The organism is Kitasatospora sp. NPDC018619 (assembly GCF_044391605.1).
Lineage (GTDB): Bacteria > Actinomycetota > Actinomycetes > Streptomycetales > Streptomycetaceae > Kitasatospora.
This window is the reverse complement of record NZ_JBISAI010000008.1, coordinates 1-57522: the sequence shown is the minus strand read 5'-3', so window position 1 is coordinate 57522 and position 57522 is coordinate 1. Positions and strand designations below refer to the sequence as shown.

42 protein-coding genes and 2 pseudogenes (1 of these 44 only partly in view) are annotated in these 57522 nt (G+C 74.0%); 14 read left to right on the top strand and 30 right to left on the bottom strand.

What is annotated here, in order from left to right:
* The 4 genes and pseudogenes from ACH5AR_RS14475 to ACH5AR_RS14460 all read right to left on the bottom strand — a co-directional run.
* Positions 1-287, bottom strand: the 5' portion of a protein-coding gene (locus ACH5AR_RS14475; protein ID WP_396301718.1) for a hypothetical protein. Its footprint begins 61 nt before the window's first position; the window shows 287 of its 348 coding nt (coding positions 1-287); the start codon lies at positions 285-287; the stop codon falls past the left edge of the window.
* A 768-nt stretch (positions 288-1055) separates the two neighbouring features.
* Entirely contained in the window at positions 1056-1283 is a 228-nt protein-coding gene (locus ACH5AR_RS14470) for a hypothetical protein (RefSeq protein ID WP_396301717.1), read from the bottom strand.
* 314 nt (positions 1284-1597) lie between these two features.
* Entirely contained in the window at positions 1598-2485 is an 888-nt protein-coding gene (locus ACH5AR_RS14465) for a transcriptional regulator (RefSeq protein WP_396301716.1), read from the bottom strand.
* A gap of 239 nt (positions 2486-2724) precedes the next feature.
* Positions 2725-2793, bottom strand: a pseudogene (locus ACH5AR_RS14460) (hypothetical protein); the annotation flags it as partial.
* Between the two features lie 854 nt (positions 2794-3647).
* Here ACH5AR_RS14460 and ACH5AR_RS14455 point away from each other — a divergent pair.
* The 3 genes and pseudogenes from ACH5AR_RS14455 to ACH5AR_RS14445 all read left to right on the top strand — a co-directional run bounded on the left by ACH5AR_RS14455 (position 3648) and on the right by ACH5AR_RS14445 (position 6595).
* Entirely contained in the window at positions 3648-5096 is a 1449-nt protein-coding gene (locus ACH5AR_RS14455; protein ID WP_396301715.1) for a replication initiator, read from the top strand.
* Positions 5093-5302, top strand: a complete 210-nt coding sequence (locus ACH5AR_RS14450) for a helix-turn-helix domain-containing protein (RefSeq protein ID WP_396301714.1) — start codon at positions 5093-5095, stop codon at positions 5300-5302. Before ACH5AR_RS14455 ends, ACH5AR_RS14450 begins: the two co-directional genes overlap by 4 nt.
* A pseudogene (locus ACH5AR_RS14445) lies at positions 5302-6595 on the top strand (tyrosine-type recombinase/integrase). The gene ACH5AR_RS14450 and the pseudogene ACH5AR_RS14445 overlap by 1 nt, the downstream one beginning before the upstream one ends.
* Before the next feature lie 66 nt (positions 6596-6661).
* On the opposite strand, the gene ACH5AR_RS14440 reads toward ACH5AR_RS14445, so the two are convergent.
* On the bottom strand, positions 6662-7006 hold the full coding sequence (locus tag ACH5AR_RS14440; RefSeq protein ID WP_396301713.1) for a hypothetical protein: 345 nt from the start codon (positions 7004-7006) through the stop codon (positions 6662-6664).
* Positions 7007-7197: 191 nt separating this feature from the next.
* Positions 7198-14967 (bottom strand): polymorphic toxin-type HINT domain-containing protein, encoded by a 7770-nt coding sequence (locus ACH5AR_RS14435; RefSeq protein ID WP_396301712.1) that lies wholly within the window; start codon positions 14965-14967, stop codon positions 7198-7200.
* A gap of 615 nt (positions 14968-15582) precedes the next feature.
* On the opposite strand from ACH5AR_RS14435, the gene ACH5AR_RS14430 reads away from it, so the two are divergent.
* Positions 15583-19710: a hypothetical protein gene (locus ACH5AR_RS14430; RefSeq protein ID WP_396301711.1), complete on the top strand. Its 4128-nt coding sequence runs from the start codon at positions 15583-15585 to the stop codon at positions 19708-19710.
* A gap of 159 nt (positions 19711-19869) precedes the next feature.
* On the opposite strand, the gene ACH5AR_RS14425 is transcribed toward ACH5AR_RS14430, so the two are convergent.
* The gene (locus ACH5AR_RS14425; protein ID WP_396301710.1) at positions 19870-21048 is read right to left on the bottom strand and encodes an acyltransferase family protein; all 1179 of its coding nucleotides are present in this window, start codon (positions 21046-21048) and stop codon (positions 19870-19872) included.
* An 82-nt stretch (positions 21049-21130) separates the two neighbouring features.
* On the opposite strand from ACH5AR_RS14425, the gene ACH5AR_RS14420 reads away from it, so the two are divergent.
* Both ACH5AR_RS14420 and ACH5AR_RS14415 read left to right on the top strand, forming a co-directional pair.
* Positions 21131-21364 (top strand): hypothetical protein, encoded by a 234-nt coding sequence (locus tag ACH5AR_RS14420; RefSeq protein WP_396301709.1) that lies wholly within the window; start codon positions 21131-21133, stop codon positions 21362-21364.
* A 482-nt stretch (positions 21365-21846) separates the two neighbouring features.
* Positions 21847-23274 carry an MFS transporter gene (locus tag ACH5AR_RS14415; protein ID WP_396301708.1) on the top strand — a complete coding sequence of 476 codons (1428 nt, stop codon included), beginning with the start codon at positions 21847-21849 and terminating at the stop codon, positions 23272-23274.
* Here ACH5AR_RS14415 and ACH5AR_RS14410 read toward each other — a convergent pair.
* The 13 genes from ACH5AR_RS14410 to ACH5AR_RS14350 all read right to left on the bottom strand — a co-directional run bounded on the left by ACH5AR_RS14410 (position 23262) and on the right by ACH5AR_RS14350 (position 36823).
* Complete coding sequence (locus ACH5AR_RS14410) at positions 23262-24182, bottom strand: glycosyltransferase family 2 protein (RefSeq protein ID WP_396301707.1); 921 nt, start codon at positions 24180-24182, stop codon at positions 23262-23264. The two genes, ACH5AR_RS14415 and ACH5AR_RS14410, sit on opposite strands and share 13 nt — an antisense overlap.
* Positions 24179-25063 (bottom strand): glycosyltransferase family 2 protein, encoded by an 885-nt coding sequence (locus ACH5AR_RS14405; RefSeq protein ID WP_396301706.1) that lies wholly within the window; start codon positions 25061-25063, stop codon positions 24179-24181. The genes ACH5AR_RS14410 and ACH5AR_RS14405 overlap by 4 nt, the downstream gene beginning before the upstream one ends.
* A complete protein-coding gene (locus ACH5AR_RS14400; RefSeq protein WP_396301705.1) occupies positions 25054-26070 on the bottom strand; it encodes a glycosyltransferase family 9 protein in 1017 nt (338 codons plus the stop codon). Before ACH5AR_RS14400 ends, ACH5AR_RS14405 begins: the two co-directional genes overlap by 10 nt.
* Entirely contained in the window at positions 26067-27461 is a 1395-nt protein-coding gene (rfaE2, locus tag ACH5AR_RS14395; RefSeq protein ID WP_396301704.1) for a D-glycero-beta-D-manno-heptose 1-phosphate adenylyltransferase, read from the bottom strand. The genes ACH5AR_RS14400 and rfaE2 overlap by 4 nt, the downstream gene beginning before the upstream one ends.
* The gene (locus tag ACH5AR_RS14390) at positions 27458-28126 is read right to left on the bottom strand and encodes an SIS domain-containing protein (RefSeq protein WP_396301703.1); all 669 of its coding nucleotides are present in this window, start codon (positions 28124-28126) and stop codon (positions 27458-27460) included. Before ACH5AR_RS14390 ends, rfaE2 begins: the two co-directional genes overlap by 4 nt.
* On the bottom strand, positions 28126-29394 hold the full coding sequence (locus tag ACH5AR_RS14385; RefSeq protein WP_396301702.1) for a glycosyltransferase: 1269 nt from the start codon (positions 29392-29394) through the stop codon (positions 28126-28128). The genes ACH5AR_RS14390 and ACH5AR_RS14385 overlap by 1 nt, the downstream gene beginning before the upstream one ends.
* On the bottom strand, positions 29394-30356 hold the full coding sequence (locus tag ACH5AR_RS14380; RefSeq protein ID WP_396301701.1) for a glycosyltransferase: 963 nt from the start codon (positions 30354-30356) through the stop codon (positions 29394-29396). Before ACH5AR_RS14380 ends, ACH5AR_RS14385 begins: the two co-directional genes overlap by 1 nt.
* A complete protein-coding gene (locus ACH5AR_RS14375) occupies positions 30353-31429 on the bottom strand; it encodes a glycosyltransferase family 9 protein (protein WP_396301700.1) in 1077 nt (358 codons plus the stop codon). Before ACH5AR_RS14375 ends, ACH5AR_RS14380 begins: the two co-directional genes overlap by 4 nt.
* Positions 31426-32073 carry a D-glycero-alpha-D-manno-heptose-1,7-bisphosphate 7-phosphatase gene (locus ACH5AR_RS14370; RefSeq protein ID WP_396301699.1) on the bottom strand — a complete coding sequence of 216 codons (648 nt, stop codon included), beginning with the start codon at positions 32071-32073 and terminating at the stop codon, positions 31426-31428. The genes ACH5AR_RS14375 and ACH5AR_RS14370 overlap by 4 nt, the downstream gene beginning before the upstream one ends.
* A complete protein-coding gene (locus ACH5AR_RS14365; RefSeq protein ID WP_396301698.1) occupies positions 32070-33128 on the bottom strand; it encodes a glycosyltransferase family 2 protein in 1059 nt (352 codons plus the stop codon). Before ACH5AR_RS14365 ends, ACH5AR_RS14370 begins: the two co-directional genes overlap by 4 nt.
* Positions 33125-34798 carry a carbamoyltransferase gene (locus tag ACH5AR_RS14360; protein ID WP_396301697.1) on the bottom strand — a complete coding sequence of 558 codons (1674 nt, stop codon included), beginning with the start codon at positions 34796-34798 and terminating at the stop codon, positions 33125-33127. Before ACH5AR_RS14360 ends, ACH5AR_RS14365 begins: the two co-directional genes overlap by 4 nt.
* Positions 34799-34867: 69 nt before the next feature.
* Entirely contained in the window at positions 34868-35827 is a 960-nt protein-coding gene (locus ACH5AR_RS14355) for a UDP-glucuronic acid decarboxylase family protein (protein ID WP_396301696.1), read from the bottom strand.
* 588 nt (positions 35828-36415) lie between these two features.
* Positions 36416-36823 (bottom strand): hypothetical protein, encoded by a 408-nt coding sequence (locus tag ACH5AR_RS14350; protein WP_396301695.1) that lies wholly within the window; start codon positions 36821-36823, stop codon positions 36416-36418.
* Here ACH5AR_RS14350 and ACH5AR_RS14345 point away from each other — a divergent pair.
* Complete coding sequence (locus tag ACH5AR_RS14345) at positions 36802-41406, top strand: HAD-IC family P-type ATPase (protein WP_396301694.1); 4605 nt, start codon at positions 36802-36804, stop codon at positions 41404-41406. The genes ACH5AR_RS14350 and ACH5AR_RS14345 overlap by 22 nt on opposite strands.
* Before the next feature lie 280 nt (positions 41407-41686).
* Here ACH5AR_RS14345 and ACH5AR_RS14340 read toward each other — a convergent pair whose 3' ends face one another.
* From ACH5AR_RS14340 to ACH5AR_RS14330, 3 genes are read right to left on the bottom strand one after another with little or no spacing between them, the layout of a single operon-like run.
* Entirely contained in the window at positions 41687-42376 is a 690-nt protein-coding gene (locus ACH5AR_RS14340; RefSeq protein WP_396301693.1) for a DUF1345 domain-containing protein, read from the bottom strand.
* Entirely contained in the window at positions 42373-42975 is a 603-nt protein-coding gene (locus ACH5AR_RS14335) for a phosphatase PAP2 family protein (protein ID WP_396301692.1), read from the bottom strand. Before ACH5AR_RS14335 ends, ACH5AR_RS14340 begins: the two co-directional genes overlap by 4 nt.
* Entirely contained in the window at positions 42968-44317 is a 1350-nt protein-coding gene (locus ACH5AR_RS14330) for a diacylglycerol/lipid kinase family protein (protein ID WP_396301956.1), read from the bottom strand. The genes ACH5AR_RS14335 and ACH5AR_RS14330 overlap by 8 nt, the downstream gene beginning before the upstream one ends.
* Before the next feature lie 676 nt (positions 44318-44993).
* Here ACH5AR_RS14330 and ACH5AR_RS14325 point away from each other — a divergent pair.
* The gene (locus tag ACH5AR_RS14325) at positions 44994-45275 is read left to right on the top strand and encodes a hypothetical protein (protein ID WP_396301691.1); all 282 of its coding nucleotides are present in this window, start codon (positions 44994-44996) and stop codon (positions 45273-45275) included.
* Here ACH5AR_RS14325 and ACH5AR_RS14320 read toward each other — a convergent pair.
* Both ACH5AR_RS14320 and ACH5AR_RS14315 read right to left on the bottom strand, forming a co-directional pair.
* A complete protein-coding gene (locus tag ACH5AR_RS14320; RefSeq protein WP_396301690.1) occupies positions 45256-46353 on the bottom strand; it encodes a PP2C family protein-serine/threonine phosphatase in 1098 nt (365 codons plus the stop codon). The two genes, ACH5AR_RS14325 and ACH5AR_RS14320, sit on opposite strands and share 20 nt — an antisense overlap.
* Positions 46354-46510: 157 nt before the next feature.
* Complete coding sequence (locus tag ACH5AR_RS14315; protein ID WP_396301689.1) at positions 46511-47728, bottom strand: cytochrome P450; 1218 nt, start codon at positions 47726-47728, stop codon at positions 46511-46513.
* A 163-nt stretch (positions 47729-47891) separates the two neighbouring features.
* Here ACH5AR_RS14315 and ACH5AR_RS14310 point away from each other — a divergent pair, with 163 nt between their 5' ends.
* Entirely contained in the window at positions 47892-48248 is a 357-nt protein-coding gene (locus ACH5AR_RS14310; RefSeq protein ID WP_396301688.1) for an arsenate reductase family protein, read from the top strand.
* 61 nt (positions 48249-48309) lie between these two features.
* Here the strand turns inward: ACH5AR_RS14310 and ACH5AR_RS14305 are convergent, their stop codons facing one another.
* Entirely contained in the window at positions 48310-48780 is a 471-nt protein-coding gene (locus ACH5AR_RS14305) for a pyridoxamine 5'-phosphate oxidase family protein (RefSeq protein WP_396301687.1), read from the bottom strand.
* A 110-nt stretch (positions 48781-48890) separates the two neighbouring features.
* On the opposite strand from ACH5AR_RS14305, the gene ACH5AR_RS14300 reads away from it, so the two are divergent.
* The 4 genes from ACH5AR_RS14300 to ACH5AR_RS14285 all read left to right on the top strand — a co-directional run bounded on the left by ACH5AR_RS14300 (position 48891) and on the right by ACH5AR_RS14285 (position 51310).
* Positions 48891-49439: a DUF1697 domain-containing protein gene (locus tag ACH5AR_RS14300; protein WP_396301686.1), complete on the top strand. Its 549-nt coding sequence runs from the start codon at positions 48891-48893 to the stop codon at positions 49437-49439.
* A 135-nt stretch (positions 49440-49574) separates the two neighbouring features.
* On the top strand, positions 49575-50138 hold the full coding sequence (locus tag ACH5AR_RS14295; protein WP_396301685.1) for an FHA domain-containing protein: 564 nt from the start codon (positions 49575-49577) through the stop codon (positions 50136-50138).
* 117 nt (positions 50139-50255) lie between these two features.
* Positions 50256-50633: a nuclear transport factor 2 family protein gene (locus ACH5AR_RS14290; protein ID WP_396301684.1), complete on the top strand. Its 378-nt coding sequence runs from the start codon at positions 50256-50258 to the stop codon at positions 50631-50633.
* An 89-nt stretch (positions 50634-50722) separates the two neighbouring features.
* A complete protein-coding gene (locus ACH5AR_RS14285) occupies positions 50723-51310 on the top strand; it encodes a DUF6891 domain-containing protein (protein ID WP_396301683.1) in 588 nt (195 codons plus the stop codon).
* Here the strand turns inward: ACH5AR_RS14285 and ACH5AR_RS14280 are convergent.
* The 3 genes from ACH5AR_RS14280 to ACH5AR_RS14270 form a co-directional block, all read right to left on the bottom strand.
* A complete protein-coding gene (locus ACH5AR_RS14280) occupies positions 51291-51731 on the bottom strand; it encodes a hypothetical protein (RefSeq protein WP_396301682.1) in 441 nt (146 codons plus the stop codon). The two genes, ACH5AR_RS14285 and ACH5AR_RS14280, sit on opposite strands and share 20 nt — an antisense overlap.
* A 237-nt stretch (positions 51732-51968) precedes the next feature.
* Positions 51969-52829: a hemerythrin domain-containing protein gene (locus tag ACH5AR_RS14275; RefSeq protein ID WP_396301681.1), complete on the bottom strand. Its 861-nt coding sequence runs from the start codon at positions 52827-52829 to the stop codon at positions 51969-51971.
* Positions 52830-53106: 277 nt separating this feature from the next.
* A complete protein-coding gene (locus ACH5AR_RS14270; RefSeq protein WP_396301680.1) occupies positions 53107-54159 on the bottom strand; it encodes an alpha/beta hydrolase in 1053 nt (350 codons plus the stop codon).
* 386 nt (positions 54160-54545) lie between these two features.
* Between ACH5AR_RS14270 and ACH5AR_RS14265 the strand changes: the two genes are divergently transcribed.
* Positions 54546-55364, top strand: coding sequence for an SDR family oxidoreductase (locus ACH5AR_RS14265; RefSeq protein ID WP_396301679.1), 819 nt, complete (start codon positions 54546-54548; stop codon positions 55362-55364).
* A 96-nt stretch (positions 55365-55460) separates the two neighbouring features.
* Here ACH5AR_RS14265 and ACH5AR_RS14260 read toward each other — a convergent pair whose 3' ends face one another.
* A complete protein-coding gene (locus ACH5AR_RS14260; protein ID WP_396301955.1) occupies positions 55461-57215 on the bottom strand; it encodes a carbohydrate-binding module family 20 domain-containing protein in 1755 nt (584 codons plus the stop codon).
* Positions 57216-57522: the final 307 nt, after the last annotated feature.

The window sequence follows — 57522 nt, the reverse complement described above, 5'->3', positions numbered from 1 at the left end:
CAGGCGCGACTGCCCAGCTCGGGCTCCCAAGAAAGCCGGTCAAGCTCGTCGAGAACCAGCTGGACAACTTCGCCAGCCTCCCCTTCCCACGGCAAGAATCCCTCTGCGGCAAGTTCGCCAATCGCGATCAAGTCATTTTCAAACAAAAAGTGAAGAAGATCGGCGAAGAACTCCTTCAACGGAGCCCCCTTTGCCCCTTCCCGTGCGGCCCAGATGAGCTGATCGATGGGGACCCAGTCGTCCATCCCTTCGATCAGTACGTCGGCGAATACGCGACTGTCAATCATGGCAAGTGAACCTTCATTGGCTTTCCGCCGCTACCAGGCTGGATGTCTATTGTAGCTCCACCAGACGCAGAGGCCGTTCTCCACTGGATCACGCTGCCATCTGGCAATCGATACACCTCGGGGGATCTTTGGGCCTCGCGCTGGAAGTTGCTCAGCGCCAGCAGTCCAGCGCTCGAAAGCATCGCGCATGGTCTGCTCATCAGGGATCTCCCGAACGTGCCCCTGCCTTCCGGCGGGAAGGTTATCGAAATCAGACCTCCTAAGAGGATTCTGCAGGTCCTCGATGGTGCCATTCGAGGAAACCACAAATCTCGGGCACGAAGAGTTGTGGACGAGGACCGGAGTGGCGCCTGCGAGCACATAGGACGTGTGCTACGCGACCCTTCTCTACCTGCTTTTTCGCAGGTTGACGGTACGTCGGTGTCCGTGGATGTGCGCTGAAGTCCGTGGTTGTTGCCGTCGCCGCTGCCGTCAGATGTGTAGACCAATCGCCCTTGCCGACGGCTGCGCGCGTGATCCTACTGCCAAGCTCCGGGCTCGGCGCGGAGGACGGTACGGGTGGTTTGCTCGCACGACTGGTGGCCGGTCTGCGCGCAGTGGCCGGCGATCCAGCGCATCAGCTCCTCGGGGTGTGCATCTCACCGGACGCGGCGGCGCAGTTCCGTTCTTCGCCGGTGACGCAGCCCGCCTCGAAGGTTGGCAGCGCCATGGGGTCGGTCACGGTGGTCACGTGGTACTCGCGGAACCGGTAGCGGGTGGCCTTGCCCGTCAGCCATCCCCGTTCCCGTCAAGGGGGCCGGCGTTCGCAGGTTCTCCCTCCTCGGCCACCTCCTCCTGCGGCGCCGGGATGCGCTCTCCGCTCGACTCGGCGACCCTGAGCGCGTCCGACAGGGCCTCGGTCAGCCGGCAGGCGAGCCAGCGGTACTCGATCACCGACTGCGCCTTGGCTCCGGGGGCCAGGATGCCCCGGGCGTACTCCAGCAGCTCCTGACTCATGCCGAGCTGCACGGCTTCGATGCCGTCAGCGAGCGTCGAGATGTAGCCCTTGCCGTCGGTGCTCAGGTAGCAGGGGCGCCCGTCCTCGGTGCTCCATCGGCAGCAGGCGGGGTCCCGCCATGCCCGACGCCGCTTCGTGCAACTCCCTGCGACGCAGACGGTCCGCGTCGCTCCTCGGCATGCCCACAGTGGATCTCCGGCCTCGGTCGCTGGAACAGGACGCGGCGACGTAGTGACCTGACTGTCCGTCAATCCACGCGCCCAGCAGGGTTGATACCAACGCAAGGGCCGCGAACTGCCACGCTACGTAGCAGCTATCCGACGACACCCAGGTAGCCGGCCATCTCGCGCATGTCGCTGGTCAGCGTGCGCTTGCGCTTGCTCAGGATGTCCTGCATCGTCTCGGCCACCGAGTTCTGGTGCCTCAGCCACTCGGGGGCGGCTTCACGAGCGCGGGTCAGCTCGTCCATGGCCGCCGACAGGTCTCCGGTTCGAGTGTGGGCTCGGGCTACGTCCAGGGTGAAGCGGTTCCCGTCGTTCGTGCTGGGCCTGCCCAGTCGCTTCCACGCCTTCAGTGACAGCTCGACCTCTTCGCCCGCCTTGCGCACCACCGCGCGGGCGTCCCCGACGACCATGGAGTCTTCCAGTGCCTTGATGGCGGCGGTCACCGGGCCGAAGACGGACCAGTGCCGGGAGACGTTGCGGTGTGCCGTGCCGACGGCGGTTGCCGCCACCCGCGCCGCCCTGCGGTATTCCTTGGCCTCGTCTGGGCGGTTGTTGCGTGCCGCCGCGGCTGCGGCCTCCATGGCCAGACCGCCCCACACCGCGTAGTGGTCGGGTTCGGCGCCGGTGATCTTCAGCTCCACCACGTCCATGCTCTGGGCGGCGATCCGTTCCGGCTCCTCCAGCCGGCCTTGCCGCACCAGCAGCCAGCACATGCAGCCGACTCCGGACCCGGCGGCGAGCAGGTCCCCGCCCTCCCGGGCGTCCGCGATGGCTCCTCGCAGGGCCGTGTAGGCGATGTCGTACTGCCTCACCTGCGTGAGGTAGGTTCCGGCCAGGCGCAACGCCTCGGCGCGGGCGAGCAGGGCTTGCCGGTGCTCCTCGCCGCTGTCGAAGTGGGCAACGGCCCGCCCGGCGTCCCGCAGCAGACCGGGCAGTCGGGTGGCGCCGCTCTGGTAGCTGTCGGAGAAGTACAGCACCCGTGCGTCTCGAACCGTTCGCGCGTAGCGCGCAGGTTCGGTTCCTCGCCCACGGCCTGGGCGTCCTGGTCCACCAGCCCCACCGCCGGGGTGAGCGCGGCGCGAAGCTGGATGACGTTGAGCCGGTTCGGCTCCTCCGCCCGTCCCACGGGCTCTGGCGCGTCGGACGCGACGAGCGCCGCCGTGGGGATGCCCATCGCGCGGGCCAGAGCGTGAAGCGTCTCCATACGGACCGTTCCGCCCTGCTCGACCTTCCGGACCGTCGCCGGGGACAGGCCCGCCGAGTGGGTGAACTCCTCCTGGCTCATCCCGGCGCGGCGCCGGTACTTCCGTACGTTGTCCGCGAGTTCCGTCGTCATCTGCTCACCACCTCCAGCGCCACGGTACGCCTGACGGGCAAACTGACCGGGCTCTCCGGGCAGATACCCACCCGGGACGGTGCCCCACCGCCACGCACAGCGTCGGGCACGCGGTTACTGGAGCGGCGCGGCGCCGGAGCCTCCGGCAGGCTGCGGGCCTGAGCGGGACGGGTCCCTCGTCGGTCGGGCAGCTTCGCCGGACCAGGGTTCTCCGGGGGCCGCCAAGGCTCACCGGGTGACGTTTGCGCTCGGCCTTGGCGGTCCCCGGGGGTTCCTGGTACGCCTCCGGGGGCCGGCCGCAGTTCCTCCGCCACTTCCACACCCTGAGCGCCCCGAAGCCGGTGGGGCCCCCGTCCCGGTTCCGGCCGTGGAACACCCGTCGGACCCGATCGCGCCGCTCGACCTCGCACCGGCCTCCGAGTCGGCGCTTGCCCCGGCTGTGATCCTCGCCGCTGAGCCTGAGCCTGCTCCCGTGCCGGCCAAAGAGGACCGCGTCCGCCGCGCTCCCGGCCGTCCCTGAGGCCCTGCTGATCGCTGCCGGCGCATCGCCGAGATCCATCAGGCCGAACGAGGCAAGCACATCACGCCTGGTCAACTGAAGGCCCGCCTGGGCGTCACGCTGCCGCTGGCCACCGCCGCACACGCTCAGCTCTCCGCCTGAAGCCCGCCGGCCCCCTCCCCACCTGACCGACCCCTGCCCGACCGGGCTCGATTCGCCATGCCCCGAGCAGCACCAACACGCCTTCCTGAATGGCTGGTTGCTGCTCGGGGCCACCCCACCCGACAGAAGGGACACGCCCCGAATGGTCACCCTGGACCGGCGCCACGTGGCAAGCCCCGCCCTGCGGGACCTGATCGACCTGGTCAACCTCCCCGATTTCGACCGCGCGCACCAGCAGTTCGACCACCTCGGCGGCTGCACCGAACCCGTGCGCCTGATCGGCCAGACCACCACCATCGACACGGCAACCGGCGAGGTACTGCGCTCCTACACCACCGCCGACGAGCCCACGGGCAGCCTCCTGACGGCCTGCGGCAACCGCCGCGCCTCGCGCTGCCTAGCCTGCTCCCGCGTCTACGCCGCCGACACGTTCCAACTGATCCGGGCGGGCCTGACCGGCGGCAAGAGCGTCCCGGACACCGTCCGCACCCACCCCCGCGTGTTCGCCACGCTCACCGCGCCGTCCTTCGGCCCCGTCCACAACCGCCCCACCGACGCGGGCGGTGCCCTGCGGCCCTGCCGCTGCGGCAAGCTCCATGAACCCGCGGACGCGCTGCTCGACACACCGCTGGACCCGAAGACCTACGACTACCCGGGCGCGGTGCTGTTCAACGCCCACGCCGGAGCCTTGTGGGCTCGTTTCACGATCTACCTGCGCCGTGAGATCGCCGCCCGGCTCGGCCCGACCCAGAAAGCCGCCCGCGCGGTGCTGCGCGTCTCCTTCGCCAAGGTCGCCGAGTACCAGAAGCGCGGCCTGGTCCACTTCCACGCCGTGATCCGCCTCGACGGCCCGGACGGCAGCACCCAGCCCCCGCCGCCCTACGCCACCGTGAGCGTGCTCGCCGACGCCATCCGGGCCGCCGCCGCCCGCGTCTCGATCAGCGTCGTCTCGGACGCGGTCGGGCAACGCGAACTCGCCTGGGGCGAACAGCTCGACGTGCGCGAGATCGCCGCCTTCGGCACCAACTCCGAGCTCACCGATCACGCGGTCGCCGCCTACGTGACCAAGTACGCCACCAAGTCCGCCGACTCATCCGGCGCTCTCGACCGCGCCCTGTTCTGCCGCCCCTGCCAGGGACGCGGCCTGACCCTGGCCGCACACGGAACCCCGCTCACGTGCACCGCCTGCGGCGGCACCGGACAGGCCCGGCCTCTGCCCCGCCTCGCCGTCGAACGCCACGTGCGGCAGATGATCCGCACCTGCTGGGAACTGGGAAAGCGCCCGGAGTTCGCCGACCTCAAGCTCTGGAAGTGGGCGCACATGCTCGGCTTCCGGGGCCACTTCTCCACCAAGTCCCGCTGCTACTCCGTCACCCTCGGCCAGCTGCGCGACGACCGCCGCACCTGGCGCACCGAACAGGCCCGCGCACACGCCGGCCTGCCCGACCTCGACCCGAGCACGACCCTCGTCATCGGCCACTGGGCCTACCACGGCTCGGGCTACAGCCCCGGCGCGGAACTCCTCGCCGCCGCCGTCTGGCACCGCAGAGAAGCGGAACGGCAGTTCACAGCAGTGGGCGGCCCCTCATGAGCGCTCTGCTCCCCGGACCGGGGACGGGCGAAGACCTACTGACGGCTCCCCAGGTCATGGCCCGCCTCCAACTCGGCCGCTCCGCCGTCTACGACCTGCTCCGCACCCGGCAGCTCGCCTCCATCACTCTCGGCCGCGCCCGCCGCGTCCCCGCCCACGCTCTCACTGACTTCATCCGCACCCGACTCGAACAGGAAGCCGCCTGATGACCGCACTCCGCGACACCCCCGCCTCCCGTCGCGTCCGCGCCAACGGCGACGGCACCGTCTACCAGCGCAAGGACGGCCGCTGGGAAGCCGCCGGCTACGTCCTCGCCCCCGGCGACGCCCGCAAGCGCGTCCGCGTCTACGGCATCACCCGCAAGGAAGCACTCGCCAAGCTCACCGAGAAGATCGCCGCCAGCAACCGCGGCGTCCCGGTCGTCTCTGTCCAGGGCAGCCTGGGGGCGTACCTGACGTACTGGCTGGAGAACGTCGCCGTCCACCAGCTCCGCGAGAACACCCACGCCCGCTACACCGCCTGCACGAACCGCTACCTCATCCCCGGCCTGGGCAAGAAGAAGCTCGCCAAGCTCTCGGCCAAGGACGTCCGCACCTGGCTGAACCAGCTCCGCGCCTCCTGCCAGTGCTGCGCCCGTGGCCTCGACGTCGCCCGTGACCACCCCCGCTGCTGCGCGACCGGTACGTGCTGCGGCAAGCGGCTCTCCCCGCTGACCCTCGCCTACATCCACTCCGTGCTCAAGTCCGCCCTGGAGCACGCCGTCCGGGAGGAAGAGATCCCGCGCAACGTCGCCCGCAACGTCCGCACGGGCACACCCCACCCCCGCCGCTTCGAACCCCTCACCGCCGACGAGGCCCGCACCCTCCTCTCCGCCGCTCAGGGCCACCGCCTCCACGCGCTGTTCGAACTCGCGCTCCGCACCGGACTCCGCAAGGGCGAACTCCTCGGCCTGCGCTGGGAAGACCTCGACCACGCCAGCATCCGCCACACCCGCCAGCGCACGCGCCGGCGGCCTGACCACCCTCCCCACCAAGACAGTCAGCTCCGAACGCCGCATCGTCCTCCCGGCCCCCTGTCTCCTCGCACTCCGCGCCCACCGCAGGCACCAGGCCCAGGAGAAGCAAAAGGCCGGCGCGCGCTGGGTGGACAGCGGCCACGTCTTCACCCGTCCCGACGGTCACCCCATCGAACCCGCCACCCTCACCCGGCACTTCAACGCGCTCCTCCGCTGCGCACGCCTCCGGCAGATCCGCTTCCACGACCTGAGGCACTCGACCGCGACCCTCCTCCTGGAACAGGGCGTCGAACTCGTCGTCATCAAGGAACTCCTCGGACACGCCCACATCGTCGTCACCGCCACCGTCTACGCCCATGTCCGGCTCCGCCTCCAACGCGACGCCATCGACCTCCTCGGTCGCACCCTCGGCAAGCGCTCGCAGGCCGCCGCCGACCCCGAGGACGGTGGCGACCCGCCGCTGTGTGCAGCCCCCGTCCGTTGACGTTGCCGTCAACTACTGCCGTCAAGACGCTCCGAGCGTTGCCAGAGGCATCGAAGGTGAATCGGATCAGGAATCAAGGGTCATCGGCTGACCAGCGACCCATTTGATATCCGAGGCGCTGATATCGAATACCTCTGCAAACTCCCGGAGAACGGCTTGCTCGTCGATGTCGCCAACTCGATACAACACCACCCCTTTAATAATGTTCTCAGGGTCGTCAATTACCGCAACGAGTGCCTGGGACGGCAGTCTGACCACTGCAAATCCGAGCCCGTCCTCATCTTCTGGATACTCGAAGCTCAGATCAGCGAACGGCTCCTCCCGGGCAGTTTGCGCAAACATGGCAAGTGCCGCCTTCTCGCCCCCCGCCCGCTCCCAGAACGAAATCCCTACCTGCTCCCAGCCAGACATTCAGCCTTCTCTTTTCTTCGCAACCAGAACTCGCATACGCAACCCAGATCCGCAATCGCGACCGAGGCCCCATGGACTACCCGGCCGGTTGCACCAAGCAGAAGCTTGGTGCAACCGGCCGAGCGCGTGATCACTCAGAACCACACGGAAGTCCCGCGTAGGCCAAGCGATCAAATCAGCTGGTCGGTAGACTAGCCAATTTGCGTATTCTTACTGATGAGGATTGGAATCTTTGCAAATCCATTCTCCAACCTCACCCCGGGAACCCTTCCAACTTCCCACCACACATATCCGGGGAATGCCTCCCGAGGGCGAATAGTGGTATAGAACTCCACGCCTCGGGCGCCATCAGGAAGCGGGCCGATATGGGCCTTCGCGGCTTCATCTCCTCCCAAGCGGGAGAGTCCACCCCAAAGCTCACCATTCTCCTGCTGCAGCCGTGCATGCTCATCGGTCTGAGTCGGCGAGGCCTTTCGATGGAAAGGACCATGAAGCAGCGTTTCCTGCGCCTCTTGCGCCGCCTCATCGCCCGTTTCCCCACAATTGTGAACCAGGATCGGCGTGGCGCCTGCGAGCACATAGTACGTGTGGAGGTCGGCGATGGTGAGGTCGTAGGCGACCTGGGGGGCGGTGTCGTAGTTCCTTACTGACAGGACCGTGGGGGTGCGGCCGTCGATGGTGCGGACCGTGTCGCCGGGGGTGAGGTCGGCGGCGTCGGTCCACTGGCGGGTGGTCTCGTCCCAGAACGGGTGGTGCTGGGTGCTGGTGAGCGTCTCCACGGTGCCGGCGGCGCCGTCGGGGCTGTCGACCTGGAGCTGAAGGTCGGTGAAGTGCTCGTCGTCCGGGGTCCGGATGGTGCGGACGACCGACTTGGACTCGGTCTCTCCCGTCGTCGGATCGGTCGCCTGGACCTGGTCACCGAGTCGGAGGGATTCGATCGTCTGGGTCGTGCCATCGGCGAGGAGGACACGTGTGCCGGGCGGGAAGCTGTGCGGGGCGCCATCCGGTGAGCCGCCGCACGCGAGGAGGGCCAGCGCGTCGGACGCCCTGTCGGCGATGGTTTCGGCCTTTTCGGCCGCCGAGAAAGCCTTCCCGGCCTTTCCGGTCAGCGACACCGCACGCCCACCGGGGACGACGCCCGCGAGGTTCTGGACGGCGTTCATGTACTTGCCGTCGGCGACGTCCATGAAGGTGGCACCCGCGACGCCGATGACGTTCAGCCCGGGGACGTACTGAAGCGCGTCGAACGCTCCGCGGAGGTTCTCCTTGAGCGACCCGCCGCGGTGCACGATGTGCATGTGCGGGCTTACGACATTGGGGTGCTCCCTGCTCCCGCTCCACTGGTTCCAGTAGTTCTCGGTCCAGGTACCGTCGTCCTCCAGCTTGAACGTCTCGGTGGTGACATAGCCCTTGTCGTCGTAACAGGTGCCGAATCCGCCGCAGACCCCCTCGGGCCGCAGTCCGTTGGGGTCGGAGAGGTTGACGGGGTTGCTGTTGCTGTACGCGTAGCCGTTGATCTGTTGCGGGTCGGTGAGGTCGAGGACCGGGTCCACCGAGATGAAGCGGCCGTTCTCCGCGTCGTACTCGCGGGCTCCGAGGTGGGTGAGGCCGGTGGTGGCGTCGTTGGTGCCGCCGACGAAGCCGCGTTCGCTGGGCCAGGACGCCGGCTTCTTGCCCCGGAGAGTGCCGAAGGCCGTGGTATCGCCCCGAGTGGCGGCGAGGCTGTCGCCGTCGATGGTGAGTTGGGCGGTCCCTTGCCGATCGTTGATGAGGTAGTTGAGGCTGCCGTCCGAGCCCTTGACGAGGGTGGCGTTGACGAGGGAGATGTAGCGCGTGCCCGTGACCTTGTTCGCGACCTTGTCGAGCTTGAGCTCCTGGCCGTCCAGGTAGAGCGTCACCGCAGCGGGCTCTCGGCGCAGGAGGCGGTTGCCGTTCGCGTCGTAGAGGAAGGTCGTGCTCTTGCCCGCGGTGGTGGACTTGGCGAGGTGGCCCTCGGTGTCCCATTCGAGGCTCTGGTCGCCGTCGGCGGTGACCCGGCGGACGGTGTTGCCGGCCTCGTCGTAGGTGAAGGTGTCGGTCCTCGCACCGGTGCCCGTGATGTCCACCCGGGACAGGGCGTGGGGCCGGGTGCCTCCCGCCGCGGGATAGGTGGAGGAGCGCTGGGTCTGGTCGCTCTGCTGGTTCTCCGTGGTCTGGGTGAGTTGGGCCCAGGGGAGCCAACTGCCCGTGGTGAAATCCCGCTTGGTGTAGTTGAGGACTCCTCCTGCGGCTGCGATCAGCTTCAGGTTGCCCGAGGAGCTGACGACCGCCGCGGACACCATCTGGTCGAGCCGGCCGACGGCCGCACTGACGTTGCCCCACTGCTGCCAGCTGCCGGCCGGGTTGCGGACGGTGTGCCAGATGCTCCCGCCGGCGATCACGGCGACTTCGAGGCCGGCGCCGGTCGCGGTCGCGCTGATGCCGGTGGACGAGGTGAGTTCGCCGGTGACGCCGTAGACGTCGCCCCACTTCTGCCAGCTGGCGTCGGCGTAGCGGATGGTGTGCCAGAGCTTGTCCCCCGCGATGACCATGACCTCGAGACCGGTGCCCGTGGCCGCGCTGGTGATGCGGGTGGCGCCGGTGAGACTGCCGGTCTCGCCGTAGACGTTGCCCCAGGCTTCCCACTGGCCGTTGGGCTTGCGCACGGTGTGCTTGAGCACGCCGTCGGAGAGGGTCAGGACCTCCAATCCGGAGGCGGTGGCGGACAGGGACAGCTGGTTGGGGTCGGCGATCGGACCGACGACACCGGTGACGTCGCCCCAGGGCTGCCACGAACCGTCCGCCTTGCGCAGGGTGTGCCAGATCCTGCCACCGGCGACGGTCATGATCTGCAGGGTGTTGTCCGCCCAGGCTGCCGCGACGTGCTCGACCGGGGCGGTGAGAGCGCCGGCCTGGGTCGTGGTGTGCAGGTTCTCGTAGTTGCGCCAGGTTCCGTTGGCGCGCTGCTGGGCGAGGTAGGCCTGGCCCTCGGCGATCGCGACGGAGGCGGTCTGGCCGTCACCGGCGATGGCGACGGAGCTCACCTTGGTGGTGTCCATCAGCGGGCCCGCGGCGGCCCCGCTGGTGCGGTTGGTCGCCTGGGTCCGGTTGCCGGCCGCGTCGTAGGTGTAGCTCGTCCAGTACGGGTCGACTCCGCCGACGTACGGGCTGCTGGTCGGCGTGGGCCGGGCGACGCAGTCGTCGGTCGCCGACCAGGCGTTGGTCAGGCGTTGCGCGAAGTCGTACGTGTAGCACTGGGTGTCCGTGACGGCGGCGTTGTCGCGGTCGTCACGGACCCGGGTGATGTTCCCGACCTGGTTGTAGGTATAGACCTTCTTGTCGAGGACCTGCGGCCCGCCCCTGTCCCGGTCCGTCCGGACCAGTGCGAGGCGCTTGGTGGCGTCCTCGTAGACGTAGCTCTGGACGGCACGGGAGCCGAAGGGGCCGGCGATGCTCTGTGTGACCTGACCGTAGGCGTCATACGAGTTGCCGTGGGAGTAGACCCGGTTGCTGCCGTCGCTCACGGTGGTGGGCAGGCCCAGCAGGGTGTAGTTGCGGTGGATGCCCTCCTGGGGGAGTCCTCCTGCGGCCGGGTAGGTCGTGGTGTCCGCGAGCCCCGTGTTCGGGGTGTAGGTCTGGGAGGTGGTGTAGGTACCGGCGAGGGCACCCTCGCTGTCCGGGATGGTGACGGTGCTGCCCAACGGGCGGGCGGCGCCGTCGAATCCGGTGATGCCGGTGGTGTAGGCCTTGCCGTTCTCCCAACGGGTGCTGCCCGTGGCCATGCCGTTGCTGCCGGGCAGGGTGTCGTAGGCCCACTCGGTCAGCTTGGTGCCGGTCGTGGAGCCGTCGAACATCGCGGTCTTGCGGCCGAGGATGTCGTACGTGTAGGCGAGCGTCCTGCCGCGGGCGTCGGTGACGGTGGCCAGGGTGCCGTCCGGGTTGTAGGTGCTGGTGGTGGTGCCCCTGTCCGGGTCGACGGCCTTGGTCTGGCGGCCGAGCAGGTCGTACTCCCAGGTCCAGGCGTTGCCCGCGGCATCGGTGAACCGGGTGAGCTTGCCGGCCGGGTTGTAGGTGTACTTGAGGGCCTCGTAGGCGGAAGCGTCGGCGCCGATGTCCGGGCTTCCGGTCTTGTAGTGCCGCACCTCGGAGGTGCGCCCGCGAGCGTCGGTGATCGTGAGCGTCGGTGTCCCGCCCTCGGGCGGGGTGGTCGCGCCCCAGTTCACGCCGTAGCGGGTGGTGGTGCGCCATTGCTCCTTGTTCAGCGATTTGAAGATGCTGGCGGTGGGCCGGTCGAGACCGTCGAACTCGGTCTCCGTCTGGGACGGGACCTTGTTGTCCAGACCGATCCACAGCACCGCTTCCGGGGCCCCGGTGGTGTGGTACGCCACGTTGGTGCGGTAGACCCGGCCGTGGCTGTCGTAGAAGCTGTCGGTGATGTTGCGGCCGCCATCGACGTCGTATGCCTGTTCCTGGACCTGGCGCGAGCGCAACAGGCCGTCGTACAGGGCGATGCCGGTGCGGTAGGCGCCGTTCTCCAGCAGCGTCCGGGTCGTGATGGCGGGCTGCTTGCCGGGTTCGATGGTGTAGGTGTAGGTCGCGTTGGGCGAGGCGCTCTTGTCCCGGCCGGGGTTCCACACGGCGGTGGTGCGGCCGAGGGCGTCGTAGTCGACGTACGTCGTGCGGTTGTTGGCGTCGACGACCTTCACCGGCTGGGCGCGCAGGCCGTCGTAGGTGGTGGTGGTCGTGAACTTCTTGGGGTTGGTGGACTGGACGACCGTGGCCTGGGAGCCGCTCGCCGGGGTGTAGGACGTCGTGGTCTCGGCGTTGTTGACGTCCCTGACGGAGGTGGCTCGCCCGTACTGGTCGTACGTGGTGGCGCTGACCGTCTGGTAGTGCGGGGTGGCTCCGTCGTAGCGGTCCACGGATTCCGTCGTGGTGGCGTTGCCCTTGCCCGGCTCCGGTGCGGCTCCGAGGGGCCTGCCGTCGTAGGCCGTCCTGGCCTCGCTCGTGACGGTCGTCGGCGTGGCCCCGTCCGAGCAGAGTGTGCTGGTGGTCTGCACGTGCTGCGGGTAGGAGACGAGCCAGTTGGCGGTGTCCGGGGTGACGTAGGTGGTGCGGGTGCACTGCTCGTCACCGGTGACGCCGGTGTCGCCTTCGTCCGAGACCGTCGTGACCTGACCGTAGTCGTCGAAGGTGCGGCTCTGGCGGAGCGTGCGGGCCGTGCTGCCGTCCGGCTGGAGCGCCGTGGTGGTCTCGCTGACGGTGCGGACCATCGTGGCGGTCACCGGCGGCAGGGCCGTGGCCTCGGGCCGGTTGGGCTCGGCCGGCAGGGTCGTGGTGGGCTTGCCGTCCTTGCTGGGCAGGGCCTTCACCGCGCGGCTCGCGGTGCCGCGGAGCCAGGGCTCGTTCACCGTGCTGGTGAGGGGCTTGCCGCCGTCGCTGTCGTCCTTGTCGTAGACGATGGTCTCGCGGGCGAAGCCGGCCAGTTCGTTGCTGTCCTTGACCCCGCGGAGGGGGCTGACAGGCCGGGGTTTGCCGTCGGCGAGGGTGTCACCGTCCATACCGCGGAAGTAGACGGTCTCGCTCAGGCTCCTCGCGGAGTCGCCGACACGGGTGCGGACCCGCTGGTAGCCCCGGAAGTCGTTCCAGGTGCGCTCCTTGTCGGCGGTGAACTCGGAGGTGTCGCGCCGCCAGGCCGCCCCGTCGAGGTACTCGTAGCTCGTGACCTTGTCGGGGGATCCGGAACCGGCCACCAGGTCGTGCTCGGTGACCTTCTCCACGAGGTACTTGTGGAACCAGTCGAGGACCGGGTCGACCGCTCCCTCAGGTGTCCACCAGGACGGGTAGCAGCGCCTGGTGTTGCTGTCCGGCGAGGGCAGGGCGCCTGCGACGCAGTCGGCGGCCGTGTACGTGATGTCGGTGTTGGAACCGGTCTCGGAGGTGATCCGAGTGATCCGGAACCGGTACAGCGGCGACCGGCCCTCATCGGAGTCGACCCGGTTGGGTAGCGGGTCGTTCCCGTGGCCGAAGGTCACCGGCTGGAGGACCAGCGGGGCGGTGCCGGCCTTGGCCGTGCGGGTGATGGACTTCAGCCACAGGGCCCGGCCGCCGCTGCTGCCGGTGGCGGGGAAGTCCTGGTCCAGGCTCCAGCTGTCGATGTCCCGGTAGCTGCCGTCACCCTGGAGGGCCTGGGTGCTGATGCCCGTCAGCCGCCTCTTGGACCAGAAGGTCGGGGCGCCGTTGCGGCAGTCCTCGCCCTTGTCGCAGGACTGGTCGACGGGGGTGTCGTACCAGTAGGCGGCATTGGCCTTGGTGAAGGAGCAGTCGGCCGCCGTGCACCGGTCCGCGGTGGAGAAGGCCACCTTGCCCGCGGGCGATGCGTTGTAGACCTGGCCCGCGCGGTGGCCGTACTCGATGCGGTTCAGCGTGGCGGCACGGGTGTACAGCGCATCCGCCTTGGGGGTCGCCGTGACGGCACCGCTGTTCCTGGCGTAGGCGTTCTTCTCCTGGTCGTAGAAGTACGCGGTCGCGTTGCCGTGCGGGTCGACGACGTAGTCCAGCTGCCAGCGCCACGCCCGGTCGCGCCAGGAGTCCTTGAAGGCGGGCGCGTAGCCGGGTTCACCGGGCTGGTTGCCGAACACGGGCACGGTCAGGGCCGAGCCGGTCTCGGGCTTGCCGCTGGCCCAGCCGGGCAGGCGGTTCTTGCCGAAGAAGTACTGGGTGCCGTCGGTCGTGGTGACCTTCCAGTACTCGTTGTCCGTGTCACCGTTGGCGGTGTCCGACGCCGTGCCGTTGAGCTTCTCGACACGCGAGCCGTCGTCGTTCGACAGCTTCCACGTGCCGGAAGCGTCGTCGCGTACCAGGGCGGAGCTGCTGCCGTTGAGCGAGATCGTGGCGTTGTCGGACTTCCAGCACAGGTCGCCGCCCTTGTCGGGCGCGTTGCTGCCCGACCCCTTGTCAGCCGCGCAACCGGTGTAGCTGCGTTCGATGAAGCCGGGGTTGTAGTCCCAGCCGTCGCCGATCCACGAGGACTGGTTGTTGGTGGACGCGGTGCGTCCGTCGATGGCCGCGGACGAGTAGGTGAGGGCGACCTGGGGAGTCAGGTCCCCCGGCACCGGCGGCACCTGGATCGGGTAGGACCAGTTGAAGGAACCGCTGTTGCCGCTCACCGACCAGGTACTGGACGCGGAGAGCGAGGTCGCCTTGTAGCTGCCCTCCGGCCCCGACGCCCCGGCGACGGCGGCCAGCACCGTCGCTCCGGCGGCCGAGGTGCCCGCGGCCTGGGCGAAGGACGCCTTGACCGTGCCGTCGGAGGGCCGGCCACCGGGGGCCGCCACCGCGACCTCCGCCGTCAGGGTCCCGGCCCTGTTGTCGTTCGACGCCGCCACCGGCGTGGTCGTCCGGCACTCCGGCTGGTCCGGGGTGGTCAACGCGCACGAGGGCAGCTGGACAAACGTCAGGCGGGATCCCCAGTCGGCCCCGAACGACTCGCGGAAGGCCTTGTAGTCGAGCTGGACCCGGGCCTTGTCGGGCGTCGGGCTGCCTGCTACCGGCTCCAGGTCGACCAGGACGCCGTCGAGACCCACGGTGGCCGCGGCCGCCCGGTCCGACAGGCCCACCTTGACCTTCGACGGCCCGCCCACCGCCTGGTCCTGCCCGAGGGAGGCGACGGTCAGCGGCAGGCCGGGCGCCTTCGCCTCGGGGGCGGACTTCTGCGCCGAGGCCGCCGGCAGGTCGATCTCGGCCTTCCCCGGCCTGGGCCATGCGGCTGCCGGAGACGCGGTCGAAGGCTGGGCCGCCTTCGGGGCCGGGCGTTCGACCTCGACCTTCACCAGCGGAACCGGTTCGACACGCTGGGGGGGCGGGAGCTTGGCCGCGTTGTCAGCCGCGACCGCGATGGCCGGAATCTGGACGGCAGCTGCTATCAGCGCCACGACCGCCATGGGCGCGACTTTACGGAGCACAGGACGCGTTATTGCCTCGGACCGACGCTTTCGCGGTCCTGGCGAGGCGCCCGTGTCGGATGGATACATCCGTTTCTTCCTCTTGATCGTGTTGTGCGGGTGCGATCGCACCCGGCGGGACGCTACCAAGAAGGCCGGACAGCCATACCTTTGACGGTTCGTCGCCCTACCGTGCCGAGGGCTCTTTATCTCTCTTCCGTAACTCCTTCACATACGCACCGACACCCCTTCGAGCCGTTCCCATACCGCAATGGGCGGCTTTGCCTCGTAATGCCCCCAAGACGCGCTCACGCTCCGCACCGTGTGATCACGATGTGGTATCCGATTTCCCCTTCCCACCAGAACCGGCCACGTCGAACTCCATCGGATCGTCACCGCCCACTTGCATGATGGGGACGCCCGCGAACCGAACAGAAAGTGAAGGGGATGCACCACCACAATGCCCGTCGAACAGGGCGAATGACCCGAAAGTCCGCAGTCGCACTGATCGCAGCGGCCGCCGTCGGAATCGCGGCAATGGGACCGGTTTCCGCGTACGCGGAAACCGGAATTCCATCCGCCCTTCCGCAGCCCGACGCCACTGAACGAGCAGCAGTGCTGACTGCTCGTCAGCTCGGCAGGCCCGTCGAGGTCGTGGACCGGCAGGACGAGACGACCGATCTCCTGGCGAACCCGGATGGCAGCTTCACCCTGCGCCGACACCTGCGGCCGGTCCGCGCCAAGGTGGCCGGGCAGTGGCAGCCGGCCGACGCCACCCTGGAGCGGCGCAGCGACGGGACCATCGCGCCGAAGGCCTCCGTCTTCCCGATGGCGTTCTCGGCCGGCGGGAGCACTCCGTTGGCGAGCATGCAGAAGGACGGCAAGTCCCTGGCCATCACCTGGCCGACGCCACTGCCACAGCCCGATCTGAACGGGAGCACGGCGCTGTACCGCGACGTGCTGCCCGGAGTGGACCTGAGAATCCTGGCCGAGAGTGACGGCTTCGCCCACCAGCTGCTCGTCAAGACCCGCGAGGCCGCGAACGACCCCCGCCTCGCCCAGGTCACCTACGGGCTCAGGACCGCGGGCATCACCCTCAGCTCCGGCAAGGACGGACGGATCGCCGCGCACGACAGCACCGGCGGCACGGTCTTCACGGCGCAGGCCCCGCGGATGTGGGACTCCCACGCCCCGGCCGCCACCGCCCAGCAGTCCGCCGCACCGGTGGCCAAGGCCGCAGCAGCCGCCCCGGCCGAGCCCGGCGCCACGGCCGAGCACGCGCCGAAGACGATGGCGACGCAGATCAGTTCGGACACACTGCGGCTGACCCCGGACGCCGACCTGCTGCACGGTGCGGACACCGTCTTCCCGGTCGTCATCGACCCGACGTTCACCGACGGCTGGCGCAACCGCTGGGCGGTCGTCTACTCCGCCACCCCCAACGCCGCCTATCCGGACGGAAACGGCTGGAACTCCGACAACCCACCGGACGAGCCACGCGTCGGCTACAACGGCAGCGGCAACACCCGCTCCTACATCGAGATGAACACCCGCGGCCTCGCCGGGGCCACCATCATGTCGGCGACCTTCCATGTCGAGGAAACCCACTCCTGGGGCTGCGATCCTGCCGCGGCGGGCAACACCGAGCTCTGGGCGACCGGCCCCATCGACCAGACGACGCCGACCTGGAACAACCAGGCCTCCTGGACCTGGCAACTCGACGCCAAGGCCTTCGCCCACGGCAACCCCACCTACTGCCCCGGCGTCCAGGGTGTGGACTTCAGCAACGACAACCTGCGCGCCGTCGTCCAGGGCGCGGCCGACCGGGGCGACGACAGCCTCACTTTCGGCCTGCGCACCCCGGACAGCTACCTCGGCAACAAGAACAGCTACAAGCGGTTCAAGAACGACCCATGGCTGGAAGTCACCTACAACCGGCCCCCGGTCCTGCACGACTACGCCGCCTGGGAGAGCCAGTGGACGCCGGGCAGCAGCAGCAACGTCAACGTGCCGTGCGTCAGTGACCCGGCAGCCTGGCCCACGGTCGGGCGCAACGACGTCGTCCTGACCGCCAGGATCTCCGACCCGGACAGCGACACCAGCCTGAGTGCCAAGTTCGAGGCCTGGGACCACGACACCGGGCAGCTCATTTTGGTCGACCGGGCCTCAGCCCCCAGTGGGACCTGGGCCATCATGAGGCTCGGCTGGGCCAAGATGCGTGACGGCGGCCGCTACAAGTGGCACGTCCAGGCCGAGGACGGCATCGCCGGCTCGGGCTTCGGCCGTGACTGCGGCTTCAACGTGGACAGCACACCGCCCACCAAGCCGACCGTCACCGCCGCGGACGGCCACAGCATCGATACCCCCGAGATGCCGGCCCGTACGCCGCGTACGGTCAAGTTCGCCTCCAGCGACCAGTTCGGCCTGAAGGGCTTCTGCTACGCCCTCAACAAGCCGCTGCCGGTGGTCAACCAGGGATGCGGAGGGACCTGGGTGGACGCCGGCCCGGACGGCACCGCGACCGTCACGCTCACTCCCGCCGGGTACCCGACCAACCGGCTCACCGTCCAGGCCATGGACAAGGCCGGCAACCTCTCCCCCTACGACGGCTCGGACGGTGGCCCGAACTCCAGCACCATCCTGATCAGCACGGCCCTTCCCGCTTTCGTCCACGACGTCACCGACCCGGCACACGTCGGTGACCGGCCGGGTGACCTGACCGGGGACGGCTACGCCGACCTGGTGGCCGCCACCAGCACCGGCGAGCTCGTCCTCTACCCCGGCCGCGGTGACGGGACCTTCGACCAGCCGCGGACCGTCGCCAATCCGGGCTGGTCCGGAGCACGCATCACCCACCGGGGCAACTTCACCACCCAGAACCCCGGCCAGACCGAGGACGGCTACGAGGACTTCCTCGTCAAGCAGGGCACCCGGCTCTACCTCTACCCCGGCAACGGCATGGGCGCCCCCGACGAATCCCAGCGCACCGAACTGTTCCACCCCAGCGGGGGTGACTGGTCCGGCACCGACCAGATCGTCGCCACCGGCAACATCGACAACCTGCCCGGAAACGACCTGATCACCAAGGACGGCGACACCCTCGTCCTCTACACCGGCACCGCGGAAGCGCCCCTCGCCGCCGAGACCGGAACCAACAGGCTCAAGCCCGGCATCGTCGTCTCCGCCTCCGGCTGGACCGACTACGAGGTCCTCGCCCCCGGCGACGTCAACGGCGACGGCATCCCCGACCTGCTCGCCCGGCGCAGCTCCACCGACCCGAACGACCCCGAGTACGGACGCGTCCGGCTGGTCCTGGGCGCCCGCAACGCCGACGGCCACGGCTACCAGGTCGGCGCGCCTGCCTCCGGCAGCATCTACGCCACCGGCTTCGACCCGCTGCACCGGCCGCTGATCACGACGCCGGGCAACCTGCACGGCACTGTCGCCGACAGCGGCAAGGGCTACCGGCTGTTCACCCCTACCCCCGGCCAGGGCACCGGAGACGTCCTCGCGACCACACCGGCCGACCCCGCCGCCACGGTGACCTACCACACCGCCGACGGAACGGCGCAGACCACCACCTGCCCGACCGGCTGCCTGCTGATGTACCCGGGCACGCCCACCGGGCTCGGGCAACCGCGCCTGGCCGCCCAGGGCAACCTGCACACCGTCACCGCGCTCGACGGCGGGCAGAGCCTGCGCAGCCCGGCCACCTCCCTGACCCGGGCCGCCGACGGCACCCTCGTCGCGGTGAAGACCACCGCCGACGGAAGCCTGTGGGCGACCAACCAGACCAGCACCACGGGCGGCTTCCGCAGCTGGTACCAGCTCAGCGGCCCGGGCGTCCACACCGGGGACGCGGCGCCGATCCTCTCGCCGGCCGCCGGCGGCACCGTGCACATCCTCGCCCGCACCCGCTCCGGCCGGATCGTCGACTACGCCCAGAACAGCCCCGACGCGTCGTTCGGCGCCGCGACGGCGGTCGGAAGCTCCGCGCCGGTCTTCGCCCAGGACCCCGCCGTCATCCTCGCGGCCAACAGCAGCATGCTCGTCACCGCCGTCGACACGGCGGGCGACCTGTGGGCGACCAACCAGCCCGCGCCCGGGTCGGCGTTCGGCGCCTGGTACAAGGTCAGCGCCACCGGCGGCCTCACGGGCCGCGCCTCGTCCGTGCTGTCCCCCGCCGGCGGCGGCACGCTCAACCTCTTCGCCCGCACCACCGACGGACACATCGGCTACTTCAGCCAGAGCGGCCCCACCTCGGGCATCGGCACCGGGGCATACCTCGGCTCCAACTCGCCGGTCTTCGCCGGTGACCCGAGCGTCACCACGGCTGCCAGCGGCGGCATGGTCGTCGCCGCCATCGACGTCAACGGTGACGTCTGGGCCATCGACCAGGAGGGCCCCGGGACGGCCTTCCGCGACTGGTACAGGGTCAGCGTCAGCGGGGGCACCGACGGCGCCACCGGCATCGTGCTGTCCGCCGGCGAGGGCGGCACGGTGAACATCGTCGCCCGCACGACCAACGGGCACATCGCCCTGTTCGGCCAGCCCGGCCCGACCAAGCCGTTCGGCACCGGCACCTACCTCGGCGACCCGGGCATGGCCTTCGCCGGGGATCCGCGCGTCCTGCTCTCCGACAACGGGGCCATGATCGTCACCGCCGCCGACGCGTCGGGGACGACCTGGGCGATCGACCAGTCCGCGCCGGGGAAGGACTTCCGAGCCTGGTACCGGGTCTGACCGTCGACGGGGGATGAGTCCGGCCGGCCCGGCAGCGAACGCCGGCCCGGCACCGACGAGCCCCGGGCGGCCTCCGCAGACCCCCGCTGACCTGCGGGAACGGCCGGGGCCCGGTGCCGGGCGGCACCGGGCCCCGGCCGTTCGTGTGCGGGGGGCGGATCAGTGCGGGTCGGGGGTCCGCTGGTCCGGGCGGGCGTCCTTCGGGGTGAAGGCCGTCGCCCAGGTGGTGGTCACGGACTCCAGGACCCCGCGCGCGGGGGCCGGTTGCGGGGGCAGGGGCTCGGCGGCGCGGAGTTGGTCGATGCTCCTGGTCATGCCGGTCTTGAGGCGTGGGGTCAGCGGCTTCTCGATGAGGCGGTGGACCAGCCAGGAGGCGACCAGCATGCCCACGGTGACGATGCCCACCGCCGTCCAGGGCTTGATGCCGCGCTCGTGGAGGACGCGCAGCGCGGTCCAGCCCATGGTCTCGTGGAGGAGGTAGAGCGGGTAGGTGAGGGCGCCCGCGAAGGTGAGCCAGCGCCACTGGATCCGCGAGGCCCACCCCAGCGCCACCGCGATCATCACCAGGTAGGAGAGCGTGGTCACCAGGACGGCGGGCCAGGTCGGCAGCTCGGGCCGGCCGAGGTAGGGGCTCAGCTCGGTCTGGTGCCGGATGGTGTAGAGGACCGAGAGGATCCAGCTGATCCCGATGATGCCGAAGAGCATGAGGTTGGGGCCGTACCGGTGGACCAGGTAGAGCGCCAGGCCGGCGACGAAGAACGAGGAGACCTGCGACATCGCGAAGAAGTCGAGGACCTGTGACTTGGTGCTCGCCGCGACGATGCCCGCGACCGTCCAGATCGAGCAGAAGGCGACGATCCGCCGGTAGGTCACACCCCTCCAGACCACGATGGCGAAGAGCAGGTAGAAGCGCAGCTCGATCCAGAGCGTCCAGTAGACGGCATCGACGTCCTTGATGCCGAGCCCCTCCTGGAACATGGTGAGGTTGGCGAGGACCTGGTCCGCGGGGAGCGGCTGCCGCACGAGCGGCCATGCCGCCACGACACCGGCGGTGAGCAGCACGGCGAACCAGTACGCGGGGTAGAGCCGGATGACCCGGGAGCGGACGAAGTCGCCCACCGGGCGGCCCCAGCTGCTCATGCAGATCACGAATCCGCTGATCACGAAGAACAGGCAGATGCCGGTCCACAGGTAGGCACCGACACCGGAAGCCCGGTGGAACACCTGCTCGGCCGGCCGGCCCCAGGCGCTCTCCTCGGGCTTGGTGCCGCCGCCGTAGCCGACGTAGTGGTGGAAGACCACCATCAGCGCGGCCAGGATGCGCAAGCCGTCCAGCACCGCGAGACGACCGCCCCTGCCACCCTTGCCGGTCCGGCCGGCCTTGCGGAGGCCCGACGTTCCTGGTCGCTGCCCGGGGAAAATGGTCACGGCAGAAGATAGCGCACAGACCTTCAACTGCCCGATGGTGGTCCGGTTCGCGGCGGGGCGGCTGCGCGACGGGTACGACGGGTACGACGGGTACGGCACGGTGCCGCAGCAGCGCGCCCGCCGCGAGGGCGCCCAGCGGCACCGCGGGCGGCGGCAGCGGCACGCCGGCGGGGCGGCGTTCGGGACGGGCACCGAAGCGGCGGGGCGCGGTCGTCACGGCCCGTGATCGGAAGGCCCCGGACGACGCCCGCGAGACCCGGTCCGGCCTGGCATACGCGGACGACCCGGGGCGGGGGCGGGCGCCGGCCTGCTCCCGCACCTGACCGAGTGGCCGCTCTGCGGGGCCGTGGCCTCGGGCGGGCGCGCGGCCGGCCGGACTCCTGGGGGCTGCCCGACGGCGCGGGTGAGGAAGCTAACAGTCGGCCCAACTCGCCCGCGCTACAGCAAGGTTGGAGCCGCCCGGGGACGGCTGCGGGCGGCAGGCCGGTGCCCTGTGCCGAGCCGCCTGCGAGGATTGGCTGGCCCGGCCGGAGCCGATCCCGGGCGATCACCGCCCGGTCGCCGGCGGGCCGGTCCGCCGAGGCGTCCGGCGGGTCACCGCCCTCCTCCTCTCGCTCGTTCCCTGCCCCCGTCCGGTCCGCGGCCGATCCCGGGGCGACGACGACGGCCCCGTCCCCCCGCCTGCCGACCCAGGAACGCCCCACCGCCGTGCCCAACGCCTCGCCCCTCGCCGCGCCCGACAGCCGCCGCGTGCCCTCCCCCGCCGTCCCCTCCGCCGCCATCCCCGCCCAACGCCGTGGCCCGGCTCCCGCCGGCGCCGCCGTGCCCGCCGGCCACGACGCTCCCGGGCCCGCCCCGGCCGCGAAGGCCGACCGCGCGGTCTGGCGCGCACTGCGCCACCGGCACATGCGGTGGTGGTCCGGTGTGAACCTGGTCTCGAACGTCGGCACCTGGATGCAGCTGACCGTCCAGAACCTCCTGGTGCTGCACCTCAGCGGCTCCGCCGCGCTCACCGGCCTGTCCGTGGCCCTCCAGGCCGCCCCCGGCCTCTTCCTCGGCCTGGCCGGCGGCGCGGCGGTGGACCGGTGGCCGCGCAAGGTCACCGCCGCCGCGGGGCAGGGCGCACTCGCCGTGCTGGCGTTCACCACGGCGGCGCTGGTGGCCCTCGGCCTGCTCACCGTCCCGGTCCTGCTGCTGCTCGCCGTACTCACCGGCCTGGTCGCCACCGTCGAGGGCCCGGCCTGCGCGCTGTTCGGCAACGATCTCGTGCCCCGCGAGGACGTCCCGTCGGCGATCGCGGTGGGCTCCGTGGTCTCCAGCGTCGGCCGGCTGGCCGGGGTGGCGGTGACGGGCGTGGCGGTCTCCCAGTTCGGCACCGCCAGCGCCTACGTCGCCAACGGGTTCTCCTTCCTGCTGGTCGCCACCGTGATCCCGTTCCTGCGCCCCCTCGCCGGGCAGCGCGACCAGGACCCGGACCAGGGCCCGGAGCAGGACCGCGGGGCGGCCCCGCACGCCCCGTCGCAGAGGTTCACCGCCTGGGACGGCATCCGCTTCTTCTGCGGCCGCCGCCGCCTGCTGGCACTGGCCGGCATCAGCGCGCTGAGCTGCGTGCTGGGCCGCAACTACGGGCTGACGCTCGCCGCACTGGTGACCGGCCCGCTGCACGGGGGCGCCGGAGCGTACGGCACCGTGTCCACCGTGCTGGCGGTCGGCGGGACGGTGGGCGCGGTGCTGGCGGGGCGGCTGCGCAGGCCCTCGGTCCGCCTGGTGGCGCTGCTGGTCGCGGCGGGGGCGGTCCTCCAGTCGGTGGCGGCCTGCTCACCGACCGTGCTGCTGCTGGCCGTGGTGGTGGCGCCGATGGCCCTGCTGGAGGCGCTGGGCGACACGGCGGTGCTCACCATCCTGCAGACCGACCCGCCCGCCCACCTGCGCGGCCGGGTCCTGGGCGCCTGGCGCAGCCTCAGCACCGTCTGGACGCTGGCGGGGCCGCCCGCGTTCGGCCTGTTCATCCAGCTGTCGGGAGCCCGCACCGCGCTCCTGGTGGGCGGCCTGCTGGTCGGGCTGCCGCTCGGCGCCGCCGCACTGCGCCGCGGGCAGGGCGCCCGCCGCGCCGCGCCGGTCGTTCAGCCCACGTAGCGCCGGGCCCGTGAGTCGCGCTGGGGCCCTTCCAGCAACCGCAGCCCGCGTTCGACCCGCGCGGGCACCCGTCGCCGCTCGCGCAGCACCCAGGGCAGGCCGGCGGCGGCTTCGGCGAAGGCGCGCACCGACACGGAGTCCCTGGGGACGGTGCGGGCCAGGCGCGCCGTGCGCAGCAGCGCGCGGCCGAGCGGGCGCCGCAGCCAGCTGAACCACAGGGTGTTGCGGATGCCGTGGCGTCGGCGCAGCGTGGGGTCGCGAACCGCGGACGGCCGGTGGTGCACGGTCAGCTCCTCGGCGAACACCAGCCACCAGCCGGCGGCGGCCAGGTCGGCGGCGAGCAGCTCCTCCTCGCCGCCGAGCCAGAGCCGGGTGGAGAAGCCTCCGGCCGCCCGGAAGGCGGACAGCCGGACAACGGTCGCGCCGGCCAGGAACGAACCGAGCGCCGGCCCCGGCAGTCCGGCCGGCCCCGGCACGGGTGAGGTGCGCAGCTCGGCCACGATGGGGTCCTCGGTCGGCGGCCGCCCCGCCTCGTCGACGAGGATCCGGGCGGTGACGGTGGCCACCGAGGGATGGGCGTCGAGCAGGTCCGCCGCACGGCTCAGGTCGCCCGCCTCCCACCAGGTGTCGTCGTCGCAGAAGGCGAGGTACCGGCAGTCCAGCTCGCGCGCCGCCAGGTTCCGCCCGCAGGCCCCGAGATTGCGGCCCGGGCACAGCAGCCGCACCTGCGGGAAGTGCCGCCGGACGGCCTCGGCCGTGCCGTCCGCCGAACCGTTGTCCACCACGACGATCGGCGGCCGCTCGGGCAGGTCGGCCAGCCTGCCGAGCGAGTGCAGGAGTTCCGCGCGCCGGTTGTGGGTGATCACCGCGACGCCGATCCGGTCGTCACCGCCGCGCGCGTCCCTCACGGTCCCGGCCCCGATCGTTCCAGGCGGTCGAGCGCCTCCTCGACCGAGGCGGGCAGCCGTCGGCGCTGCGACACGGCCACCGGCAGCCGGGGCAGGGCGGAGAGCAGGGCCCGGACGGCCTGCCGGTCGCTGCCGGCCGACCGGATCAGCCCGCCGGTCTGCCGGGCCACCCGCGGCCAGGGCCGACGCAGCCAGCAGGTCAGCAGCTCGTTGCGGTGCAGCCTGGCGACCCGGCCCGGACGGGGGTCACCGGCCGGCTCGTGGTGCGCCACCACCTGCTCGCAGTGGGCGACGCCCCAGCCGGCCGCGGCCAGGTCCAGGGCCAGCAGCGTCTCCTCCCCCGCGAAGTGCAGCAGCCGGTGGAACCCGCCCACCTCCAGGAAGGCGCTGCGCCGCACCACGCTCGCGCAGGCGAGGAAGCCGAGGACGGAGGGCCCCGGCAGGTCGGGGGCGGTGCCGAGCGGTGATGCGGCGAGCAGCGCGTCGATCGGGTCGCGGCGCCTGCTCGCACCGACCTCGGTCGCCGCCGCGAGCAGCCCCAGCCGGGGGTACCGGTCGAACAGCCCGGCGGCGGCGGCCAGGGAGCCGGGGTGCCACCAGGAGTCGTCGTCGCAGAAGGCGACGTACGGCGTGTCGAGCGCGGCCACGCCCAGGTTCCGGGCGACGGCGCCGAGGTTGCGGCGCAGCGCGCCCAGGACGACCTGGGGGTGGTGCTGCCGGACGGCCTCGACCGTACCGTCCCGGGACCCGTTGTCGAGCACGACCACCGTCGGCCGTTCCGGCAGCGCGGCCAGCCGTTCCAGGGTGCGCAGCACGTGCGCGCGCCGGTTGCGGGTGATGACGACGACCCCGACCGGGCACGCGGGCTGGTTCAGCGGCATCGGCCGGCCTCCTCCCGCGGTGGGTCGCCCGCGGCGGTCAGCAGGTGCAGCGCCTCGACGACCTCCGGCACGCCGATCCGCAGCAGCCGGGCGTCCGGTTCGGTGCCGTGCGCGTCACCGGGGCGGGGGCCGGCCCCCGGCTCGCCGTGCCACAGCGCCACGTGCCGCTCGGCGGCCGGCGGCCCCCACAGCGCGGGGGAGACCGGGCCGAACAGCGTCACCGACGGCGTGCCGAGGGCCACGGCGAGGTGGGCGAGGCCCGTGTCGCCGGACACCACGGCCGCGGCCCGCGCCACCAGCGCCGCCAGCTCCGGGAACGGCAGGTCCGCCGTGCCGCCGACGACGGAGCCCGGCGGGAGCGCGGCGGCCCCGGCCACCCGCTCGGCCAGCGCGCGCTCGCCGGCTCCGGCACTGACCACGACGCGTCGCCCCTGCGCCCGGAGCGCCCGGGCCAGGGCCGCGAACCGTTCGGCCGGCCACCGGCGGGCCCCCGCGTCGGCCCCCGGGTGCAGGAGCACCGCGCCCGGCGCGGGCGAGGGCCGCTCGGGCGGGCGGATCCGCAGGTCGCCGGGGTCGGCTTCGATGCCGTACCAGTGCAGGAGACGGCACCACCGCTCGCGTTCGTGTTCGTCGGCCCGCCAGAGCGGGCCCGCCAGCGGCGGGGTGCCGCTACGGGCGTAGCCGAGCAGGCGGCCGGGCCGGACGGTGCGCAGCAGCTGGTGGCTGGGCGGGCCGTTGCCGTGCAGGTCGACGGCGATGTCCGGTGGCGCGGCGTGCCACACCAGCCGGGCGGGCACCGCGCGCCGCTCGGCCGTCGTGGCCAGCAGCCGGTCGACGCAGCCGGTCGCCGCCGCGGCGGCGGCCAGCCGCCCCGGGGCGGCGAGCACCAGCCGGTGCTCCGGCCAGTGCCGGCGCAGGGCCCGCAGCGCGGGGACCGCGGTGAGCAGGTCGCCCAGGCCCAGCGCCCGCAGCACCAGCACGGTGGGCGGGCCCGGCCGCCCGCTCATCGGAGGCCTTCCGTCGCGGTCGCGGCGGCGCGCCGGGCGAGCGAGGTGGTCGACCGTCCGTCCAGGTAGGGCAGGACCATGGCGTGCCCGTCCCACTCCCGCAGCACGGACGCCTCGGGCAGCGACTCGGTGGTGTAGTCGCCGCCCTTGACCCACAGGTGCGGCCGCAGCCGCCGCAGCACGGCGTGCGGGGTGTCCTCGTCGAAGACCGCGACCGCGTCGACGCAGCCCAGCCCGGCGAGCACGGTCGCGCGGTCCTTCACGGGGTTGATCGGTCGGCCCGGCCCCTTGAGGCGCCGCACCGACCGGTCGGAGTTCAGGCAGACGACCAGGCAGTCGCCCAGCCGCCGGGCGGACTCCAACAGGCTGACGTGGCCGGCGTGCAGCAGGTCGAAGCAGCCGCCGGTCGCCACCACCGTGCCGCCCCTGGCGCGCACCGCCTCGGCCAGCCGGACGGGATCGGCCGGCGGTCGCGCGGCGGGAGCGGCGCGGTCCTGCCAGAGCCGGGCGGAGCCCGCACCGCCGGAGGCCACGAAGTCCGTGGCCGCCGCCACCGCGCGCTGCACCGCTTCTTCGGCGATGGCGCCGTCCGCCAGCGCCGCGAGGGCCGCGGCGGCGAAGCAGTCGCCCGCGCCGCACGGGTCCCCGGTGGCCTCGTGCGGGGCGGGGATCAGGATGGGACCGTTCGCGCCGCGGCTGAGCAGCGCGCCGTGCGGGCCCAGGGTGACGGCCACGGCGGCGGCCCGCCAGCGCCGGGTCAGGATGGCGGCGCGCCCGCTGTGGTCCGCCAGGGTGTCGCCCGTCGGAGCCCGCTCGTCCAGCGCGCTGGTCAGGGCGCGGGCCTCGGCGGCATTGGGGGTGGCGAGTCGTACGCCGGGCACCGGAGGCCCGCCGCGGGGGTGCGGGTCCCAGACCACCGGCACCCGCCGGGCGGCCACCGTCAGGAGCGGCCGCAGCGCGTCCGCCGTGCCCCGGCCGTAGTCGGCGACCAGCACCGCCCCGGCGGCGCCCAGCGCGAGTTCCGCGGCCTCCCCGGGGGCGCCGGGCAGGCCGCCGCCCCGGTCGAACCGCAGCAGCGGGCGTCCGGCCGCGCGGACCCTGGTCTTCACCGGGAGGTCGCCGTCGAGCGGGAGCTCGGCCAGCCGCACCCGGCCCGCGAGGCACCGGCGCAGTTCGGCCGCCGCCTCGCCCCGGCCGAGTGCGGTGACCAGCACCACCTCGCGGCCGCCCCGCGCGGCCAGGCAGGCGGCCAGCGCGGCACCGCCGGGACGGGTGAGCTCCCCCGTCACGTCCACCACCGGCACCGGGGCGTCCGGCGCGAGCCTGGTGGCCTCGCCCTCCAGGTCCCGGTCGAGCAGGGCGTCGCCGACCACGACGAGAGGCCGGCTCACGGCCGCCTCACCGGCCCGGGACGGCGCTCCGCCGACGGGGCGGGGCGCGCGGCGCGGTCCGCCGCGCGGCGGGCGAGCGCGGCGTCGAAGGCCTCGCAGAGCACGTGCACGGCGAGCAGGTGCACCTCCTGGACGGTGGGCGCCTGCGGCGCGGCCACGGCCAGGGTGTCGTCCGCGCGCTCGGCGAGCGGGTTGGGTGCCGGCCCGGTCATCGCCCACACCCCGAGCCCGCCGGCCCGCGCCCGCTCGGCGGCCCTGAGCAGGTTGGCGCTGCGGCCCGAGGTCGAGAGCAGCACCAGGACGTCGCCGGGGCGGCCGTGCGCCGCCACCTGCCGGGCGAAGACCTCGTCGAACCCGTAGTCGTTGCCGATGGCCGTCAGGCTGGAGGACTCCGCGTGCAGGGAGATGGCGGAGAAGGCGGAGCGCTCGGTCGCGTAGCGGCCGACCAGTTCGGCCGTCAGGTGCTGGGCCTGCGCCGCGCTTCCGCCGTTGCCCGCGGCGAGCAGCCGCCCTCCGGCCGGCAGCAGGCCGGCCAGGGCCTCGCCCCACCCGGTGACCAGCGGCAGCTGGTCACCGCGCAAGCGGGCCACGGCGGTCTCCAGGGCGCGGCAGTGGGCGACGGCCTGGTCGCGGTCGTGCGTGGAGTCGTAGAAGTCGCTGACCATCAGGAAGCTCCCGTCGTCGTACGCGCGGGCGTCGGCGCCGCGCCGGCGCGCCGACCGCGCCGGGTGGCCCAGACCGGCTGGGCCAGGACCTCGCGGTACACCTGTTCGGTGCTCTCGGCGACGCTCTGCCAGGCGAAGCGGTGCTCGACCCGCCGCCGGCCGGCCGTGCCGTAGGCCGCGCGCGTCGCCGGATCCGCCAGCATGGTGACGACGGCCGCGGTGAGCGCGTCGGTCGAGTCGGGGCGGACCAGCAGACCGGTGCGGTGGTGGACCACGGTGTCGAGGTGGCCCCCGACGGCGGTGGCGACCACCGGCACGCCGCAGGCCATCGCCTCCAGCGGCACGATGCCGAACGGCTCGTAGCGGGCCGGGCACAGCACCAGGTCGGCGCTGCGCAGCAGGGCGGGCATCCGCGCACTGCTGACCCCGCCGAGCAGCACCAGCCGGTCGGCGACCCCGAGCTCCGCGGCGCGGGCCCGCAGCCGCCGGGCCTCCGGCTCCTCGTCCAGCCGGTCCACCGGCGGGCCGCCCGCGACCAGCAGCTCGACGCCCGGCAGCCGCGGCAGGGCGTCCACCGCGAGGTGCACGCCCTTGCGGGCCACCAGTCGGCCGACCGCCAGCAGCCGGGGGCGGTCCGTCCGGGGAGCCCGGGGGCCGTGCGGGCTGAAGCGCCGCGGGTCCACCCCGCAGGGCACGACTTCGATCCGGTCCTCCGGCACTCCCATCGCCCGCAGTTCGGCCACCTCGTCGCGGCAGGTGGCGATCACCGTCGCGACCGACCGGCCGAGCGCCGCCTCGATGGCTATCCGGGTCGGCGGGCTGGTGTCGGCGTCCGCCTGGTGGCGCCGCTTCACGGTGCCCAGCGCGTGGTACGTCTGGAGCACGGGGACGCCGTGGAGCCGGGCGCCGCGCAGCGCCGCCACCCCGGACATCCAGAAGTGCGCGTGCACCACGTCGGGCCGGTGGTGTGCCCAGTACCGGGCCAGTTGGTCGCCGAAGGCGCCCATGTGGGGCAGCAGCGCGTCCTTCGGCAGCGGTTCGGGGGCGCCCGCGGCGACGTGGTGCACGGTGACCCCGGGGCACAGCGGGACGTGCTCGGGGAGCGCGGCGCTGTCGCGCCGGGTGTGGACCGTCACGGTGTGGCCGCGCTCGGCCAGGGCCCGGGCCAACGCCGCGACGTGGACGTTCTGGCCGCCCGCGTCGACGCCGCCGAGGGTCGCCAGCGGGCTGGCGTGCTCCGAGACCAGCGAGATCGTGAGGGTGGACATCAGCCGGTGACCTCCTCGATCAGGCGGTCCCAGTCCCCCAGGAACCGCTTCAGGCCGTAGCGTTCCAGCGCCGCCTGCCGCGCGCGTGCCCCGTCGGCGGCCGCCGCCTCGGGCTCCGCGAGGTAGTGGCGGACGGCTTCGGCGAGGGCTTCGGGCCTGGTCGACACCACCCCCGTGCCGGGCGCCACCGCCCGGGTCGCCTCGGTGGTGGCCAGTGCCACCACCGGCATGCCCAGGTGCATGGCCTCCAGCAGCGAGAGTCCCAGCGAGGTCCAGCGGACGGGGTGCAGGTAGAGGCGGCGCCTGGCCATCTCCTCGTGCAGCCGCGCCTGGGGCAGCTCGGCGGTGCGACAGCGGTCGGCCGGCAGGCCGAGGTGCCGGGCGAGGGCGCCGGTGCCCATCCCGAACACGTCCAGTGGGCCGTGCGCGGCGAACAGCGGCAGGAGGTCGGTGCCGGTCGTCCGGCCGCGGCGCAGCGGCTCGTTCACCACCACCGCGGCGGCGGGCACCTCGCCGGTGTAGCGGTGCCCGGGGTCCACGATGCCGTGTTCGATCACCTCGGTGCGGGTCCGGCCGCAGTCCCAGAAGAGCCGGTTGAAGTCCGTCACGTGGACGACCGTCAGGTCGCTGCGGTCGGCCATCGGATGCCTGGTGTCCGGCACTCGGCCGTGCGGGCAGTTGTGTTCGAGGTAGACCGCCGGCACGTCGCGGCCCGGCTGCCGTCCCAGCCAGCGGGCCGCCAGTTCCGCCTCGTGCGGGCGTTGCAGCACCACCAGGTCCACGGGGGTGGAGCGCAGTCGCTCCGGCGGGACCTCCTCGACGGAGGCCGGCCAGTCGAAGGTCCGGGCACGCCCCAGTCCGTCCGGGCCGCGGTCGGGCGTGACCGGTACCAGGTAGCGGTGCGGTCCCTGGACGAACGCGGTGGTCCACGATCCGTGGACGTGCCAGAGCAGGATGTTCACGGGATCTCCTTCCCGGAGGCGGGCTGGTCGGTCGGCTCGGCAGGGGCACGGGCCGGCGCGGTGGTGCCCGGTCGCCGGTCGAGCAGGGCGTCGACGGCCGCGGCGACCTCACGGCCGGTCAGCGTGTCGAGGCAGGGGTGGCCCGGCACCGGGCAGACCCTGGCGCGGGTGCCGGCGCAGGCGGCGTCCTGCCGTCCGAGCAGCACGTGGGGGACGCCGAAGGGGCGCCAGCGGCCCGCCGGCACCACGGGGGCGAACAGGCTGGCGACCGGTGTGCCCACCGCGGCCGCGAGGTGCGCCGGGCCGGTGTTGCCGACCACGACGGCGCGCGCACCGGCCAGGACGCCCGCCAGCGCGGGCAGATCGGTCCGGCCGCCGAGGTCCAGCCCGTAGGGGCCGGCCACCGCCGCGGTGAGCGACTTCTCGTCGGGCCCTCCGGTGACCACCACCCGGTGGCCGGCCGCGGTGAGCGCCGTGACGATCTCCGCCGCCAGGCCCGCCCCCACCGCCCGGGCCGGTACGGCCGCGCCCGGATGGACGACGACGTACGGCCCGGGGCCGGTCAGCGCGGTCTGGTCCGGCGGGGGCAGCACCCCCAGCCGGCCGTCGTCCCCCGCCGGCAGCGCGTACCCCGACGCCGTGGCCAGGTCCAGGGCGGCCTGCGCCTCGTGCCGCCCGTCGGCCCGCCGGTGCCGCAGGTCCAGCAGCGACCCGGGGTGGTCCTCGCAGTCGGCGGCGATCCACGGCACGCCCGCGAGCCGCAGCAGCAGGGCGGTCGGCAGGGGGCTCTGGTGGAAGGAGGTCAGCACGAGGGCGCGGTCGAACCCGGCGCCGGCCAGGTCCGCGGCCAGCGCCCGGATCTCGGCGGGGCGCACCGGGGGCGGGTCGAAACCGCTCCACGGCGCGGCCCACACCAGCACGTGGTCCACGCCCGGCAGCAGCCGGCCCGCCGGCGCGCCCTGGGGGCCGCAGAGCAGCACCACCTCCCGCGATCCGTGGGCGACCGCGCGCACGGCCGGACCGGCGAGCAGGACGTCTCCGGCGCTGTCGAGACGGACGACCAGGCTCCTCATCGGCGGCTCCGTCCGCCGGGGCGCCGGACGCCGCCGGTCAGCAGCCGGACGGCGCCCAGCAGGTCGTCCGCCCGGTCGTCCGCCGCGGCGACCTCGTGCGCCAGGGTCACCGGGGTGGGTACCAGCACGCCGCACGCGCCGGCCGCCCGGGCCGCCTCGACGTCCGCGCCGATGTCCCCGACGACCACCGTCCGCTCGGGCGGCACGCCCAGCAGGCCACACGCGGCGAGCACCAGTCCGGGGGCGGGCTTGCGGCACCCGCACCCGTCGTCCGGGCCGTGGGGGCAGACCGCCCAGACGTCGAAGGGGCCCAGCAGTTCCTCGACGCGTTCGCGCACCGCCGTCACCCGCTCCCGGTCCAGCAGGCCGCGGGCGACGCCGGACTGGTTGGTCACCACGCCCACCGGGATCCCGAGGTCCCGCAGGACGGCCAGCGCCCTCCCCGCCGTCGGCACCGGCCGCACCAGGGCCGGGTCGCCGTTGTACGGGACGTCCTCGATGAGGGTGCCGTCCCGGTCGAAGAGCACGGCGGCAGGCCACCGGTCGGACGGGGCCGGGCCACCCGGGGGCGCGGCCCCGTACAGCCACGGAGCCGGGCGGGTGCCGGCGTCCGCCGTTCCGGCGAGACCGTGATGGGCGCTCATCCGGACAGCTCCGCCGTGACCGGGCCGTCGGGGGTCCCGACCGCGGGCCCGGAGGGCCCGGGGGCCAGGGCGGCCCAGGAGGGGACTCGGCGGTACCGCAGCTGCCCGCCCGCCCAGTGGCGGGAGGCGGCGAGCGGAATCAGCGCGCTGGTCAGCAGCATGGCCCTGACCTCGGCGCGCGTTCGCGGCCCCGGGGCGATCCGGGCGGCCGCGAACTCGGCGGTCCCCAGGAGCCAGCAGCCCGCCAGTGCCGCCGCCTCCCGCCGGCGCCCGGTCCCCGCGGCGATCAGCGCGCCCGCGGCGGCGGCGGTCGTGGCGAGGTGGCGGGGCAGCCTCCCGCGCGGTGCCCCGGCCCGGCGCCACCAGTCGCGCCCGTGGAGCCGGTTCATCAGGACGTCGTCGGCGTTGCCGGCCTGCTGACGCAGCGACACCCACGCGTCGGCGGGTCGCACGGGATGGGTGGTGGACCGCTCTCCCCTGGTCAGCTGCCAGCCGGCGTTCAGCAGCCGCAGCGCGAGGTCGGCGTCCTCCCGGAAGGCGCGCCGGAACCGCTCGTCGAACCCGCCGACCTCGACCAGTGCCGCGCGGCGGTAGGCCATGTCGGCGGTGATCCAGCGGGCGGTGGCGAGCCCGGCGGTGGCCCGCTCCCAGTCGGTCGGCCTGCGTCCGGAGGGCAGCGGCACGTCGATCCGGCCCTGCACCCCGGCCGTGCGCGGGGACGCCGCGGCGAGGTCGCGCTCCAGGTCCGCCGCCCAGGTGGGGCCGGGCACGGTGTCGTCGTCCAGGAACGCCACCCAGGGTTCGGTGACGGCCCGCCAGCCGGCGTTCCGCGCCGCCGCCGGCCCGTTGCCGCAGCCCGGGACGACGCTGAGCCGGTCGGACAGGGCGGCGGGGACGTCGAGCGGGAGCGGACCGCAGTCGCTCAGGGGCCGGTCGTCGACCAGGACGACGTGGTCCGGCGGCGGTCCGGCGCTGTCGGCCAGGGCGGCCAGACAGGCCGTCAGGCTCGGCCGGCCGAGGGTGGGGACGACCACCGCGTAGCGGAGCGCGCTCATCGGCCGGCCTCGCCGGTGGTGTCGCCGTCGGCGAAGACGGAGCCGCGGCGCACGGCGAAGGGGCCCAGCGCGAGCAGGTCGACCGGTGAGGAGCCGAAGCACTCCAGCGCGTCGCGCACGTCGTCGACCATGGGGCGCCCCGCCGTGTTGAGGCTGGTGTTGACCACCACGGGCAGGCCGGTCAGCAGCTCGAACTCCTCCAGCATCCGGGCGGTCAGCGGGTCGGCGGCGGGGTCGACGGTCTGGATCCGCGCCGTGCCGTCCACGTGCACGACGGCGGGAATGCGGTCGCGCCAGTCGGTGGCCACCTGGTGGACGAAGAGCATGTACGGACTGGGGAGCGGTCCGTCGAAGATCTTGGCGGCCCGGTCGGCGAGCACCATCGGTGCCACCGGCCGGAACTGCTCGCGCCCCTTCACGTCGTTCAACCGCTCCAGGTTGGCCGCCCGGCCCGGGTGCGCCAGCAACGAGCGGTGGCCGAGCGCCCGCGGGCCGTACTCCGAGCGCCCCTGGAACCAGGCGACGATCCCGTCCTCGGCCAACGTCCGCGCCACTTCCGCCGCGATGTCCTCGGAGCGCCGGTAGGGCACCTTGGCCCGGCGCAGCCACTCCTCGATCTCCGCGTCGGACCAGCCCCGCCCGAGGTCGGCCCCCGGCATCGGAGCCACCGGCTCCCCCTGCCCGGCGGCCAGGAAGAGGGCCGCGCCCAGCGCGGTGCCCGAGTCCCCCGCGGCGGGCTGCACCCAGACCCGGTCGAACGGGCCCTCGGCGGCGATCCGGGAGTTCGCCACGCAGTTCAGCGCGACACCGCCGGCCATGGAGAGCAGCGAGTCGTGGGTCCGACCGTGCAGCCAGCGGACGAGGTCCAGGAGCACCTCCTCCAGGACCCGCTGGGTGGAGCACGCGAGGTCGGCGTGGTCCCTGCTCCACTCCTGCCCGGGCAGCAGGGCCGGGGCCAGCTCGGACCAGGGGATCCCGGTGGCGCGGAAGCCGCCGTCGCCGGTCGGGTGGACGTACCGGCGCAGCTCGGTGAGCCGGGTCGGCGCGCCGTAGGAGGCCATCGCCATCACCTTGTACTCGTCCGAGGAGCGCAGGAAGCCCAGATGCTGCGTCAACTCCTCGTAGACCAGGCCGAGCGAGTGCGGCAGCCGCTGGGCGGCCAGCGGTTCGAGCCGCCCGCCGACCCGGCGGGCCGCCAGGTGGGAGGCCGCTTCACCGCGGCCGTCCAGCACCAGGACGGCGGACGGGTCGGCGTCCTCGTCGGCCGCGAAGGCCGCGGACGCCGCGTGTGCCAGGTGATGGGGGACGAAGCGCACCTTCGCCGGGTCCAGGCCCGGCAGGGCTTCCGCGAGGAACGCGGGCGCCTGCTGCGCGTACCGGAGCCGCAGCCAGTCCCACGGGTCGTCGAGCCCGAGGCTCTCGGCCGGTTCGCTCAGCGCCGGATCGAAGGAGTAGCCCACCAGGTCCAGGTCCTGCGGGCGCAGGCCGGCTTGCTCCAGGCACCAGCGGGCGGCCTGTTCGGGCAGCTCCCAGGCGGAGAAGGGCAGTGGTCGCTTCCCGTGCTTCCGGCGGCTGAACCGCTCCTCCTCCGCGGCCGCGACGGTGCGCCCGTCGATGACCAGGGCGGCGGCGGGGTCGTGGAACAGGGCGTTGATACCGAGGACGCGCATGGTGGTTCTGGCCTTTCGATCGAGAACACGTCGCCGCCGGGCGGGCCACGACGGCGTGGCCGCGTTGGGTCAGGCGTCGGGATGCTCGCGGAACCAGGCGACGGTCCGTCGCAGGCCTTCCCGGGCGGGGACCCGCGGCTCCCAGCGGAGCTTTCCGCGCGCCAGGGTGAGGTCGGGCCGCCGCACCGCGGGATCGTCCGTGGGCCGTGCGATGAACTCGATCTCCGACGAGGAGCCGGTCAGTTCGATGACCAGGCGGGCCAGTTCGAGCATGGTGAACTCGGTGTCGTTGCCGATGTTGACCGGGCCCGCCAGATCCGAGCGGGCCATCGCCAGGATCCCGGCCACGGTGTCGCTGACGTAGGTGAGCGAGCGGGTCTGGCTGCCGTCACCGGTGACCGTCAGCGGCTCGCCCGCCAGTGCCTGGCGGATGAACGTGGGCACCGCCCGTCCGTCGTGGGAGCGCATCCGGGGGCCGTAGGTGTTGAACAGCCGCACGATCGCGGTGTCCGCCTGGTGCGCGCCCGCCTCCGCGGTGGTCAGCGCCTCGGCGAAGCGCTTCGCCTCGTCGTAGACGCTGCGCGGCCCGACCGGGTTGACGTTGCCCCAGTAGCTCTCGCTCTGCGGGTGCTGCAACGGGTCCCCGTAGACCTCCGACGTGGAGGCGAGCAGGAACCTCGCTCCGTGGCGCTGCGCCAGGGCGAGGGCGTTGCGGGTACCCAGGCTGCCGGCCTCCAGGGTGTGGACCGGAAGGCGCAGGTAGTCCGCGGGGGAGGCGGGCGACGCGAGGTGGAACACCAGGTCGGTGGGCTGGTCGAGCTCCAGCGACTCTCCGACGTCCGCTTCCACGCAGGTGAAGGCGGGATGGCCGTCGAGGTGCGCCAGGTTGGCCCGCGAGCCGGTGCAGAAGTCGTCCACGCAGGTGACGGCGCAGCCCTCGGCGAGCAGCGCGGTACAGAGGTGGGAGCCTACGAATCCGGCTCCACCGGTGACCACCGCGTGGCGGGCGGGCGATGCCGACGGCCTCATCGATCTCTCCTCGGTCCGGTGTGACGGAGCGCCCGTGGGGGCCTGCGGTCCAGCCTTCACGCTCGGCGGCGGGGGCGCGACCGGAGTGACGGCCGCCTTCACCCGCCGTGACCACGGGTCGGCAGGGCGGCGGCGCCCCGGGCGCTGCACGGCGGAGGGGGAGTTCGCCGCGTCCCGCCCGCACCGGGGCGGGCGGCCCGGTGCTCCTCCCGGTCCGCTTCGCGGTTCACCCGTTCGGGTCCGCCGCGCCGCCCCCGAGGGGGCGCGGCGGACGCCCGCGCGCCCCAGGGGCGTTTCGCAGTCGCGGCCCGGGGGCGCCGGTGGGAGCCGGAGGCGATTCCCGCCGGGATTGCCGGGTATGCGAGGAAAGACGGGGTACGCGAAGAAGAAGGAGGTGAGACGGCTCATGGTGACGACCAAGCGCACACCCTCGACGTCCGCCTCGGCTGCGGAGAAGTTGCTGCGTCCGGTGGACACGGTCATGGCGACCGTCAGCCAGGTGCCTGGTGCTGCCCAGGTCAGAGGGGCTTTCGACGGCGTCCTGGGCGCGGTGGGGGTGGTCTCGCCGCGCTCGCGCCGGATCGCGGCCTACGCCGGCGCCGGTCTGCTGGGAGCCGCGGGCGTGGTCGAGTGGCCGGTGGCGGCCGCTGGCGCCGCCGTCGTGTGGCTGACCCAGTCGCGCCCGGGGACGAGCGCGGCCCACGCCGACGCTCCGACGGCCGAGGGCGGTACGGCGGCACCGGCTCGGCGTTCCGGGACGGCGGCGCCGTCGGCGGAGCGCACGGCGGCGGCGAAGCCCCGTACGCCGAAGAACTCGACGGCGAAGCCCCGCGCGACGAGGAACACCACGACGAAGAACACGGCGGCGAAGCCCCGCGCGGCGAAGAAGACGACGGCCAGGACATCCCCGAGCCGGACCGCGGCCTCGGCGAGCCGGTAGGCGGGACGGCCCCGTGAGGTGCGTGAGGTGAGAGATGCTCCTGCGGCTGGTCGCACGGTTGCCCGCGGCGGGGCTTGACCTCGCGGTGGGGGTACCCGTCCGGGGCGCCCGCCGGGTCCTCCCCTCGGCGGGCGCCGCGGTACGCGGGGCGGTCGAGGCTGCCGGGGCGGGGGTGCGCACCTCGGCGCGCGGGGCGGCGGCGGTGTCGTCCGCCGCGGTGCGGGTGGGGCGGGTCGGGGTGAACGCGGTGACGCCCGCGCGCGCCTACTGGCACGCCGGATCCCGGGTGCAGCTGCCGCTGCGGCCCGCTCCGGGTGCCACCGTCCGGAACGTGGAGGCAGCGGCGAGGAGGGTGGCGGCCGGACTGGCCAAGCGGCCGGACGTGCTCGCCGCCTACTGGGACGGCGGGCTGGCCCGCCTGGTCGTGCAGACGGCCCAGGACGCGGTCACCGACCGGGTGGTGGACCGGGCGACGGAACTGGCCACCGCACAACAGCTGGAACGCCCTGACGAGGACGTCCTGGAACCGGTCCATCCCGGCCACCCCGGGGGTGTCCGCTCCGGGGCGCTCGCCGTCGCGTGCGACGCGGCGGGCATCGCCACCGCGGTGGCCGCGCGCGCGGTCCGGTTGAAGGGGCCTCCGCACCTCGTCACCGCCGGCGTCACGCTGCTGCGCGAGGACCCGCGGGTACGGGCGGTCCTGCGGCGCCGCCTGGGTCGCTCGGCCACCGACCTGGTGCTGGCCGGTGTCAACGCCGCCGCCGCGGGCATCGGGCAGTCGCCGACCGCCCTCGCGCTGGACGCCGCGCTGCGGGTGGCCCGTCTGACCGAGGCCGTCGCCCGGGCGGCGGCCTTCGACGCCGCCCACGACACGCTCTGCGCACCGGAGCGGCTGAGCCTGGCCGGCAGCCAGGTCGCCCGCCCGCCCGTGCACCGCTGCCCGGGCGAGGAGTACCGGGACCAGGCCGTCACCGGAACGCTCCTCGGCGCTGCCGGAACGCTCCTGTTCACGCACGACGCCCACGAGGTCTCCGAGGCCCTGCTGGCCGGGAACCCGAAGGCCGCCCGCTACGGCCCGGCCGCCTTCACCGCGGCCCTCGGCACGGAACTGGCCCGCGAAGGCGTCCTGGTGCGCAACCTCGACCGGCTGCGCCAGCTGGAACTCGTCGACACCGTGGTCCTGCACCCGCAGGCGCTGCGCGGCACCCGGCGCACGGTCCTGGACGTCAACCCGAACGTGACCGACTGGGAGCACGACCGGCTGTGGCAGGCGGCGACCGCGGCGCTGGAGCCGGGCGCCCGGCCGACCGACCGCCAACCCACCGGCGAGGAAGCGGAGTTGGACCTGCGCCCGGTGCCGGACCAGCGCGACTGCGACACCGGCCTGATGATCGCCTCCTCGGCCGGCAGGGACGTCGGCACCGTGCTGGTCGGCTGGGAGATCGACCCGCTGGCCGAGGCCGCCCTGGACGCGGCCCGCCGGGCCGGGCTCCACGTCGTGGTCCAGGACGACGGGACACTGGGCGACTTCGCCGCACTGGCGGACGAACTCGTGGGCGCGGAGCGGCCGTTGGCCGAGGTGGTCCGACAACTCCAGCGCGACGGCCGGGTGGTGCTGACGGTGGCCCATGTCCCGTGCGGTGACGCCGCGACGCGGCAGGGGCCGGACGGGGCCGCCCACGAGGTGCTCGCCGGCCTGCTGCGCAGCGACATCGCCGTCTCGCTCACCGACGACCGGAGTGCGGTCGTGTGGGGTGCGGACATCCTGCTGCTGCGCGGCCTGACCGGCGCGTGGCGGCTGCTGGCGGCGATCCCGGCCGCGCGCGCGGTCGGGGAGCACTCCAAGGTCTTCGCCGAGGCGGGCGCGGCGCTCGCCGGGCTGATGGTGGTGACGAGGGGCGCGCGTTCGAGACTCCTCACCTTCCCGCCCGGCTTCCGGATCAGCCCGGTCAACGCCGCCGCTGCCGCCGCGCTCGTCTCGGGCTGGCGGGCCGCCCTCGGCGTGAGCGCCGGTCGCGCGCCGCGTCCACTGCCGCGGGTGCCCTGGCACGCCCTGCTGCCGCAGGAGGCGCTGACGCGCCTGCGCGCCACCGCCCGGGCGCGCGAGCCGGCCGTGCCCCCGGGCCTGCGCGCGACGGCGGACCGGGTCGTACGGCTGCCCGTGTTCACCCCGGCGCGCCTGACGGTCCGTCTGCTGGCGGCGGTGCGCGCCGAACTGCGTGACCCGATCACCCCGCTGCTGCTCGTCGGGGCGGTGGCTTCGGCACTGCTGGGCTCCACCGTGGACGCCCTGCTGGTGGTCGGCGCGATGGCCGTGAACGCGCTGGTCGGCGGCGTGCAGCGGCTGCGGGCCGAGCGCGCGCTCGCCGGCCTGAAGCTGGGAGAGCGTCAACAGGCCCGGCGGGTGGTCGACGTGGAGTCCGGGAAGGCCCGGACGGTGGAGGCCGGGCGGCTGTCGCCGGGTGAGGTGATCGAGCTCTACACCGGTGACGTGGTGCCGGCCGACGCCCGGCTGCTGGAAGCCGAGGACCTGGAGGTCGACGAGTCCTCGCTGACCGGCGAGTCGCTGCCGACCGCCAAACAGGTGGCCGCCACGCCGCGGGCTCCCGTGGCCGAGCGCCGCTGCATGGTCTTCGCGGGCACCACGGTGGTCGCGGGACACGGCCGCGCGGTGGTGGCCGGCACGGGCGAGGAGACCGAGGCGGGTCGGGCGGCGCATCTGGCCTCGCACGCCCAGCAGGCCCCCGGCGTACAGGCGCGGCTGCACGAACTGACCAGCCGGATGCTGCCGTTCACCCTGCTGGGCGGTGCCGCCGTGACCGGCCTGTCGCTGCTGCGCGGCCGGCCCGTACGGCAGGCGGTCCGCGGCGGGCTGGCGGTCGCGGTGGCCGCCGTCCCCGAGGGCCTGCCGCTGGTGGCGACCGTCGCACAGCTGGCCGCGACCCGCCGGCTCGGCCGGCTCGGCATCCTGGTCCGCACTCCCCGCGCGCTGGAGGCGCTCGGCCGGACGGACACCGTCTGCTTCGACAAGACCGGCACCTTGACGGAGAACCGGCTGCACGTGGACCGGATCGCCACCGCCGACGGCGTCGGACACGCGGCCGACGCCGCCGACGCGGCCCCGGTGCTCCAGGCCGCCGCGCTGAGCTGCCGGACCCCGGAGGCGGAGGCGGGCATCCACGCGCACTCCACCGACGAGGCGATCCTCGCCGCGGCCCCGCCCGGGTCACCCTGGACACCCGTCGCGGTCCAGCCGTTCGAGGCCAGCCGGGGGTACGCGGCCGCCGTCGCGACCGACGCGGGCGGCGCACGCTTCCGGGTGGTGAAGGGCGCACCGGAGACGGTTCTGCGGGCCTGCGAGGCCGACGACCGGGCCGGCGCCGCCGCGCAGAGCCTGGCGGCGGACGGCCTGCGGGTGCTGGCGGTGGCCCGGGAGCGGCTGACGCCCGGCGAGGAGCCGGCCGAGGTACTGGGCCGGCCCCCGGCGGGCATGGAGCTCCTCGGGTTCGTCGGGCTCGCCGACACCCCGCGCCCCAGTTCCGCGCCGCTGGTGGCCGACCTGCGCGCGGCCGGCGTGCGGCCCGTCATGCTCACCGGCGACCACCCGCAGACGGCCCGGGCCCTCGCCGTCCGGCTCGGCTGGCCGGAGGACGTCGTGGTGGTCACGGGTGACGAACTGGCCGCCCAGGACCGGGCCGGGCGGGCCCGTACCCTGCGCGGGGCCGGCGTGGTGGCCAGGGTCGCGCCCGAACAGAAGCTGCACGTGGTGGAGGCCCTCCAGGCGACCGGGCGGGTGGTGGCCATGGTCGGGGACGGCGCGAACGACGCCGCGGCCATCCGTGCCGCCGACGTCGGCATCGGCATCGCCGCGCGCGGCTCGGCGGCGGCCCGCAACGCGGCCGACCTGGTGATCACCAGTGACGACCTGTCGATGCTCGTCGCCGCCGTCGCCGAGGGCCGCGCGCTGTGGCGCAGCGTGGCGGACGCGATCAGCGTGCTGATCGGCGGCAACGCCGGCGAGATCGGCTTCTCGGTGCTCGGCACCCTGCTCTCCGGCTCCTCGCCGTTGTCCACCAGGCAGATCCTGCTGGTCAACCTGCTGACGGACATGTTCCCGGCCATGGCGGTCTCGGTCACTCCCCGGGACGAGGCCGTCGGCGACCGGCCGGACGGCGAGCGGCCGGACGGCGAGCGGCCGGACGGCGAGTCCGCCCTGGCGGACAGCGTGCCCGTCGGCCTGGCGGCGCTCGGCGAGCCGCTGACCCGGCAGATCCGCCACCGGGGCGTGGTCACCACGCTGGGCGCGACGACGGCCTGGCTGATCGGCACGGTCACCCCCGGCTCCGCACGGCGGACCGGCACGATGGCGCTGTGCGGAGTGGTCGGCGCCCAGCTCGCGCAGACCCTGGCGGGGCGGCGGCGCAGTCCGCTGGTGCTGGTGACCGTCCTCGGCTCGGCCGCCGTACTGGTCGGCCTGGTCGAGACGCCCCTCGTCAGCCAGTTCTTCGGCTGCACGCCGCTGGGCCCGGTGGCCTGGACCGGAGTCGCCGTCGCGATCGCCGTCGCCGCGTGGGCGCCGCGCGCGATGCCGACGCTCGACCGGCACCTGGCTACGCTCGGAGCACGCCTGGGCGCGTAGGGCGCCCTGCACACCGTCACCGCACTCGACGGCGGGCAGCGCCCGCACAGCCCGGCCACCTCCCTGACCGGGGCCGCCGACGGCACCCCCGTCGCGGTGAAGGTCAGCGCCGGCGTCAGCCGGTGGGCGACCAGCCGGATCAGCGCCACCGCACCCGTACCAGCTCAGCGGCCCGGGCGTCCGCACCGGGGACGCGGCGCCGGTCCTCCCGCCGGCCGCCGGACGTCCGGGTCGCTGCGGGGCGACGGGCACGACGGATACGGCGCGGTGCCGAGCGGGGTCAGAGGCCGTTCAGGGCGGAGACGAGGCTCGCGACGGTGACGGTGTTGAAGACGAAGGCGATGAGGGAGTTGGCGGCCACCGTGCGGCGCATCTCCCGGGAGAGCACCATGACGTCGGTGGTCCCGAAGGTGGTCATCAGGGAGACGGCGAAGTACAGGTAGTCGAGCCAGGTCGGGGGGTGGCCGCCGGGGAACTCCAGGGCCCGTTCGTCCTCCACCAGGTTGTCGGCCTGGAAGGCGACCGCGAAGCAGACCGCCACGCAGGCCCAGGCGAGCACGACCAGGGCGAGGGCGACCAGCGCGCGGGGCACCGGGGCGAGGTCGGAGCCCAGGTGGCCGGGGCGCCAGACCATCGCGACGGCCATGGCGGCGGCCGCGATGACGATCGAGACGCCCGGGCAGGGGGCCGTTCCGAGCACGTAGCGCTGGAGCAGCGTGCCGCGCTCCGTGCGCCGGGCCCAGGTGCGCACCCGCTCGGCGGGGGCGGTGGAGAAGACCAGCGCGGTGATCGCGAAGTACGGCAGGAGGTAGGCGAGCAGCACCAGGACGCCCACGTCCGCGCCCGAGACCCGCCACCAGCCGTCGTCCAGGACGGACAGCAGCAGGGCCGTGCCCGTGGCGATCAGCAGGCTCGCGGCGGAACGGGGGCGTTCCGCGAGCCACCGGTCGCTTCCCGGGCTGGCGCTCACGCCGGGGGGCTCGACGGCGCGCCGCGGACGACGGCCAGGGAGACCACCGCGGCCGCGAAGCCCAGCAGCGCGCCGGCCGCGACGTCGCCCGGGTAGTGCACCCCGGTGTGGATGCGGGAGTAGCCGACCGCGGCCGCGAGGGCGCCGAGCGGCACCGCGAGCGGCGGCAGCAGCACGCCGACGGTGGTGGCGAAGGCCGTCGCCGAGGCGGTGTGCCCGGACGGGAAGGAGGCCGACGCCGGCATCCGCACCTGGCGCCCGACCACCACCCGGGCCACTTCCCGGTCGGGCCGGGCGCGGCGGACCAGCCGCTTGCCGACCAGGTTCGCCGTCACCGAGGCCAGGGCCACCGCGCCGACCCCGGCCACCGCGGCCTGCCGGGGGCGGCCGGGCCGCACGGCGAGGAGGGCGGCGACGGCCAGCGAGAGCTTCGAGTGGTCGGCGGCCCGGGAGAGCCGGCGCAGCGCGGTGTCCAGGGCCGGCGTGGGGGTCGCGGCGACGGCCGCGTAGACGGCGCCGTCCACCGCCCGCAGGTCGGTGAGCACCGCCTCGACGGCGCAGTCCGCGGACGGGGCGGGCTGGTGGGTCGGGTCAGTCACGGGTCGGCCCCTCCGTGGTTTGGTCGGTGCTCGGGTCGGTGCTCGGGTCGGAGCCCCGGTCGTTGCTCGGGTCGGGGCCCGGGTCCGCGGCCGGCGGGGAGTCGCGGTCGGTGCGGCCGAAGGCGAGGGCGGCCAGCCGGCGCCAGTCCACGGGCGGCGTGGGGGCGGGGACGCCCGGACGGTCGCGCGGCACCAGGACCCGCAGGGCCCGCGGGTGCAGCGTGCACACCACCGGTACCGGCATCCGCAGCGCCTCGCCGTCGACCGCCACCGGGATCTCCTCCTCGGCGGCGGTCACCTCGGCCCGCCGTGCCGTCAGCTCGGCCAGCCCGGTGGACCGGGTGCCGCGCACCACCAGGTCGGCGGCCTCCGCCGGGCCCTCCACCCGGATGGCCAGCACCCCGAGCCGGCCGCCGTCGAGCCGCGGGCGGCGGCCGCCGAGGCCGAGGTCGTCGGCCGAGCCGTACGGGTTGTTGCTGACCAGCACGGCCTGCTGCCCGCTGAGCAGGGCGGTGTCGACCCGGGCGTCGACCCGCCGCACGCCCTCGCCGACCAGCAGCTCCGGCAGCAGGCGCAGGGCGGTGCCGGTCTTGTCGTCGCGGTACCCGGGCTGCTGCACGACGTCGGCGTACACGCCGAAGGAGACGGTGTTGACGAAGGCCCGGCCGGCCACCTCGCCGAGGTCGACCCGCAGCTCCTCGCCGTCGGTCAGCGCCTCCAGCGCGCGGGCCGGGTCGGCGCGGTCGAGGCCGAGGTCCAGCGCGAAGTGGTTGCGGGTGCCGGCGGGGATCACCAGGAACGGCAGGCCCTGCTCGGCGGCGACGGCCGCGACCAGGGCCTGGGTGCCGTCGCCGCCCGCCACGCCGAGCAGGTCCGCTCCCCCGGCCGCGGCCTCGCGGGCCAGCGCGGCGACGTCGGCGGGCGCCCCGGGGTCGAGCAGGGCCACCCGGGCGCCGAGCTCCTCGGCCCGCTCGACCAGCCCGAAGCGGCCGACCTTCCCGCCGCCGGACGCGGGGTTCATGATCAGGAACGGCCGCTGCCGTCGGGGCACCGGGGTCGCCCGCATCGGCGGGACCGGGGCGGCCCGGCGCAGCGCCGCGCGGGCGAAGGCCAGCGCGGCGCCCCAGCACGCGACGATGACCAGGGCCGTCAGCCACAGCTGGTGGTGGGCGAAGACCACCAGCAGCCCGACCGGCGCCGCGAGGGCGACGAGCAGCCCGAAGACCCGGACCGCGCCGCGGTAGGCCAGGAACCACCAGACGCCGGCCGCCCAGACGACCAGCCCGAGCAGCCCCGCCAGGAGCACCGTCAGCCCGCGCTCCCCCAGCGCGACCAGCAGCATCCCGGCGGCGCCGGCCGCCGTCAGCAGGGCGCAGCGCGCGAGCAGCGGCGCGCCGGAGCCCGCGCGGGCGTCAGCCGTCCGTGTCCCGTCGATCTCGTCCTCCCGCGCCACGCCGTCCCCGCGCCGCGTCCCCTGGGCCCGGCCGGGCGCGGTCGTTGCCAGCAGCCTGCGCACTCCCGCCGCCGGAGGCATCCCCGGCAGGGCCGTCCGGATGACGGGACGGCGCCGGGCGGGCGGACGGACGGGGCCGATCCCGCGGGCAGACGGACGGGCAGACGAACAGCGGCCCGCAAACCGCCCGCCCGGCCCCGTCGGCCCGCTTGGACGGACCGCATGGGCAGCAGCACGACGACCACGCCGACGGTGGACGTGTCGGTGGACGGGGAGGCGGACGGGCCGATCCCCGGCCCGTACTCGATGGTGAGCTTCGGCGCGGTGGTCGCCGGGTGGCACGACCGGGAGGGGTTCCGGCGGCCGGGGCCGGGCGCGGCGGCGTTCTACCGGGAACTGCGGCCGATCAGCGCCGAGTACCTCCCGGAGGCGCCGGCGGTGTCCGGGCTGGACCGCGCGGCCCCGGAGACGGACGGGGCCGATCCCGCGGCGGCGGTGCGGGAGTTCGGCCGCTGGGTGGAGGGGGGTGCGCGGCGGCCCGGACGGGCGGCGGTACCGGCCGGTGATGGTGGGCTACCCCGGCGGGTACGACTGGCAGTTCCTCTCCTGGTGCCTCATGCGGTTCACCGGCTCCGGCCCGTTCGGGCACTCCGGCTGCCTGGCCGTGAAGAGGCTGTACGCGGCCCGCGCCGGGGTGCCGTTCGCCGGCATCGGGAAGCGGTCGACGCCGCCGGAGCTGCTGCCCGGCCTGCCGCACACCCACCACGCGCTGGACGACGCCCGGGAGCAGGCCGGGCTGTTCGCGAACCTCTGGGAGTGGGACGGGGCTACCGGGCGTCCGGGGTGAGCGCGAGGACGGCGAGGTCGTCGGCGAGCGGGCCGGCGTACCGGTGGACGTCCTGGGCGAGGAAGGAGACCACCCGCTCGGGGGCGGTGGTGCCGAGGGCGGCGAGGCGCGGGGCCAGCGGGTAGAAGGCGCCGGTGCTGTCGCGGGCCTCGCTGACGCCGTCGGTGTAGAGCAGGAGGGTGTGGCCCGGGGGCAGCGCCACCGCGACGGCCTTGCTGCGCTCGTCGGCGGGGCCGAGGTGGCCGAGGCCGAGCGGGAGCTCCTCGGCGCAGGAGACCGGGGCGATGCCCGCGCCGCCGAGGAGCAGCGGGGTGGTGTGGCCGCGGTTGACGATCTCCACGCAGTCCGAGCCGGGCCGGTACTGGAGCAGGACGGCGGTGACGAACAGTTCGTCGTCGCCGCGGTCGGCGGCGTCGCGCAGCACCGCGCGGTCCAGCTGGTCGGCGAGGTCGACCAGCCCGGGGGTGTCGTGCGAGGCCGCCCGGAAGGCGCCGAGCACGTCCGCGACGGTGCGGACCGCGCCCAGGCCCTTGCCCCGGACGTCGCCGAGCAGCACCCGCACGCCGAAGCGGGTCTCGCAGACCTCGTACAGGTCCCCGCCGACCAGGGTGTCGGCCCGGGCCGGGCGGTAGAGGCCGGCCACCCGCAGCCCGCCGGCCCGCTCGGGCACCGGGCGCAGCACGGTGCGCTGGAGGGTCTCGGCGACCGTCCGGGCCTGGAGCAGGTGGCGGTTCTGCCGGGTGCGCTGCCAGGACAGCGCGGTGCCCATGACGCCGGAGAGCAGGGTGGCGATGTAGACCCAGACGTGGTGCTGCTCGTCGACGTGGCCGGCGCGCAGGGCGAGGGCGAGCTGGAAGCCCAGTGAGCCGACCGTGGTGACGGCGGTCAGCACCGGGCCGTAGCTGAACGCGGCCACCACGGGCAGCGCGGTCAGCAGGAAGCCGGCCGCGACGGCGTCCGGGACGACGGCCTCGGCGACCAGGTCCAGCACCAGCAGGAGCACCGGCAGCCAGGGCACCCACCGCGGAACCCCGGGCTCCGGCGCCGCGGGGCGCGGCGGGCGGGGTGAGGTGGACACGGCGGGACCTCCCGGCAGGCGGCCGTTCCGGGCGATCAGTCCGAAATAGCCGGTTTGGTCCCTCCATGCTCTCCCACGGACGGCCCTGCCACGAACGGCCGAACGTCCCGGCTCCCGGGGCCGGAGGAGCCAGTCCCCCGGCCCCGGGGGCGCAGCGTCAGCGGACGGTCACCGGCAGGGTCTCGTAGCCGCGCAGCACCAGGCGGTCGCGCCGGGTCGGGACGCCGCCCGGGGCGAGCCGGGGGAAGCGGTCGAGCAGGGCGGGCACCGCGACCTCGGCCTCCAGCCGGGCCAGTTGGGAGCCCAGGCAGAAGTGGGTGCCGCCGCCGAAGCTGAGCGGCTGGCTGTCGGTGCGGGTCGGGTCGAACAGCTCGGGGCGCTCGTACCGGGCCGGGTCGTGGTTGGCCGAGCCGATCAGCAGGGTCACCGCGTGGCCGGCCGGGACCGGCAGGCCCTCGACGGACAGGCCCTCCTCCAGCGCGACCCGCCCGGTGGCCTGCACCGGGGAGTCGAAGCGCAGCACCTCGTCGGTGAAGCCGGCCGGGGTGACCGCGCCGCTGCGCAGCCCGGCGGCCGCCTCGGGGTGGCGGAACAGCAGGGCCAGGCCGTTGCCGAGCAGGTTGGTGGTGGTCTCGAAGCCGGCCACCAGCAGCAGCACCAGGTTGGCCAGCAGCTCCCGGGCGGAGAGCCGCTCGTCGTCGGCGGCGGCGATCCGGGCCAGGTCGGTGACCAGGTCGTCCTGGGGGCGGGCCAGGCGCTCGGCGGCCAGCTCGGTGAAGTACCCGGCCAGCTCGTCGGCTGCCGCGTCGGCGGCGGCCAGTTCGTCCAGGTCCTGGATGATCTCCAGCGCGACGGTCAGGTCGGAGGCGAGGTCCCGGAAGCGGTAGCGGTCCTGCTCGGGGACGCCGAGCAGCTCGCAGATCACCCCGACGGGCAGCCGGAAGGCGAAGGCGTCCATGAAGTCCACCGGCGAGCCGTCGGCGCCCTGCTCGGCCATCCCGTCCAGCAGCCGGCCGACCGCCGCCTCCACGGCCGGGCGCAGCGCGGCGACCCGGCGGGCGGTGAACACCGAGGCGATCAGCGAACGGACCCTGGGCTGGTCCGGGGCGTTGCGCTGGAGGATCGAGCGGCCGAACAGCGCGAGCGAGGAGTGCTCGGTGTACTCGGGGGCCAGGCCGGCCATCATCTCGGCGGTCGCGACGCCGAAGGCGGGCGTGCGCAGCACCCGGTTGACCGCCGCGTAGCCGCTCGCCACGAACATGCCCTCGCCGGCCGGGACCACCGGGCCCAGCTCCCGGGCCCGCGCGTACAGCGGGTACGGATCGGTCCTGACCTCCGTGGTCATCAGCTGTTCGATGATCGCCGCGCCGTCCATCCGGGGCTCCCCTCCCGAGACCGTGCTTCCTGTCCGGTCAACCGCCGGTGGGGGCGGCGGAGTTCCCGTACGGACCGGTCCGGGCGCGGCAGGTGCCGCGGCGGGGACATCCGGGCGCGGCGGGTGCCGCGGCGGGAACCGGCGGCTCGGTAGGGTGGCGGGCATGGAGATCTGGATCAACCCGCGGTGCAGCAAGTGCCGGACCGCGCTCGGTGAGCTGGACGCCGCCGGAGTCGAGTACACCGTGCGGCGCTACCTGGAGGAGCCGCCGACCGCCGCCGAACTGGTGCGGGTGCTGGAGCGCCTGGGCCTGGAGCCGTGGGACATCACCCGCACCGACGAGCAGGTCGCGAAGGACCTGGGGATGAAGGACTGGCCCCGGGAGGAGGGCTCGCGGGACCGCTGGATCGCGGCGCTCGCCGAGCACCCGATCCTGATCCAGCGCCCGATCATCACCGCGGACGACGGGCACGCCGTGGTGGCCCGCACCCCCGAGGCCGTCAAGTCCGTTCTGCCGTAGGGCCGGCGCGGCCCGGGCGGCCTCGATGGGCACCCCGGCCGCCCGGGCGGGCCCGGGCCGGTCAGTGGACCTGGATCCGCTCGACCGGCCCGCCCGGGTGCCAGTTGGACACCAGCAGGTGGCCGCCCTCCACGGTGGTGTGCACCACCTGGTCGAGCTCCAGCCGGAAGGCGTGGAACGGGCCGGGCGGCGGCTCGGGAAGGTCCCCGGCGAAGGCGGCGAGTTCGGTCTCGTCGGTGACCTCCACCGCCCGCCCGGAGACCTTGGAGTCCCCGCCCGCCATGGTCTCGTCCCCCGGGTGCGCGTGCAGCGCGAAGCGGGCGTCGCGCTGCAGGTCGCGGGCCTTGACCGCGCCGTGCATCGACCCGATCCACAGGTCGGCCCCGACGAACTCGACCTCCGTCCCGCTCACCCGGGGCGATCCGTCCCTGCGCAGCGTCGCCAGGACGTGGTGCTTGTTCGCCTCGAACCGGGCCCGGACCAGCGGCGCCAGGTCGGGGGCCTCGTGCTCGAAATCCTGCCAGGTAGCCATGGCGCCAGTCTGGCACCCGGCACCGACAACCGCCGTGCGGCCCAGGGCCGCGGGCCCGGTCGCGGACCGGTCTCCGGGCCGTTGTCGGTGGCCGGTGCCACACTGGCGGGGTGACGACCACGACCACGTACATCGCCTTCCTGCGCGCCGTCAACGTCGGCGGCCGGACGGTGCGGATGGAGCGGCTGCGGGAGCTCTTCGGCGAGCTCGGGCTGGGGAACGTCCGCTCCTACATCCAGAGCGGCAACGTCTTCTTCACCACCGCCGAGCCGGACCGCGCGGCGCTGACCGGGCGGATCGAGGAGCACCTGGAGCAGGCGCTCGGCTACCGGGTGCCGGTGCTGCTGCGCACGGTGGACGAGGTGGCCGCGCTGCTGGCCGCCGAGCCGTTCCGGGGCGTCGAGGTGACGCCGGACGTCCGGCTGGTCGTCGCCTTCCTCTCCGAGCCGCTGCCGGCCGCGCTCGCCCTCCCCTACCGCTCACCGAAGGGCGACGTCGAGGTGCTCGGCGCCGACCGGGGGGCGGCCTACGTCGTGGTCCGCCTCCAGGACGGCAAGTGGGTCACCAAGGACCTGTTCGGCAAGGCCTACCGGGGCGCGGTCACCTCGCGGTTCCTGCACACCACGGAGAAGATCCTGGCCGCCGCCCGCAGGAGCTGACGGCCCGTCCGCACGCCCCGAGGGCGCGGAACCGCCCGGCCGGGCGGGGCGTCTGGACTGCCGTGACGTACGAACCCCGCACCCGCGCGCCGCACGGCCTGGACAGCCGGAGCCGGCCGCGCCGACAATTCGGCCATGACGCCTCCTGAGTTGCCGACCGGCGCGGCCGGGCCGGCCGGCGCACTCCGGCCCTCCGACGCCGAGCGGGAGCGGGCCCTGGGGATGCTGCGGGACGGCGCGGGCAGCGGGCGGCTCTCGCACGAGACCTTCCTCGGCCGGATGGACGTCGTCCTGCGGGCCACCAGCCGCGGCGAGTTGGACGCGGCGGTGGCCGGGCTGCCGACCGGCGGGCCGGTCGAGCGCTTCGTGCTACGGACGGTCGGGCGGATCTCCGCGTTCGGCGACCGGCTGGGCCGGGCCTGGCGCACGGAGCGGCTGCCGGGCCTGAGCCTGCCGCAGGGCGGGGTGCGGCAGCTGACGATCGGCCGGCTGCCCGGCTCGGGGCTGCGGCTGCACGACGCCTCGGTGTCCCGGAACCACGCCGAGCTGCGGCACGAGCGGGACGGCTGGGTGCTGTACGACCTCGGCTCGACCAACGGCACCCACGTGAACGGGCGCCGGATCGCGGGCGGCGTGCCGGTCCGGCCCGGCGACCAGGTGCGGTTCGGGAACCTGGAGTTCAGGCTGGCCGCGTTCTGACCGGGTGCGGGCCCGGACCGATCGGGCCGGGCCCGGTGCTGCGCCGGGGATGGCGCACGGTGACCGGAAGGCGGCTCGCGGGACGAGCGCACGGGCAACGGCTGGTATGACTGGAGCATGCAGGAAGAGACGGCACGCTCCGCGATCGACACGTTCATCTCCGCGTTCAACGCCTCGGACGACAGCTATGTGACTGCCCTGCTCTCCCGGGCCCTGACCTCGGACGTGGTCTTCTGGGGGCCGCTCGGCCGCAGCGAGGGGATCGCGGCGGTCGAGCGGTTCGTGCTGGACATCCGGCACCACCCCGCGGGGACCGGCACGATGGAGCGCTGCTCGGCGGTGGACATGCCCGACGAGTGGGCCCGGTACCAGTGGGCCTTCACCATGCCGGACGGAGGCCCCCACCTGACCGGGACGGACGTCGTTCACCTGCGACGGAGCCTCATCGACCAGCTCATCGTCTTCGCGGGGGAGATGGAGCCGGCCGCCCCCTGAGTCGGCCCCGCCCCGGAGCCTGCCCCGCCCCCGGAGCCGGCCTCCTGCCGCCGTCCGGGAGTGTCGGTGGCGGGTGCGAGGATGCCGCCATGACCGAGCAGACCACCCCCGACGTGCTGCACGCGGCCCAGGAGCTGGCACGCGGGTTGATCCGGTGCGGCTTCCAGGAGCCGGACGAGATAGCCGAGTCCCTGGTCGAGGCCTTCGACGACCAGGGACTGGCGCAGGAGGAGGCGGAGCGGATCGTCGCTCCGCTGTGGACGGCGCGGCTGGCCGAGCAGGCTTCCTGGCCGGAGACGACCGACGTGGACCTGCTGGCGGACGCCTTCGACGCGCTGGAGGAGCAGGGCATCGTCGCGGCGATGGACTTCACCTGCTGCGCGGGCTGCGGCTACGCGGAGATCGGCGGCGAGGCCGGGGAGGACTCCGTCGGCTTCGTCTTCTTCCACCGGCAGGACACCGAGGCGGCGGCCGCCGGGCGGGGGCTGATGCTGCGCTACGGCGGGTTCCGCGCCGGGGAGGAGGCGGGCGAGGTCTCGGAGCGCCGGACGGTGGAGGTCGGTCGGGCGGTGGTCGCCGCGCTGGAGGCGGTCGGGCTCGACGCGCAGTGGGACGGCTCGCCGCACACGACGATCCGGGTCGCCCCGCTGGAGTGGCTCAACCGCCTGCCGCAGTAGCCCCGGGCGGCGGGGCCGGGCGGGCCCGCTCGACGTGCACCTCGGCGTAGTGGTCGCCCCTGTTCGCCTTGCGCAGGGTGACCCTCACTCCCCCGACGGAGGTCTCGGTGCCCTTGGCGGCCGTCCTGCGGCTGTCGCCGATGGTCACCTCGGCCGAGTCGTCGGTGATCCCGCCGACGGTCATCGTCATCGGGTTGTCGCCGCCGAAGACCTTGACGGTCTTGGTGCCGTCGGCCCCGTCGGTCTTGATCCCGACGGTGCACTTGTAGTCGTCCAGGCAGAGGGCCACGCCGCCCTCGCAGGCGGTCAGCCCGGCGCCGAGCACCAGGACGGCGCCGGCGGCCAGGAGGGCGGGGCCGCGCCGGAACCGCGGGCGATGGCGGGTGCGGTACGGGTGGGAGGTGCTGCGCGCTGTGGTCATGCCGTCGACGGTAGGGCGGCGGGCGCGGCCCGCCATCGACCGCCGGCGTGACGCCTCCCCTGGTCCGGCCCGGAGCCGCAGGGGCTGTCGCCCCCGAGAGCGCTGGTTCGAATCCCCTAGGGGGAACGGTGAGTTGGCGCGGCGCCCCAGCCATCGGAAGCTGCCGTCATATGCCGGAGGCCCGTGCCGGAGGCGTATGCCACGCGCGTAGATCAACGCCCGCGAAAAGGCCGCCCCTCAGTCGGCGACGCCCCCCAGGCCGAGCCCACCGAAACCGGGGCCGGTGCCGGAGCCGGTGCCGAGCCCCGCGCCGGGGCCGAAGGCGGTGTCCTCGGCCGGGCCGTCCACCGGGCCCCACAGCGGCGAGGTGCAGCGCTGGTAGGTCGCGTGCCAGTGCGGCCAGTTGCGGGCCACGTCGTCGTCGCACTCGGCCAGCAGCCGCTCGACCAGCGCCGGCTCCACGCCCTCCAGCAGCCAGGCCAGCGCGTCCGCCAGGCCCGGCCCCTCGGCCAGCCGCAGCAGGTCCAGCAGCTCGCCGAGCCCGCCGAGCCGGGAGCCCTCGGCGACCACCCGCTCCATCCGGGGCAGCAGTTGCCGCTCCTCGATCCGCAGGTGGGTCTCCAGCCGGGCCGCCAGGTCCTCCACCGCGTAGGCGACCGGCCAGGCGCTGCCGGTGTCCCGGCTGGCGATCCGCACCAGCGTGGTGACCCGGGTGAAGGAGTGGTCCAGGTTGTGGTGGTCGTCCTCCAGCCAGTTGAGCAGCAGCCGCAGCTCGGGCGCGAAGCGGCGCACGATCGGCCAGAGCCGGCTGTCCTGCTGCTCGTGGTGGCAGGTGAGCATCGCGGTGACGAAGTTCCAGTGCCGCAGCAGCGCCTCGCCCTGGTGGTCCTCGCCGGGCTGGAGCAGCCGCAGCGCGGTGGGCAGCCGGGCGAGGTCCCGGCGCAGCGCGGCGTGCACCAGGCGCAGCCCGGCGAACCGGAGGGTGGCCGGCTCGTCGTCCGCGGCCCGGCCGTACGCGTCCGCGCCCAGCGGGTCGGCTCCGGGCTGGCCCTGCGCGGGCACGGTGGGGAGGGGCTGGGGCACCAGATGGATCGGCATCGGACTCTCTTCACGGCTTGGGGCACGGCGGGTGGCGGCGGCCGGTGGAGGACCGCCCCCAGCCAAGGTGCTCGCAGTCGATCAGAAGGGAATCAATGTCCGATTGACGCGCAGGTCACGGGCTTGCGAACGACGGGGCCCGACGGCGCCCCGAGCCCCGCCCGAACCCGCCCGGAAACGGCGCCGCCGGCGCCGGGAGCGCGAACGCGTCCGGGCACCGGCGACGGTGGCAGAAGTGGGGCGGGGGCAGGACGGCGGTGCCGGTTCCCCGCGGGCCTCAGTCCGCCGCCGGCCCCGCCAGGTGGGCGGTGAGCCACACCAGGGTGTCCGGGATCATCTTCTTGAAGTCCGAGGTGAGGTGCTTGCCGCCGGGCTGCTCGTGGTACTGGAGGCTCACCGGCGGCACCGCCTTCTCCACCCAGGACTTGACCACCTTGGTCTCGTACGGGTTGGCGCCGCCCGCGGTGACCAGCATGCTCACGTCCGCCTTGCCCTGGGTGACCAGCACGTCCGGGTTGTTGGCGGCCCGCTCGGCGTCGTGGCCCTTCCACAGCCCCGAGTCCGGGATGAAGTAGCCGTCGATCGGCACCGCGGCCTTGTAGACCTGCGGGTACTGGAGGGCGAGCTTGGCGCTGCAGAAGCCGCCGGTGGAGGCGCCCATCACGCCCCAGCCGTCGCGGCCCTTCAGGGTGCGGAAGTTGGCGCGGACGAAGTCCGGGATGTCCTCGGCCATCCAGGTCGCCATCTTGGGCTGGCCCGGGATGTCGGAGCAGTCCAGCGCGTTCTTCTCGTCGCCGTTGAAGTTCTGCACCGGCATGATCATGATGAACGGGTGGGACTTGCCCTCCTTGACCAGCCGCTCGTTCTCCTCCTGGATCGGCAGCTGGTTGTCGGTCCAGGTGTTGTAGCCGTTGCTCTGGCCGCCCGCGAACAGGGTGAGCACGGGGAAGCCCGTCCTGGCGTACTTGGGGTCGTTGTACTCGGGCGGGAGCCAGACCCAGACCTGGCCGGTGACGCCGGACTTCGCGCCGGTCACCTTGGTCATCATGATCGGGCCGGCGGCGGTGTCCCGCGACTTGCTGAGGGCGGCGGCGGGCCCGGTGGGCATCAGCACCTTGCCGGCGGCGGCCGGGGTCGCGCTGCCGGTCGTCCCGGGGGTGGCACCCGTGGCGCTCGGGCTGCCCGCGGGGCTGCTGCCCGCCGTGGTGGCGCTCGCCGTGGCGCCCCCCTTCCCACCGCCGGAACTCCCGCAGGCCGCGAGCGAGGCGGCCAGGGCGAGCACGGCGGCGCCGGACAGGACGGCGCGGGAACGGGACGACTGCCTAAGCACGGTGAGGACTCTCCGACCGATCTCGCGCCCGGTCCTTCTGACCGGGCGGCGGCCCCCCGGTGGGGCCGGACAGGACCGGGGGCACGGCATGGACGGGGCCCCCGGAATGACGGCGCGCTACCCCGCACCGGGGTGCGCCTTCCTGCGATCTTATGACGAGGGCCGGGGCGGCCCGGTTGCGCGGTGGCCACCGGAAATCCAATGTTTGTTCGCGATCGGGTAAAAGCCTCCACCGGGCCCGCCGGTCGGCGGGGGCCGGTCGGCGGGGGTGAGCGCCGGGGGCCGGCCGAGGCGTCCGGATTGTGGTGGCTTCGACCGGTGACGGCGGCCCGCGGATCCGCGACGATCTTCGGGGCCGACCGGGAACAGCCATCGAGGAGGGCGCCATGACCCAGCAGACCCCCGACCAGCACGCCAACGACCAGCACGCCAACGACCAGCACGCCACCGACCGGCAGGCCACCGGCCCGCGGATCGCCGTGGTCACCGGAGCCGGCAGCGGCGTCGGCCGGGCCGTGGCGGTCGAGCTGGCCGCGGCCGGCTGGCGGACGGTACTGGCCGGCCGCCGGCCCGGGCCGCTGCGGGAGACCGCCCGGCTCTGCGCCGCCCCGGCCGACGCGGTGCCCACCGACGTCACCGACCCGGCCGCGGTGGACGCGCTGTTCGCCGCGGCCGTCGGGCGCCACGGCCGGGTGGACCTGCTGTTCAACAACGCCGGTGCCTTCGGCCCGGCCGTCCCGGTGGACGAGCTGGCGGTCGAGGACTGGCGGGCCGTGGTCGACCTCAACCTGACCGGCGCCTTCCTGTGCGCCCGGGCCGCGTTCCGGCAGATGAAGGCCCAGGATCCGCAGGGCGGCCGCATCATCAACAACGGCTCCGTCTCCGCGCACGTCCCGCGCCCGCACTCGATCGCCTACACCGCGACCAAGCACGCCGTGACCGGCCTGACCAGGTCCCTGTCGCTGGACGGCCGCCCGTACCGGATCGCCTGCGGGCAGATCGACATCGGCAACGCGGCGACCGACATGACGGCGGCGATGGGCGCGGGCGTGCGGCAGGCGGACGGCCGGATCGCCGCCGAGCCGACCATGGACGTGGCCGACGTGGCGCGCACCGTACGGCACATGGCCGGGCTGCCGCTGGAGGCCAACGTGCAGTTCGCCACCGTGCTGGCGACCGCCATGCCCTACATCGGACGGGGCTGACCGCCCGGCCACGCCCCCGGCGGCGCCCCCGCGCAACCGGCCGGGTCCCCGTCGGCACGCCCGACGGGGATCCGGCACGGCCCGCCTGCCCGCGCCTCACGGCCGCCAGGTGTCGTTGAGTGCGACCACCCCGCCCGAGGGCACCGTCGCCGTCCGGTTGGCGCCGGACTCCCAGGTCACCGCGCCGCTCGCGTCCTTGCGCACGTACTTGTACTGGAAGGACGTGCCGGCCGGCAGCGACAGCGCCAGCGACCAGACCGGGTAGCCCGCCGAGGAGAGCGGCAGCGCCTTCGCCGGGTCCCAGCCGCCGAGCGCCGCCGCGTCGCCGACCACGTAGACGTCCTGCCCGGGCGAGGTGGTCGCGTTGACGTTGAAGGAGGCGCCGGAGACGGCCGTACCGGGCCGGACGTACAGCGCGACCGCGTCGCCCGCGCCGACCGTCGCGGTGAACTGCCCGTTCGCGCCGACCTGGTACGTCGGGCCGGTGCAGCCGCCGCCGGCCTGCGGGTCCCCGTGCTGGACGTCGCAGTAGGTGCCGGCGGGCAGCCCGGTCTGGAAGGTCCGGGTGATCGCGCCGCTCTCATGGTTGATCGCCAGGTAGCCCCGGTTGCCGCGGCCGAAGGCGATCGCGTTGCCGCCGTCGGACCACCAGTCGGTCACCCCGGTGCCCGCCACCGCGGTGCGGAAGCCGACCATGTTGGCGATCTGCCGCCAGGCGTGGGTGCAGTTCCACCCGTCCTGGTAGCAGGCGTTGACGGTGCCGCCGTTCGGCGGGCCGTCGTCCTTGTTGGTGAAGGAGTAGCCGGAGTAGACGTTGGGGGCGCCGTACGGGGAGGCCAGCAGGAAGACGTTGGCGAGCGTGTAGGTGTTGCCGTAGCCCGCGTTGAGGGTCGAGCCGTTGCGCTCGGTGTCCCAGTTGTCGACGAAGGTGCGCGCCTGGCCGCTCGGCAGGTACCCCCAGGAGGCGCCCCAGCCGCTGAGGTCGGCGAGCTTGCCGGTGGTGAACACCCGCTTGAGGTCGGTGCCGACCCGGAACTCGTCCAGGTCGCCGGTGCCGGTGTACTCGGTGGGCTGGATCGGCTCGCCGGCGCCGTAGATGACCTCCTGGACCCAGTACGCCCCGGGGTCGGCCGTCCTGGCCCTGATCGCGGCGAGGTCGGCGGCGGCGATGTGCTTGGCGGCGTCGATCCGGTAGCCGTCGACGCCGAGCGAGGCCAGGTCGTCCAGGTAGTGCGCGATGGTGCTCCGGACGTACGCGCTGCCGGTGTCCAGGTCGGAGAGGCTCTCCAGCTCGCAGTTCTGGACGTCGGCGCGGTCCTGGTAGTTGGTGATCGGCTGCCGGCAGCCGTGGAAGTCCTGGGTCTGGTACGTGCCGGGGTAGTCGTACTTGGTGTACGCGGTGCCGCCGGTGCCGGTGCCCGAGCCGGCCGACATGTGGTTGACGACCGCGTCGGCGATCACCTTGACCCCGGCCGCGTGGCAGGCGGTGACCATGTTCCGGAAGGACGTCCGGTCGCCGAGCCGTCCGGCGATCCGGTAGCTGACCGGCTGGTAGGAGGTCCACCACTGCGGGCCCTGGATGTGCTCCTGCGGCGGGGAGACCTCCACGAAGCCGTAGCCCTTGGGCCCGAGGGTGGAGGTGCAGGCCTGGGCGACGGAGTCGAAGCGCCACTCGAAGAGGGTGGCGGTGACGTCCTTCCCGTTGTCGGCGGGCGGGGAGGCCTGGGCGGCGGGGGCGCCGAGGAAGGTGCCGAGCGAGAGCGCGAGCGCCGCCGAAGCGGCGAGCGCACCGGCCGAACGGGCGGGCCGCCGGGTGCGGGTGGGGCCGGACCGACGGGCGGGCGCGGGCAGGCGGGCGGGGGCGGTGGTGACCACGTCGTCTCCTGGGGGTGGCTGGGGTGGGGCAGCCGGAGGTGAAGTCTGCAGGAAGTTTCAGCAACTTGCCGGAAACTTGCAGCGCCGAACCTAGGGCCACCCGCGGGGGCCGTCAAGAGAGAGCACGACAAGGGCCCGGCGGCCGTAGCCGCCGGGCCCCTCACCTGTCCTGGTTCACCGGCCCCTCAGCGGGAGCCGGCCGGGCTCAGCCGGTCTGGACGGAGGTGTCGTCGATCACGAAGCTGGTCTGGAGCGAGGCGTCCTCGGTCCCGGCGAACTTCAC

What these genes read in the sequence shown, in the direction of transcription:
- ACH5AR_RS14365 (WP_396301698.1), bottom strand. Translation starts at nt 33,128, where the DNA reads ATGAGCGCGCTCCGCTACGCGGTGGTCGTCCCCACCCTCGGCCGGCCG.
- ACH5AR_RS14285 (WP_396301683.1), top strand. Translation starts at nt 50,723, where the DNA reads ATGACCGAGCAGACCACCCCCGACGTGCTGCACGCGGCCCAGGAGCTG.
- ACH5AR_RS14440 (WP_396301713.1), bottom strand. Translation starts at nt 7,006, where the DNA reads ATGTCTGGCTGGGAGCAGGTAGGGATTTCGTTCTGGGAGCGGGCGGGG.
- ACH5AR_RS14330 (WP_396301956.1), bottom strand. Translation starts at nt 44,317, where the DNA reads ATGCTGCTGGTCGCGCTGGGGGAGCGCGGGCTGACGGTGCTCCTGGCG.
- ACH5AR_RS14405 (WP_396301706.1), bottom strand. Translation starts at nt 25,063, where the DNA reads ATGCCGCTGAACCAGCCCGCGTGCCCGGTCGGGGTCGTCGTCATCACC.
- ACH5AR_RS14290 (WP_396301684.1), top strand. Translation starts at nt 50,256, where the DNA reads ATGCAGGAAGAGACGGCACGCTCCGCGATCGACACGTTCATCTCCGCG.
- ACH5AR_RS14265 (WP_396301679.1), top strand. Translation starts at nt 54,546, where the DNA reads ATGACCCAGCAGACCCCCGACCAGCACGCCAACGACCAGCACGCCAAC.
- ACH5AR_RS14385 (WP_396301702.1), bottom strand. Translation starts at nt 29,394, where the DNA reads ATGTCCACCCTCACGATCTCGCTGGTCTCGGAGCACGCCAGCCCGCTG.
- ACH5AR_RS14310 (WP_396301688.1), top strand. Translation starts at nt 47,892, where the DNA reads ATGGAGATCTGGATCAACCCGCGGTGCAGCAAGTGCCGGACCGCGCTC.
- ACH5AR_RS14355 (WP_396301696.1), bottom strand. Translation starts at nt 35,827, where the DNA reads ATGAGGCCGTCGGCATCGCCCGCCCGCCACGCGGTGGTCACCGGTGGA.
- ACH5AR_RS14305 (WP_396301687.1), bottom strand. Translation starts at nt 48,780, where the DNA reads ATGGCTACCTGGCAGGATTTCGAGCACGAGGCCCCCGACCTGGCGCCG.
- ACH5AR_RS14375 (WP_396301700.1), bottom strand. Translation starts at nt 31,429, where the DNA reads ATGAGGAGCCTGGTCGTCCGTCTCGACAGCGCCGGAGACGTCCTGCTC.
- ACH5AR_RS14315 (WP_396301689.1), bottom strand. Translation starts at nt 47,728, where the DNA reads ATGGACGGCGCGGCGATCATCGAACAGCTGATGACCACGGAGGTCAGG.
- ACH5AR_RS14400 (WP_396301705.1), bottom strand. Translation starts at nt 26,070, where the DNA reads ATGAGCGGGCGGCCGGGCCCGCCCACCGTGCTGGTGCTGCGGGCGCTG.
- ACH5AR_RS14360 (WP_396301697.1), bottom strand. Translation starts at nt 34,798, where the DNA reads ATGCGCGTCCTCGGTATCAACGCCCTGTTCCACGACCCCGCCGCCGCC.
- ACH5AR_RS14390 (WP_396301703.1), bottom strand. Translation starts at nt 28,126, where the DNA reads ATGGTCAGCGACTTCTACGACTCCACGCACGACCGCGACCAGGCCGTC.
- ACH5AR_RS14450 (WP_396301714.1), top strand. Translation starts at nt 5,093, where the DNA reads ATGAGCGCTCTGCTCCCCGGACCGGGGACGGGCGAAGACCTACTGACG.
- ACH5AR_RS14370 (WP_396301699.1), bottom strand. Translation starts at nt 32,073, where the DNA reads ATGAGCGCCCATCACGGTCTCGCCGGAACGGCGGACGCCGGCACCCGC.
- ACH5AR_RS14455 (WP_396301715.1), top strand. Translation starts at nt 3,648, where the DNA reads ATGGTCACCCTGGACCGGCGCCACGTGGCAAGCCCCGCCCTGCGGGAC.
- ACH5AR_RS14295 (WP_396301685.1), top strand. Translation starts at nt 49,575, where the DNA reads ATGACGCCTCCTGAGTTGCCGACCGGCGCGGCCGGGCCGGCCGGCGCA.
- ACH5AR_RS14470 (WP_396301717.1), bottom strand. Translation starts at nt 1,283, where the DNA reads ATGAGTCAGGAGCTGCTGGAGTACGCCCGGGGCATCCTGGCCCCCGGA.
- ACH5AR_RS14325 (WP_396301691.1), top strand. Translation starts at nt 44,994, where the DNA reads ATGGTGGGCTACCCCGGCGGGTACGACTGGCAGTTCCTCTCCTGGTGC.
- ACH5AR_RS14280 (WP_396301682.1), bottom strand. Translation starts at nt 51,731, where the DNA reads ATGACCACAGCGCGCAGCACCTCCCACCCGTACCGCACCCGCCATCGC.
- ACH5AR_RS14345 (WP_396301694.1), top strand. Translation starts at nt 36,802, where the DNA reads ATGCTCCTGCGGCTGGTCGCACGGTTGCCCGCGGCGGGGCTTGACCTC.
- ACH5AR_RS14275 (WP_396301681.1), bottom strand. Translation starts at nt 52,829, where the DNA reads ATGCCGATCCATCTGGTGCCCCAGCCCCTCCCCACCGTGCCCGCGCAG.
- ACH5AR_RS14435 (WP_396301712.1), bottom strand. Translation starts at nt 14,967, where the DNA reads ATGGCGGTCGTGGCGCTGATAGCAGCTGCCGTCCAGATTCCGGCCATC.
- ACH5AR_RS14420 (WP_396301709.1), top strand. Translation starts at nt 21,131, where the DNA reads ATGGTCACGGCAGAAGATAGCGCACAGACCTTCAACTGCCCGATGGTG.